We start from the raw sequence: 56,186 nt of genomic DNA, 5'->3' as shown, positions 1-56,186 counted from the left end.
GCGGGCGGGTGCGGAAGTACGCATCGAGAGCCTCGATTCGAGCTACTGGGCATCGCGCTTCAACGGCGCGCGCCGCATCGTCGATCGCTGAACGACCCCGCCGCAGCGGTAGCGGCACGCACGCCCGGCGAATAGCCTTGTCGCGCCTGGCAATCGACGCTGAAGCCGTGTGCGCGCGCCACCTGACCCGGGAAAGCCTGTCGTGATCCCCTGGCTCGGAGATGCCCTTGTCTTTCCTGCAGTGGAACGCGCCCTGCGCGAGCCGAACGGTCTCCTCTGTGCCGGTGGCGACCTTTCCGCCGAACGCCTGCTGGCCGCCTACCGGCAAGGCATCTTCCCCTGGTTTTCCGCTGGTGACCCGATCCTCTGGTGGAGCCCCGATCCGCGCATGGTGCTCTTCCCCGAAGAGTTCCGCATTGCGCGCTCCCTGCGTCGCACGCTGCGTTCGCGTCGCTTCGAGGTCCGCCTCGACAGCGCCTTCGCCGAAGTGATCCGCGCCTGTGCCGAAACGCCGCGACCGGGACAGCCCGGCACCTGGATCACGCGCGAGATGCAGGAGGCTTACTGTCGCCTGTTCGAACGCGGCTTCGCGCATTCGGTCGAAACCTGGGAGGACGGGCGTCTGGTCGGCGGCCTCTATGGCATCGCCATCGGTCGCATGTATTATGGCGAATCGATGTTTTCAAGGGTGAGCGACGCGTCCAAGCTGGCCGCCGCGCACCTCGCGCGTTTCCTCGCTGCCGAGGGTTTCGGGATGATCGACTGTCAGATGCACACGCCGCACCTCGCCTCGCTCGGCGCGCGCGAGATCCCGCGCGCCGAGTTCCTGCGGCAGCTGCGGGAGCTGACCGCCGCCGACGTCCGCCCCGCGCGCTGGCCGGTCGACGGCGCGCGCTTCGCCTGGGACTGACATGTCGCATCCCGATGCCGGTCGCCTGCCCTTCTCGCTGCTGCAGTTCTACACGACTGCGCCCTACGCCTGCAGTTACCTGCCCGAGCGACAGGCACGCTCGCAGGTGGCGACGCCGACGCACCTGATCAATGCCGCGGTCTATGGCGATCTGGTGCGCCACGGCTTTCGCCGCAGCGGCATCTTCACCTACCGGCCGATCTGCGACCACTGCCGCGCCTGCGTTCCGGTGCGCATCCCGGTCGAGCGCTTTCATCCCGACCGCAGCCAGCGCCGCTGCCGCAAGGCGCACGCCGCGCTCTCCGCACGCGAGGCGCCGCTCGCCTTCGACACCGAGCACTTCGCGCTCTACCAGCGTTACCAGGCGGCGCGCCACGCCGGTGGTGGCATGGACCAGGACGACAGCGAGCAATACACGAACTTCCTGCTGCAGAGCCGCGTCGATACCCGCCTCGTCGCCTTCCACGAGGGCGAGGTGCTGCGCATGGTCAGCATCATCGATGTCCTCAGCGACGGACTGTCTTCCGTCTACACCTTCTTCGACCCCGCGCTGCCCGGCGCGAGCTACGGCGTCTACAACATCCTGTGGCAGATCGAACAGTGCCGCCGCAACGGTGCGCCCTACCTCTATCTAGGCTACTGGATCGGCGAGAGCCGCAAGATGGCGTACAAGTCGCGCTTCCGGCCGATCGAGGGGCTGATCGACGGGCGCTGGCAGGACCTGCCGGAAGAGGATTGAATCAGTGAACGGTCCCCGGTGTAAAATCGCGGGATGATCTATCCTCTCATCCGTCAATTCTTCTTCTCGCTCGACGCCGAAACCGCCCACGGAATCGGCATGTCCGGCCTGGACTTCGCGCACGCCGCCGGGCTTTCCGGTCTTTTCTCGGGAAAGGTGCCTGCCTGCCCGGTCGAGGTCATGGGACTGCGCTTCCCCAACCCCGTAGGCCTCGCCGCCGGACTCGACAAGAACGGCGATCACATCGACGCGCTGGCTGCACTCGGCTTCGGCTTCATCGAAATCGGCACGGTGACGCCACGGCCGCAACCCGGCAACCCGAAGCCGCGCCTCTTCCGCATCCCCGAGCGCCAGGCGATCGTCAATCGCATGGGCTTCAACAACGGCGGCGTCGACAATCTGCTGGCCCGCGTTGCTGCGGCGCAGTTCCCGCGCCGCGGCGGCATCCTCGGCATCAACATCGGCAAGAACTTCGACACGCCGATCGAGAAGGCCGCCGACGACTACCTGATCTGCCTCGACAAGGTCTATGATGCCGCCAGCTACGTCGCGGTGAACATCTCCAGCCCGAACACCAAGAACCTGCGCGACCTGCAGCGAGACGACGCGCTCGACGACCTGCTTGCCCGCCTGAAGGCGGCCCAGGCCAGGCTGGCCGACCAGCGCGGACGCTACGTGCCGATGGCGCTGAAGATCGCCCCCGACCTCGACGACCTGCAGATCCGGGCGATCGCCGACCTCCTGCGCCGGCATCGCATGGACGGCGTGATCGCCACCAACACGACGCTGGCGCGTACCGGCGTCGAGGGATTGCGCAACGCCGACGAGGCGGGCGGCCTTTCCGGCGCGCCCCTGCGCGAGGCCTCGACCGCGGTGCTGAAAAAGCTGGCGGCGGCGCTTGCCGGCGAAGTGCCGATCATCGGTGTCGGCGGCATCATGAACGGCGCCGATGCAGCGGCGAAGATCGCCGCCGGGGCGAGCCTGGTGCAGTTCTACTCGGGTTTCATCTACCGCGGCCCGGAACTGGTCGGCGAGGCGGCTGCAGCCATCGCCGCACGGCGTCGCTGAACGACCGCTGACGGATGCTCCCGCGGTACCGTCCGGCGCCGCGGCCGTCCCTCGCCACGCATACCTCCACCGCCAGTGCGGTTGAAGTGGCGGCACCCTTAACGGATAATCGCCGCCTCTCGCCAATGGCCCACTCATGACCCATTACCTTTTTCTCCTGATCGGCGCTGTCCTCGTCAACAACGTCGTGCTGGTGAAGATGCTCGGCCTGTGCCCGTTCATGGGCGTCTCCCGGAAAGTGGAGACGGCCTTCGGCATGGGCGCAGCGACGACTTTCGTCCTCACCGTCGCCACCGGCGCGAGCTACGTCATCGACCACTACCTGCTGCTGCCGTTCGGGCTCGAGTACCTGCGCACGCTGTCGTTCATCGTCACCATCGCGGCGATCGTCCAGCTCACCGAGATGGTCATCCAGAAGACCAGCCCCGTGCTGCACCAGGTGCTCGGCATCTACCTGCCGCTGATCACGACCAACTGCGCCGTGCTCGGCGTGCCCTTGCTCAACATCGCCAACAAGAACGACTTCGTCGACTCCCTGCTCTTCGGTGCCGGCAGCGCGATCGGCTTCTCGCTCGTGCTGGTCCTCTTCGCCGGCATCCGCGAGCGCGTCGATGGCGCCGATGTGCCGCGCCCGTTCAAGGGCGTCGCCATCGCCATGGTCACCGCCGGGCTGATGAGCCTGGCGTTCATGGGCTTTGCCGGCCTGGACAAGTACCAATGATCGGCGCCATCCTGATCATGGTGCTCGGCGCCGTCCTGCTCGGCGCGGCCCTCGGCTACGCGGCGGTCAAGTTCCGGGTCGAGGGCGACCCGCTGGTCGACCAGATCGACGCGATCCTGCCGCAGACGCAGTGCGGCCAGTGCGGCTACCCCGGCTGCCGCCCCTACGCCGAAGCCATTGCCAAGGGCGAGGCCGACATCAACCTGTGCCCGCCCGGCGGTGCCGAGGGGGTGCAGAAACTCGCCGACCTGCTCGGACGCGAGGCGAAGCCGCTCGAGGCCGAAGAAAAGCCGAAGCAGACCGCGCTCATCGACGAATCGCGCTGCATCGGCTGCACGCTGTGCCTCCAGGCCTGCCCGGTCGACGCGATCGTCGGCGCGGCCAAGCAGATGCACACCGTCGTCAGCGCACAATGCACCGGCTGCGAACTGTGCGTGAGCCCCTGCCCGGTCGAATGCATCAGCATGCAGCCACTCGGCGAAAACATCGACACCTGGCAGTGGCAGCGCCCGGTGATCATCCTGCGACAAGTCCCATGATCCAGCTTTTCAAGTTCCGCGGCGGCATCAAGCCGGCTTCGAACAAGGACGTGTCGTCGTCGGCAGCGATCGCGAAGGCGCCGCTGCCGGCGCGTCTCTACCTGCCGCTGCGCGTTTCGGCGCGCACACTGGCGCAACCGCTGGTCGCGGTCGGCGAGCACGTGCTCAAGGGGCAGGCGATCGCCAGCGCCGAAGGGGTGCTCGGCACGACGCTGCACGCACCGACCTCGGGCGTCGTCTCGGCGATCGACGCCGGCGACTATCCGCACCCTTCTGCACTGCCGGTACCGCGCATCGTCATCGACAGCGACGGCGATGACCGCTGGTGCGCACGGAAGCCGCTCGATGCGGCGAGCGCCTCACCCGACGAACTGCGTCGCCACCTGCGCGAGGCCGGCATCGTCGGTCTCGGCGGCGCGGGTTTCCCGAGCCACGTCAAGCTCTCGCCGGGGCAGGCCGCGATCGCGACCCTGATCATCAACGGCGCCGAGTGCGAACCGTGGATCACCTGCGACGACCGGCTGATGCAGGAACGCGCTGCTGAAATCATCGCCGGCGCGCTGATCCTGCACCGCGCCATCGGCGCCCGGCGCGTGCTCATCGGCATCGAGGACAACAAGCCGCAGGCCATCGCAGCGATGCAGAAGGCCGCCAGGCAAGCCGCCGGCGGGACCGACCTCTCCGTCGTCGCCGTGCCGACGCTCTACCCGGCCGGCGGCGAAAAGCAACTGATCCGCGTGCTCACCGGGATCGAGATTCCCTTCGGCAAGCTCGGCTTCGACTTCGGCGTGCAGTGCTTCAACGTCGGCACCGCGTACGCCGTCCAGCGCGCGGTCGTGCACGGCGAACCGCTGATCTCGCGCATCGTCACGCTCACCGGCAACGTCGAGCAGGCCGGCAACTGGGAGGTCCTGCTAGGGACTCCGATCGCCGAATTCGTCGCGCTCGGCCGGCCACGCCCCGACACCGACCGCTACCTGATGGGCGGACCGATGATGGGCATCGACCTCGCGAGCCTGGCGGCTCCCCTCGTCAAGACCTCGAACTGCACCCTGGTCGGTTCACCCCGACTCTTCCCGCCGCGGCCGCCGGAAATGCCGTGCATCCGCTGCGGATCCTGCGCACGCGCCTGCCCGCACGAGTTGCAGCCCTTCGAGCTGTACTGGTTCGCCCGTGCCGGCAACCTCGACAAGGCCAAGGAGTACCACCTGTTCGACTGCATCGAATGCGGCTGCTGCAGCTATGTCTGCCCGTCGCACATCCCGCTGGTCCAGTATTTCCGCTTCGCCAAGGGCGAGATCTCGGCGCGCGAGCGCGAGAAGAAGGCGGCGGCAGCGGCCAAGGAACGCTTCGAATTCCGCAACGAGCGCGCCGAGCGCGAAAAGGCCGAGAAGGCAGAGCGCCTGGCGCGCGCCGCAGCGGCCAAGGCGGCCGAGTCGGCAGCGCCGCGTGGCGAGGCCGCTGCCGGCGCGGCTGCCCCTGCCGTTCCTCCCGCAGCGTCTGCCGCGGCGGAGAGCGTGCCGGCGACGGCGGCTGCCGCAACGCCCTCGGCCGCCGATGCGGCCAGGAAGGCGGCGATCGCCGCCGCGATGGAACGCGCGCGCGTCCAGCGCGAGGCCGTGCAGGCGAGAAACACCGAGGCGCTGAGCCCCGAACAGCAGCGCGAGATCGCCGCCATCGAGGCCCGCCGCGCCAGTGCTGCCGGGGCGGCCGCGGCAGCGCCGCCTGCCGAAACCCCGACCTCCGCGCCGGAACTGCCATGAGCCTGCTGCCCTCCACCTCCCCCTATCAACTCGGCCAGGCCAGCGTACGCGGCGTCATGCTGCAGGTGCTGCTCGCGCTGCTGCCGGCGATCGCCACCTATGTCTGGCTGCTGGGACCGATCATCCTCGTCCAGATCGCCGTCGCCAGCGTTTCCGCCCTCGTCGGCGAAGCGCTGCTGCTGAAGGCACGCGGCAAGCCGCTCGGGCTCTTCCTCGGCGACGGCAGCGCGCTGGTCACCGCCTGGCTGGTCGCGCTCACCTTCCCGCCACTGGCGCCATGGTGGCTGGTGGCGCTCGGCGCGCTGTTCGCGATCGTCGTCGCCAAGCAACTCTACGGCGGGCTCGGACAGAATCCGTTCAACCCGGCGATGATCGCCTTCGCCGCGTGCATCGTCGCGTTCCCGGCGCTGATGTCGACCTGGCCGCCGCTGCCGCTGGCCTATGGCTTCTCCGAACAGTTGCAGGCCGTCTTCGGACTCCTGCCGCACGTCGACGCGATGAATGGCGCGACCCCGCTCGATGCCCTGAAGACCTCGCTCAAGCTCGGCGAGGGCTCGGTCACGGTCAGCACGCTGCTCGCCGACCCCGAGGTCTTCGGCCGGATCGCCGGCCGCGGCTGGGAATGGATCGCCGCCGGCTACCTCGTCGGCGGCCTGTTCATGCTCTGGCGCGGGATCATCCGCTGGCAGGGACCGCTGGCGTTCATCGCCGGGATGAGCACGATCGCCGGCCTGTGCTGGGCGCTGCACCCCGATCAGTTCGCCGATCCGCTCTTCCACCTCTTCTCGGGCGGCGCGCTGATGGGCGCCTTCTTCATCGTCACCGACCCGGTCTCGGGCTGCACCACGCCGCGCGGGCAACTATTCTTCGGCTTTGCCGCGGGCATCCTCGCCTACCTGATCCGCGTCTTCGGCGGCTATCCCGACGGCGTCGCCTTCGCAGTCCTCTTGCTCAACCTCTGCGCGCCGCTGATCGACCGCTACACGCAACCTGCCGTCTTCGGCTGGAGGAAGACGAGATGAGCGCAAGCCCTGAGATGCAGCCTGCAGCGCAGGCGAAAGCGCCCTCCGCGCCGGCGATGGCGGCGCGGAGCGCACTGATCCTGATCGTATTCGTCGCCGTGTTCACAGGCCTCCTGGCCGCTGCCTACCTGCGCACCAAGCCGGCGCTGGAGGCGACCGCGCTCGCCGAGAAGACGAAGCTGATCGACGAGGTGCTGCCGAAGACCGCCTACGACAACGACCCGCTCAAGGACGCCGTGCAGATCGCGGCCGTTGCCGCGCTCGGTCTCGACGAACCGTCGACCGTCTACCGCGCTCGCCGCGCCGGCGAGCCGGCCGCAGCGGTCGTCGAAGCAGTCGCCGCCGACGGTTATTCGGGCAGGATCCGCCTCCTGCTCGCCATCGCTGCCGACGGCACGGTGCTCGGCGTCCGCGTCACCGAGCACCGCGAGACGCCGGGACTCGGCGACTACATCGAGCCGAAGAAAGACAAGAACAAGGCACGGCCGTGGATCTCCCAGTTCAACGGGCTCTCGCCGGCCACACTGAGCGAACGCGACTGGCGCGTGAAGAAGGACGGTGGCCGCTTCGACTCGGTCGCCGGGGCAACGGTGACGCCACGCGCAGTGGTCAAGGCAGTGCGCAAGGCGGCGCTGTGGGTCGCCGACAACCGCGAGCAGGTGTTCCAGTGAGCGCCCGAACGCGTCAGGAAGGAGGCTGAAGTGAAGTCCGACGAATTGCGCCGGATCGCCGCCAACGGCGTCTGGAAACAGAACACCAGCCTGGTGCAGATCCTCGGGCTGTGTCCGCTGCTGGCGGTGACCACCAACCTCGTGAACGGCGTCATGCTGTCGCTGGCGACGATCCTGGTGATGGCACTGTCCGGTGCCGTGATCGCCAGCCTGCGCGCGTTCATCCCGCACGAAATCCGCATCCCGGTATTCATCCTGATCGTCGCGGCGCTGGTCACCATCGTCGACCTGTCGTTCAACGCCTACCTGCACGAACTCTACCTGGTGCTCGGCATCTTCATCCCGCTGATCGTCACCAACTGCATCGTCCTCGCCCGTGTCGAAGCCTACGCGGCCAAGAATCCCCCGCTGCAGGCGGCGGCCGACGGCGTGTTCATGGGCATCGGCATGCTGTGGACGCTCGCGCTACTCGGCGGCATGCGCGAGCTGATCGCCGGCGGCACACTGTTCTCGGGGATCGAGATGGTATTCCCGGGCGTCGAAGCCCTGCACCTGCTGCCTGCCGACTATCCCGGCTTCCTGCTCGCGGCCTTGCCGCCCGGCGCCTTCATCCTGCTCGGCTGCATGATCGCGTGGAAGAACTGGGTGGAGGAACGCGCCGCCGAGCGCCAGCGGCGGACGGCGCCCGCGCAGGCCGCGGCCAGCACCGGCTGATCTCCGATGAACCGTCAAACCTCTTTCAAGCCACGCAAATCACCAAAATCGACGAAATAAAACCCAGGCTTGTTGTCGCTTGCCGGCTTCGCCTGCTCAACAGCGAACGACAGGAATGATTTCTCTTCGTGCATTTCGTGGCTAATTGATCTCTCCAGGATGAACGCCAATACCCGTGCCGAGTTCTTCGCCCGCCTGCGCGCCGCCGACCCGGCACCGCAGACCGAGCTCGCCTACGAGTCACCGTTCCAGCTGCTGATCGCCGTCATCCTTTCGGCGCAGGCGACCGACCGCAGCGTCAATCTGGCGACGAAGCCACTGTTCGCCGTCGCGCCCGACCCGGAGAGCATGCTCGCGCTCGGCGAGGAAGGCCTGATCAGCTACATCAATCGCATCGGCCTCTACCGTAACAAGGCGAAGAACGTGATCGCCACCTGCCGCCTGCTGCTCGAACGTCATGGGGGAGAGGTGCCGGCGACGCGCGCCGAACTCGAAGCGCTCCCCGGCGTCGGCCGCAAGACCGCCAACGTCGTCCTGAACGTCGTTTTCGGCGAGCACACCATCGCCGTGGACACACACATCTTCCGCGTCGGCAACCGCACCGGGCTGGCCAAGGGCAAGACGCCGCTCGCCGTCGAGCAGAAGCTCCTGCGCCATGTCCCCGCCGAGTTCCGCGAACACGCGCACCACTGGCTGATCCTGCACGGCCGCTACGTGTGCAAGGCGCGTCGTCCCGAGTGCTGGCGCTGCCCGGTCGCCGATCTGTGCGATTATCGCGACAAGAGTCCGCTGCCATGATGCCCGAGCCCCTCCCGATGAGAGTCGCCAGTGCGCTGGTCAGCGGCGACGAAGCGACGCCGAAACTGGTCGAGACGGCGGTACGCCAGGCGCTGGCGCGCGCCGGTCTGCGCAGCGCCGGCAGCGTGCTGCTGTTCCTGACCCCCGAGTTCTCCCGACAGGCGCAGGAGGCGGTGACTGCCGCCGTGCGCGCTGCGTCCTGCCTGCAGGTCGCCGGCGGCATCGCCGCCGGCGTATTCACCGAAGACGGCTGGGCGCTGGACCGACCGGCGGCAGCGGTGATGGTGTTCGGCGAAGGCATGGCGTTCGCGCCGGTCGACGAAGAAAGGGAGCAAGCCGTCGCCGGCGGCGCGCCGACCCTGCTCTGCTACGGCAGCGAGCCGGGTTCGCGCCCGCGCCAGTCGGCGCGCCGTTTCGGCGGCAGCTTCGCCGGCAAGCCAGGGGCGTCAGCGCTGGTCTGGCAGGCTGGACGGGTCAGCGCAGCGCCACACTGCGCGCTCGCCGTCGGCGGCCCCCGTGTCGACCTTCGCGTCTCGTCCGGACTGTCGCTGCTCGGCCCTGCCACGATCGTCGATGCCGCCTCCGGCAACGAACTCGTGGCGCTCGGCGGACAGAGCCCGCTCGCCAGCCTGCGTGGCGTGCTGCCGGCCGAGTGGCACGAGCTGCCGCTGCACCGGCTGGCCGCCGTTCTCATCGACGACGCGATCGGCGGCGACACACACGCGGCGCTCGGCTCGGGATTGTATCGGGAAGTCGCCATCGTCGCCGTCAACGCCGACGGTTCACTGACCCTCGCCGACCCGGTCGAGCGCGGCCAGCGCCTCGCCTGGGCGATCCGCACGCCGGACAGCAGCACCTCCGACATGCAGGCCGCACTCGGCCGGCTGGCGGCCGACAGCTCCACCGCGAGCGCTGCGCTGATGTTCTCTTGCATCGGTCGCGGCCCCTACTTCTACGGCGGCGAAGACTGCGACCTCGCCCTCTTCTCGCGTTACTTTCCGGGGCTGCCGCTGCTCGGTGTCTATGCGAGCACGCAGTTTGCGTGGAACTGGGAGGGCGTCAATCGCAGCCTGCGCAACTCCGTCGTCGTGGCCCTGCTCTCAGCCGAAGGGAAGAAGCATGTTCAATCCGTCGCGTGAACAGGTACGCGAGTTCTTCTGCACGGCCTTCAGCAAGCTGCGCGAGCGTGTCCCACTCGCCGGCAACGAGGCGCTGGCCGTCGCCGTGATCGAACGCCACCCCGAGTGGCACGCGCTGCTCGCCGACCGCGAACGCGCGCTCGCCGCCGGGCCGGCGGCCGACGGCTGCGAGCCATTCCTGCACCTCTCGCTGCACCTGGCGATCGCAGAACAGTTGTCGATCGACCAGCCGCCGGGGATCCGCGCTGCCTGGACGCGGCTGTGCGCGCGCTGCGACCCACACGAGGCCGAGCATCGGCTGATCGACTGCCTGGCCGAGACCATCTGGGAAGCACAACGGAACGGCAGCGCGCCTGACGGCGAGCGCTACCTGGAACGGCTGCGGCGTAGCGCGACTTCCTGAAGCATCTACTGCCGCGCAGTACCCAGGATCACTTCGTCTGGAACAGGTATTCGCCGCCCTCGACGTGACCGGCGGAAACGACTGCGCCGTACTGCGGTTCCTGTGGAAACTCGCTGGTCACGCGGCGGCTGACACTGCGCCAGACCTCGTAGCCGGGGGTGGTGCCGGTCGACGTGTCGAGTGTCTTGATCAGGTTCCACGCGAAGATCGAGTGCCCGTCCTTGCCTTCGTCCGAAACCGGCTCGTCGCCACCCGACGAGAAGACCAGTACCGAACGGCGACGCAGTACCTCGTCGGCCTTCGGCTCACCGCGATAGCTCACCTTCTGCTCGCGCGTCAGGGAGCCCGAGAAGCAGCTGTCGGAAACGAGGATGATCTGGCGCGCGGGGACTGCGGCCAGCAGCCGCGAGATGTCGGTGTTGGAGATCCAGTTCGCCGCCGTCTTCACCGACGCGTCGACGGGAATCCAGAAGCCCATGTTGGTGTCGTCCATCAGGTAGCCGTGGCCGGCGTAGAAGAGAAGGACACTGTCCTCCGGGGCGACCCCGGCGGCGACCTCGTTGAAGGCCTCGATGATCTGCGCCTTCGACGCGTTCCTGAGCACGCGCGCCTCGTAGCCGAAGCGCGAACGCAGCACGGCAGCGATCTTCTCGACGTCGGCGACGGGCGTCTCCAGACCGGGTATCGGCGCCGTGTAGTCGTTGTTGCCGACCAGCAGCGCGACGCGTCGCTGCACCACCGGCGGCGGAGCGACGGCCACGGGCTTGGGCTCCTCTGGCACGACAACGGGCGGAAGGCTTGCCGGAGCGGCAGCGACCGTGGCGGCAGGCGTGATGGCAACTTCACCGGCAGCGGGTTCCGTGCCGGGTGCGGGAGCGGCGATCGGCGCCACCGGTCGCGCCAGACAGAGCGTTTCCTTGGGCAGCGCTCCCGGCGGGCATTCGGGGACGTCGGCAGCGGCCGGGTTGCGGCGCAATTCCTCGAGTGCCTCGCGGTAGAGCAGCGTGCGCGCCTGGTGCCGCTGCACGGTGAGCGCCTGGAACTGCGCCATCCCGGGAACGCCGCCGGCGAACGCCGGCGGGCGCATCATCTGCGCGTGCACCGCGGATGCGAAGAAAAGCAGCGGCAACAGCCTGAGCAGTTTCATGGCACTCCCTCCTCGTTGCGGGCGCGGCTGACGAGGCGCGGCCAGTCGCGCGACCAGTATCTCTCATGATTGTAGCCGGCGACGCGCTCGCTGCGGCCGCCGCGCAATTCGACGTAGCGCTCTACCACTTGCGGCGGCACGACGCGGTCTTCCTCGCCGACGAAGTGCAGCGCTTGCCGTCCCTGCCTGCTGGCGGCGAAGGGCTGATCGGTCGCCGGATCGAGCGAGCCAGCGAGCGGCGAGAGGCCGTGCAGTGACACCCACTCGGCGAGCGCGAGCGGCGCGGCGACGGTGATCAGGCGCTCGACGTCGTCGCGCCGCTGCGCGAGCAGCGCGGCGATGACGCCTCCGCCCGAATAGCCGACGAGCTGCAGGCGAGTCGCGCCGCTCCCGGCGAGGAGACTCGTCAGCGCCTGATCGAAGGCGGCGACCACCTCGGGGGCGAAGCGTCGCTCGCTCCAGTAGGCCGGCGGACAGCCGGCGAGCGCCTCGGCGTCGAGATACTGGCAGGGCCGCCCCAGGTAGGCGACCTTGGCCGCCTGGTCCGCTGCCGCCAGCGCCAGCGCGGTCGGTTGCCACGGCGTCGGGTCGCGCGGCGGCTGAAAAGGCGTATGCCAGGCAGCGCCGTCGCCCTCGATATAGACGACCAGCGTCGCCGCCGGCCGCTCGGCGACGCGGACGAAGGCGGCGAGCTCGAAGTCGCCGGCGCGCAGGGAGTTCACCGTGAACCCGCGCCGCTGCGCCCAGTCGGACGCCGCCTGCCGCGAACCGCCGAAGGAATCCGGACTCGCACAGGCGGCGAGCAGAAGTGAAAAGGCCGCGCCAGCCAGCGCGGCCTTCACCGGGATGGATCCCGGAGACAGCATCAGAAGCGGATGCTGACGTTCGCCATCAGGTTGTTGTACTTCTGGTTGCTACGGCTTTCCTCCTGGTTGTAGGCGATGCCGGCGGTGACGCCCTTGGCCAGCGAGAAGTAATTGACGCCGACCGTCCCCACCCATGCATCCCTGCCGATCGGGTCATCGAGTCCGGCCGAGTTCGTGCGGCGCATGTCGTTCACGTAGGAAACGCCGACGTAGGGCATGAAGCCGCCGTTCAGCCAGTAGCCGGCCTGGATGCCGAGACGCGTCTGGTCGATCTTGTTCTTGACGCCAGTGCCGGGATCAGTCGCGCCTGCTTTCTTGTTGTCACCGTACTTTTCCTCGCCGTGCAGGTAGCTGAGCTTGCCGAGGAACTGGACGTTGCCGTACCAGCGGTTGTAGGTCAGGTTGGCGGCACCGAACCAGCGGTCCGACTCGGCGCTGACGTCGTTGGCACCGTAGAACCTGCCCTGGCCGATACCGACGCTGGCGTCGACCGCGAACTGCTTGTTCAGTTGGTAGGCGGCGTAGGGGGCGATCACGTAGCCCTTGGTCGTCGATTCGATTCGGGCCCCGCCGCCGGTAATGTTCTGGCTGTTCAGGTTACCGCGGTCGAGGGCCGCCGAAACGCCGACGACGAAGTCGGGCGACAGCGCATAGTCGGCGCCGATCACCGAGTTCAGCACCGTCGAGTTGTTCCTGATGTTGTTCGCAAAGGCATTGTAGCTTTGCTGCGTATCGGCGTTGCTGAGGTTGCCCCAGACGGTGAAGGGCCTGCCGGCGCCGCCGGCGGCGAGGCCGCGGGAGTCGAGCGAGGCGACCGGGCCGGGAGCGCCAAAACCGAAGAAGCGCGAACCGAGCGCGCCCGAAATGGCGGTCGCCTGCGCGAACGAAGTCGCGTTGATCTGGACCTGGGCGGTCGGCGCTGCCGCCGCAGAAGACGCCGGTTGTTCCGCCAGCACCGACGCCAGTTCATTAGCAACCTGAGCCGAAGCAACACCGCTCACACCCACCAGGCCCGCTGCCAAGAGCAGGCGCTTGTCGAACTTGTACTTCATGAAACACTCCCTTGAAAAAAGGTCCCTTGCGGACTCGATTGAAAAAACTAGTGGGCGCTGGCCTCGCGCGCATTCCTGACCGCCTTCTCGTAGAGGGCGACGATCATCCCGACCTGCGGGTCGTGCGGGCGCGAATTGCGCAGTTCGGCGACCACCTGCTCGATGCGGTCGAATTCACGCAGCTCGAACAGGCCGGACAGGAGGTAAAGCTCGGGGTCGAGGTCGCCGCGCGCCGCTTCCAGGCGCAGCCGGCGATAGGTCGCCTCGACCTGTGCCGTGCCGCCGAAACTGCCGATGGCACGCGTGCGCCCGGCCGGCTGCGGCGAAGCGGCCGCGTCGCTCGAAGGCGTGCGCGCGATCTGGCGCACCACCCCCGGCGACAGTTGCCTGAGTTCGGGCGCTGCCAGCCCCGAGGCGCGGCTTTCCGAGGCGTCAACCTCGAGACGCCCCGCCCCGCGCCAGGTCTCCTGGCGGCCGTTGCCGAGGTAGAAAATCTTCGCCCAAGCGTCACTGGCGAAGGCAAGCCGGTCGCCGCGCTTGAGCCGGGTGAAGGACTCGACCGCTTCCTCCCCTTGCGCGGTGAGGCGGCTGACCGTTCCTTCGATCCTGATGATGAATGCCGTGTCGGGCAATTCGCGCGCAGCAGCCGTCCCTGACAAGGCCGGGAACAAGGCGAGCAGGAAGGCAGCGAGCAGTGCTTTCATCATGTGTAAAATTGTAATCGAATGGGCCGATTCCCGTCGAGCCCGCGGCGAGCACGCACACCGTTTTCAATCCGTATATTGCCTAAGCATCACAGACTGGCTGGGCGGCGCAACTCGGCCAGCGGGGCGTCGGGGAAGCCCGCCCAGAAACGCTCGCGCAGCAGCTCGACTTCCTTGTCCTTCATGCCGACCAGGCGTGCGTTGAAGGCGCGCGGGTCGGGCGTATAGAGCAGGTAGGCCTGCGTCTCGTTGATCATCATCTCCTCGTTGTTCGCGTCGTAGCTGCTGCCCGAGAGGAACTTGCGGAAGGCGGCACGCTGCTCCTCGCTGAGCACCGTCTTCCAGAACTTGCGGCAGTAGGCGGCGTAGAGACGATTGGTGTAGAACTCGGCGTGGCTGATCTCGTGCATCAGGATGGTCTGCCGCGCGAGCGCGCTGACCCGCGGGGTGAAGGATCGGTCGCCGGTTTCCTGCGGAATCGAAAGGATCACCGCCCGCGGACTGACCGCCTGGTAGAAGCCGCGGCGCATGACGAGCAGGCGGCGGTCGAGCAACAGCTGGCGCAGCGCGATTTCCTCGGCGTTGAGGCGGACACCGCCGAGATCGGCCAGATTGAAGAAGACCACTAGTTCCGAGACCATGAAATCGTTGCCGTAGGCGAAGGTCGCCTCGGTCTTGCCGACCGAACGGATGAATCCGGCCAGTTCCTCGTTGCTCATCACCCGCCCGCGCGGCGCGCCGAGGCGCTCGACCAGCGCGCCGACCCGGTTGAACATGCGCCCCTGCTCGGCGAGCGAGGGAAAATCCAGGATCAGGATCGCCGAGCGGCCGCCGTATTCGTAGAGCGTGACCTCGTCGCTGCGCGCGGCCAGGATCGAGGAGAAATCGGCGACGCGTGCCGATGGCAGCGAGTAAGTTGCTGCCGGCTCCTGCCCCCCTTCGTCGGCCAGCAGCGGCGCCGTGAAAGGCAGGCAGAGCGCGAGCAGCAGGACCGCGAACAGGCGCCCCAGGTTCTTCATGGCTGACGGTAGCTATCGGTGCTGAAACGGTGCGCGCGTTCCAGGTTGTAGGTATTGATGTCGCGGTTGCTCGGACGGGCCGGCTGATTGAAGCCAGCCGCGCTGGCCGGCGGATAGAGCGGCATCAGGCCGCCGTAGCCGTAAGCGCCGAACACCGGCGCAAAACCGCCGAAACTCAAAGAATTCTCGCGGTAATACAGTTGCTGGCCGAAGGCGTGCGCACGCTGCAGGTTGTAGGCATTGACGTCACGGTTGCTCGGGCGCACCGGAACATTCAGCCCACCCCCATAGACCGACGGTGGATAGAGCGGAAACGGCGCGGCGCCCGAGCGCATGAGCAGCGGCGGCGGACTGACGAATACCGGTGAGGGCGGCAGGATCGCCATCTGCCTCAATGCCGGCGAGGCGAACACCAGCGAGGGCAGCGCCGGATGCGCGTAGGCGTATTCGGGATCGACGCTGGCGACACCGCCATCGGGAAGGAGGAGGATCTCGCCACTCGCCGGCGCAATCAGCAGCGCGAGGCTGGCAGAGGCCGCGAGGGCACACAGTCGGTTTTTCATTTGGCGCCACCTTCGCTGCTGACGCTGACGGCACCGCCGCGGCGCTGGATCAGATAGACCGTCCCCGTGCGCGGCGACTTGTAGCGAGTGACGCCGGGGGGAATCTCCTTGTTGTCGATATAGACCTTGCCATTGACGACAGCGACTCCCTGCACGTCGACCTGGCTGCCGATGCCGCCGACATTGACGCTGGCCTCGCTGCCGCCGGTGGCGATCGAGGTAACGCTGTCGGCACGCGCCGCACCGCTTCCAGAAACGACAGAAGCACCGCCATCGCTGCGGATGCTGACCTCGCCGCCGCTGACGTTGATCTCCTGACCGGGACTGCGGATGCTGACCTGGGCCATCGTCATCCCGGCGCCGCCGAGCAGCGCGACTGCCACACCAAGGAATCGCGGAACGCTTCTCATGACATTCATGATGAACTCCCCTTCCTTACTTGCAGTTGAGGTTAACCGCCGAGCCCCCGCTCTCGATGACGCTGTTGCTGCGCTGCGCGCCAGCGCCCTCGCCGACCATGCCGACGCTGTTGGCGACCTCGGTGCATTGACGCACGCGGTTGGGCTGGGCCGGCGGAGCGACCAGCGCGCGCGCGCGCTGACGCAGGCGTTCGGCCTCGGTCGGAGGTACCGCGCGCAGGATGATCGTCGTCCCGTCGCCGGCGAACGGCTCGCCTTCGGACGACTCGCGCAGGTAGTACTGCGCGTCGTCGCTGGCACGCTCGGCCTCGTTGCGCCCGGCGATACCCTCCTCGATCAGGAGCGGCGCCTCAGTCCCGTTCCGGTAGTGGCGCGCCTCGGCCGCCGAACGCGTCGCTGCACGCTCGACGCCTGTCTCGTCGCCCGCAGGCTGCAGGATCACGATCTCTCCCGCGCTGGCCGCCTGGGGGGCGAGTGCAGCGAGACAGACGCCGAAGGCGAGGCCGCGCAGGCACATGGCGAACTCCCGGATTCATCACTGGATGAGGATGTCCAGCTTTCCTTCGGCCACCGACGGATTCGACTTACGGAAGGCACCTGCAATTTCGTCCATGGACCCCACCTTCAGCGGCGTCAGGTCAGCCCCCTTGAGGTTCTGCGGCAGCGCCAGATCGCGCGCGCTCGCGTAACAGGCGATCTGCTCCCGCCCCGCCTGGTCGAACCTGATCTTGAACGGCGAGTTCTCGGGCGGCAGGGTCAGCGACTTGTTGGCCTTGACGAACGGATCGGGGCTGAAGCGATTCGGATAGATGCGGGCAATCGCCCCCGAGACGTCGCGGTAGTAGCAGTAAAGGACGCCGTCAGCGGTCAGTTGCACGCGCGCCTGCAGGAACTCCTGCGGACGATAGCTCGGGCGCTGGCCGCGATCGCTGTCGAGCTTGAGGGAAAGCGCCTGCGTCGCACCCGTTCCCGGCGCGGGCGCGACACTCGTCAGCGCCGCCGGCTTCGGCGTCGGATCGGCCGCCAGCGGCTGATCGGCATCGAGCAGGCTGTAGTACAGGTCGAAATTGACGCGGCCGTCGGCAACCAGACCGTTTTCCGCCTGGTAGCGCCCGACCGCCTCGGTCAGGTCGCGCGAAACGATTCCATTGACCGGCCCCGAGTAGGCGCCGAAGCCGGCGAGTTTGCGCTGCACCAGCTTGATGCGATCCTGCGGCGTCATGCCGTCGTACCATTCACGCGCCTGCTCGATCATCACCGGATTGGTCTTGTCGATCTCCAGGCACTTCCAGTATGGGGTCCCGGTCAGCTTGCCGACCAGTTCGATCATGCCGAGCTCGACCAGCGCGCGTACGCCGGCGCCGAGCCCCTCCGACTTGTTCAAGGACATGTTGAAGGCAAAACCGGCTTTGCCGATCTTGCCGCCGAGGTCGGCCGACTTGCCGGCACGCGAGATGACCAGGGAATTGCTCGCATTGACGCCGGGAAGGATCATGCGCGTGGTCGTCTCGCCGATGTTGAGATCCATGGCGACGATCGAGGAAACCTGATCCTTGCTGACGCCGACGTCGAGGAAGGGCAAGGCGAGCCCGCCGCCTGCCTGGGCGTCGATCGCGTTCTCGTCGAGTTGCGTGATCGCCCCGCGGATGTAGTAGTTCGGCAGCTTGTGGTTGAAGGCACCGGCTGCCTGGATATCCTGGAACAGCGCCAGCAGGTCGTTGCGCTCGGTGTCGTAGTCGATGAAGGTCAGCGCCCGACTCTTGATCGACATCTTCGACGCGGCCGAAATCAGCATTTCCTTGGTTCCGGTCTGCACCTTGCCCGTCGAATCGGGGATGCCGGCCGTGGTGATGACGATGTCGCGCTTGCCGTAGGCCAGCAGGAGGTCATCCATGCAGCGCAGTGCCGGGGTGAAATTGCTGACCGTCTTGCTGACCGGCGTCTTCACCGCCGCAGCGACGGTTGCCGTCTCGGGTTTCGGCGCGTCGGTCACGCACCCCGCCAGCATGGTCGCGACACACATCCCGGCAAGCAGACGCCTCGGTTCCCTGATCGGACGGATGGCCATCTTGAGCTCCTTTGCAAAATTACAGGTCGCTCGGCTCGGAGGCGTCGGAGCGCCTTGCGGATCGGTGAAAAACTTCTTGAGTTCATCTTGACACACGATATCTGCGCGCGCAAGATATAACCAAAGTAAGTACAAAGAGTCGCCTAAGGCAGTCCTGCATCTGCCGCAAGAAAAGCGATTCCCGGCGCTTACGTTCCGCCGAGACAGCTTGCGGCGCCTGCAGTCCGCAGCGACAGTTGTTGTTCCGCGACGTCCCCTGGGCATCGCAACATCACTGAGGAGCCGGACCATGAAATCCTGCGCCATCACTGCCACCCTCGCCAGCCTGCTCGGGCTGACCTTGTTCGCGTCGGTGCCCGCCGCACTGGCCCAGAGCGAAGGCGGCGTCATCCGCGGCAACACCAAGATCAACGTCAGCGCGGGCAACGTCAACACCATTGCCACCGGCAGCAACAACACGGCCAAGACCAGCATCGGCAGTGTCAAGGGCAACAGCCGCGAGAACACCAACATCACGGTCGACGTCAAGAACGTCTCCAACGTGGTCAGCGGTCGCGGCAAGAAGGGTTGCGTGAACATCGGCACCAAGGGCGCCGACCCCGACTGCAACTGATCCTTCGCGGAGGAAATCATGCGCACACCAACCGCCACCCCGCTGCTCAAGGGCCTGATCACCGCTCTCGTCGCAGCAGGCATGCTCGCCTCAACGCACGCGCTGGCAGAACTCAACAAGGGCAGCCACCTCAACACCTCGGGCCAGGGCAAGGTCAACAAGGCGCTGGCGCGTGGCTACATGCAGAGCGGCAACACCGACGGCTACACGCGTCAGCAGCAGCAGTCGCAGGTCAACATCGGCAGCAAGAGGGCCGGAACCTGCACGATGAACGTGGGCACCACGAAGCCTGGCGAAAAAGCCCCCAAGGAGGTGATCGTCACCTCCAAGGAAATCATCAACGTCTGCAAGTGAGAGAATCATGAACAAGATCAGCCTTCAGACCGGTCTGGCCGGCGCGCTTATACTGATGTCGGGTTTCGCCTGGTCGGGCGACGTGAAGTTGTACGACAAGGCGCCGAGCGTCGAGGAATTGCAGCGCCAGCTCACCGGTGGCGATGGCGGCGAAGTCAGGAAACCGAGGACGCGCGCGATCGTCTTCGGGGACTCGACCCCGGCCGAGAGCGAAGCACCGGCCGCGCAGCCCGCAGCCGCTGCACCACGCCCGCAGGCCCGGCCGCAGACGGCACAAACCGCACAGCCTGCTGAATCCTATTCGCCGCCGCCCGCGCCAGCCCCCGCACCGGCGCAGGCGAGCGATCGCGCCATTGCCTTCCCGATCAACTTCAGCGTCAATAGTTCGAACATCCTGCCCGAATCGGTGCCCTTCCTCGAGTCGATCGCCGGACTGATGCAGAAGGATACGAGCATGCGCCTGATCGTCGAGGGCCATACCGACAAGTCCGGTCCCGCCGCGCGCAACGCCGTGCTGTCGCGCGAACGCGCCTATTCCGTGACCAATTACCTGATCGACCATTACCGGATCGACCCGATGCGCCTCATGCCGGTCGGCAAGGGTTTCAGCGAACCCCTGCCCGGCATGGAGCCAACCAATCCGAAAAACCGCCGGGTGCAATTCCGCATCGGCGGTTGAGCGGAGCAGCGAGCAGCCAGCATTCATCCGGATGCCTGCTCTTCCATCAATGTTCAGGAGGTCTGAATCATGCGTAAGTCTCTTCTCGTCATCGCGCTGATGACCGCTTCTTCCTTTGCTCTGGCTCAGCAATATGGCGGGGCTGGCGGCGGCGCCGGAACTCCGGGCGCCGGTGCCAGTGGCGGCGGTAGCGGCTATCAAGCGGCCACCGGCGGCGTCAACATCCAGGGCAACACGGCGATCAACGCCAATGCCGAAAACGTGAACGCTGTCGCCGTCGGCCAAGGCAACACGGCCAAGAACGCCGTCGGTTCGATCAAGGCGGGGACCAACATCCAGGGCAACACGGCGATCAACGCCAACGCCCGTAACGTCAATGCCGTCGCCGTCGGCCAGGGCAACAAGGCAACCAACGACGTCGGCACCATCGGCGGTCGTTGATGTCCCGGCGGAGGAAACCCGGCGTACGAGCGCCGGGCTCCCTCCGCCCACAGACGGAATGGCAGACCATGCGAACACTCTTGTCGCTTGCGCTTCTCACCCTGACTGCCGGCACGGTCCTCGCGCAGGATGAGGATGCGGTGCAGCGCTCGAGCAGTCCACGCGGCGTCCAGATTCAGGGAGAAACCCAGGTGAATGCGGGCGCCCTGAACATGGGGGCGGTGGCTGCCGGCGATGACAGTGCAGCCCACAACGCGGTTGGTTCGCTCAGGGACAATGTCCAGATTCAGGGCACGACCCGCGTCAATGTGAACGCCCAGAAGGTGAACTCGCTGGCGGTCGGCAACAAGAACTCTGCCGGCAACGACGTCGGTGGCATCGGCGGCAAGTGAGCCGGCATCGATCACTTCTCGACCAATCGGAGGTAAAAATGCGCGCATCTTTCATCGTGGCGCTGGCCCTTGCTGCATCGTCATCGATCGCCCTCGCCCAACAGTCGGGTGGTGCCGGCGGTGTTGCCGGCGCGGGCGGTGCCGCCGTCGGCGGCTACAGCGGCGGCAGCCAGGCCGCCAATCCCGGCGGGGTCAATATCCAGGGTAACACGGCGATCAATGCCAACGCGCAGAACGTGAACGCGGTCGCCGTCGGCCAGGGCAATACCGCGAAGAACGCAGTCGGCTCGATCAAGGGTGGAACCCAGATCCAGGGCAACACCGCGATCAACGCCAACGCCCGCAACGTGAATGCCGTCGCCGTCGGCAGGGGCAACAAGGCGACCAACGACGTCGGCACCATCGGCGGCAACTGAGACCGCCTTGCAGCGATTCACGCCCGGAGGATCCCCTTCCTCCGGGATTCGCTGAGGAGTTCAGGCGGCCGGAACTTCCCACGCCGCCAGATATTCCCGCCAATGGGCCTTGTCTAGGCGCGCGAGCGAACTGCGCACGAAGGCGACTTCCTGTTCGTATTCCTCGCGCGAGAGTTCGCCGCGCATCAGGCGGAAACGGGTCGTCACCAGGTAGGTGTTGACCACGTCGGTCTCGCAGTAGTCACGGATTTCGGCGATCTGGCCCGCGCACCACGCTTCCCAGACCTTGCTTCCGTCCATGCCGAGTTTGCCGGGAAAGCCGATCAGCTTGGCCAGGTCGTCGAGCGGGGCGCTGGCGCGCGGCTGATACATCGCCAAGAGATCCATCAGGTCGAGATGGCGCATGTGGTAACGGCTGATGTAGTTGTTCCACTTGAAGTCGCGGCTGTCGGCGTAGTCACCGTCGCCGAGATCCCAGTAGCGCGGCGCGCTGACGCCGTGGATCAGGCCGCGGTAGTGCAGCACCGGCAGGTCGAAGCCGCCGCCGTTCCAGGAGACGATCTGCGGCGTGAACTTCTCGATGCCGTCGAAGAAGCGCTGGATGATCTCGCCCTCGCGTTGCTCGGGTTCTGCCAGGGACCAGACGCGGAGATCCCGTCCGGCACGCAGGACGCAGGAGATGACGACGACGCGCTGCAGGTGCAGCGGCAGGAAGTCGGTACCGTTCTGTACCCGCCGCTGCTGGAAGGCCAGTTCGGCAACCTCGCTGTCCGACAAGCTGTCGTCGAGGCCGTGCAGGCGGCGCAAGCCGGCGACGTCGGGAATCGTTTCGATGTCGAAAACGAGCATCGGCTTCATGGTGGCATGATCTTTCAGGCGGGGAAAACGCCGGTGGACAGGTAGCGGTCGCCGCGGTCGCAGACGATGCTGACGATGGTCGCGTTCTCGACTTCGGCGGCGATGCGCAGGGCGACGGCGAGCGCGCCGCCCGAGGAGACGCCGGCGAAGATGCCTTCCTCGCGCGCCAGTCGCCGCGTCATTTCCTCCGCCGTTCCCTGGCTCACCGACTCGATGCGGTCGACGCGCGAACGATCGAAGATCTTCGGCAGGTAGGCTTCGGGCCACTTGCGGATCCCCGGGATCTGCGAACCGTCCTCGGGCTGGCAGCCGACGATGGTGATCGCGGGATTCACCTCCTTCAGGTAGCGCGAGACACCCATGATCGTCCCGGTCGTCCCCATGCTGCTGACGAAGTGCGTGACGCGCCCTTCGGTCTGCTGCCAGATCTCGGGGCCGGTGCCCTCGTAATGCGCGAGCGGATTGTCGGGGTTGGCGAACTGGTCGAGGATGACACCCTTGCGCTCGTCGCGCAGGCGGACGGCGACGTCGCGCGCGAGTTCCATGCCGCCCTCGCGCGGCGTCAGCACCAGTTCGGCGCCGTAGGCGCGCATCGTCTGCCGGCGCTCGACGCTCTGGTTCTCGGGCATCACCAGCACCATGCGGTAGCCGCGCATCGCCGCCGCCATCGCCAGCGCGATGCCGGTATTGCCCGAGGTCGCCTCGATCAGCGTGTCGCCGGGACGGATGTCGCCGCGCGTCTCGGCGCGGACGATCATCGACAACGCCGGCCGGTCCTTGACCGATCCCGCGGGATTGTCGCCCTCCAGCTTGGCCAGGATGACGTTGCCCCGCGCCGCGATCGCTGCGCCGGGCAGGCGCTGCAGGCGAACGAGGGGCGTTGCGCCGACGCAGTCGGAGAGCGTCGCGTAGTTTGTCGCACTCATCGCACTCATAACATTCGCCTCAGACATGCTGGTGCAGCCACTCGACGTACCTGCCGACGCCCTCTTCGACGGTCAGGAAAGGCGCCTCGTAACCGGCCGCGCGCAGCCGCGTCTGGTCGGCCTGAGTGAAGCTCTGGTACTTGCCCTTGAGCGCTTCGGGGAATGGCACGTACTCGATCAAGCCGCGTTCGACCAGTTCGGCAAGCGGCAGCGGCGCCTCGCCGGCCAGTTCGCGCTGCTTGTTGACCCCGGCCACGGCGACGTCGTTGAAGCTCTGCGCGCGCCCGGTGCCGAGGTTATAGATGCCCGACTTGCGCTCGCGATCGAGGAACCACAGGTTCACCGCGACGATATCGTCGACGTGAATGAAGTCGCGCTGCTGCCCGCCGTTGGCGTAGCCGTCGCAGCCCTCGAACAGGCGGACCTTGCCGTCGGCACGGAACTGGTTGAAGTGATGGAAGGCGACCGAAGCCATCCGCCCCTTGTGGCTCTCGCGCGGACCATAGACGTTGAAGTAACGGAAACCGACCACCTGCGACGAGGCTTCCGGCAGGCGGCGGCGAACGATCTGGTCGAACAGGAACTTCGAGTAGCCATAGACGTTGAGCGGCGACTCGCAGCCGCGCTCCTCGCGGAAGACACCGCCGCCGCCGTAGGTCGCCGCGGACGACGCGTAGAGCAACTGCACCTCCTGGTCGAGGCACCAGTCGAGCAGGGTCAGCGAGTAGCGGTAGTTGTTCTCCATCATGTAATGGCCGTCGCTCTCCATGGTGTCGGAGCAGGCGCCCTGGTGCAGGATCGCGTCGACCTCGCCGTCGAAATCGCCGGCCTGCACGCGCTCGATGAATTCGTGCTTGTCGAGATAATCGGCGATCTCGCAATCGACGAGGTTCTTGAACTTCTCGGCACGCTTCAGGTTGTCGACGGCGATGATGTTCTTGTTGCCGCGCTGGTTGAGCGCACGGACGAGGTTGGAACCAATGAAGCCGGCGGCGCCGGTGACGATCGTGTACATGGGGAATCCTCAGTTCTGCGTGGCGTCGAGCGCGGCGCCGAGTTGGGCATCCAGCTCGGCGCGCGCAACGGTGGCGGTACCCAGCTTGCCGACGACGATGCCGGCGGCGACGTTGGCGACATGGATCGCGTCGGCCCAGCCGGCGCCACAGGCGAGCATCGCGGCCAACGTGGCGACGACGGTGTCGCCGGCGCCCGAGACATCATAGACCTCGCGCGCAAGCGCGCCTTGGTGGATGGCGCCACCGGCGTGGAAGAGGCTCATCCCCTCCTCGCTGCGCGTCACCAGCAGCGCCTCGAGGTCGAGTTCGCGGCGCAGCATCTCGGCGCGGTGGCGGAGGTCTTCATCGTCCTGCCAGCGGCCGACCACCTCGCGCAGTTCGCCGCGGTTCGGCGTGATCACGGTGGCGCCTGCGTAGCGCGAGTAATCGTCGCCCTTCGGGTCGACGATCACCTTCTTGCCGGCAGCGCGCGCCAGCCGGATCATCTCGCCGATATGCACGAGCCCGCCCTTGCCGTAGTCGGAGAGCGCGACCACGTCGCAGTCGGGCAGGCGCTTCTGGAACTCGGCGAGCTTGGCGAGCAGGCTCTCGTGCGAGGGGACCGTCTCGAAATCGATGCGCAGGAGTTGCTGCTGGCGGCCGATCACGCGCAGCTTGACGGTCGTGCTGATCGCCGGATCGACGTGCAGGTTGGCGTCGATGTGGCCCTCGTGCATCAGCCGCGCCAGCGTCCGCCCCGGCTCGTCGTCGCCGACGACCGAGAGCAGGCCGACCTGCGCGCCGAGCGCCGCGGCGTTGCGCGCGACGTTGGCCGCACCGCCCGGGCGCTCCTCGCTGCGTTCGACCTTGACCACCGGCACCGGCGCTTCAGGCGAGATGCGCGAAACCTCGCCGAACCAGTAGCGGTCGAGCATCACGTCGCCGACCACGAGCACGCGCGCGGCGGAAAAGTCGGGGGCGCGCATCAGAGGCGTCCGATCGCGTGGTACTCGATGCCGCAACTGCGCGGGAGCTTCGGCTCGTACAGGTTGCGCCCGTCGAAGATCAGCGGCTGTTTCAGGCGCGCCTTGACCACTTCGAAGTCGGGGCTACGGAATTCCTTCCACTCGGTGACGATGATCAGGGCGTCGGCACCGTCGAGTGCAGCGAGCGGGCTGTCGGCGAAGGCAAGCCGCGTCTCGCCGGCGAAGATGCGCTGCGCCTCGTGCATCGCGACAGGGTCGTAGGCGGTGACCGTCGCGCCGGCGGCGAACAGGTCGGCGATCAGCTGCCGGCTCGGCGCCTCGCGCATGTCGTCGGTGTTCGGCTTGAAGGCAAGCCCCCAGACGGCAAAGCGACGGCCGGAAAGATCGGCGCCGAAGCGCGCATGCACCTTGGCGGTGAGCACGCGCTTCTGCGCGTCGTTGGCTTCCTCGACTGCATTGAGGACCTTCAACTCGATGCCGGCGTCGAGACGCGCGGTGCGCTGCAGCGCTTGGACGTCCTTCGGGAAGCAGGACCCGCCGTAGCCGCAGCCGGGATAAAGGAAGTGGTAGCCGATGCGCGGGTCGGAACCGATCCCCTGACGCACCATCTCGATGTCGGCGCCCAGCTTCTCGGCCAGGTTGGCCAGCTCGTTCATGAAGCTGATGCGGGTGGCGAGCATCGCGTTGGCCGCGTACTTGGTCAGTTCGGCCGAGCGCACGTCCATGATGATCAGGCGCTCGTGGTTGCGCTGGAACGGTGCGTAGAGCGCGCGCATCAGCTCGATCGCGCGCGCCTCGTCGGCACCGACGACGATGCGGTCGGGACGCATGAAGTCCTCGACCGCGGCGCCTTCCTTGAGGAACTCGGGGTTGGAGACGACCGAGAAGTCGGGCGCGACACCGCGCTGGGCGAGTTCCTCGGCGATCGCTGCGCGCACCTTGTCGGCGGTGCCGACGGGGACCGTGGACTTGTCGACGATGACCTTGTAGCCGTCCATGTGGCGACCGATCGCGCGCGCGGCAGCGGTCACGTACTTGAGGTCGGCCGAGCCGTCCTCGTCAGGCGGCGTGCCGACCGCGATGAACTGGATGGTGCCGTGCGCGACCGATTCGGCGACATCGGTGGTGAAGTGCAGGCGGCCGGCAGCGACGTTACGGCGGACCATGTCGAGCAGGCCCGGCTCGAAGATCGGGATGCCGCCTTCCTTGAGGATGCGGATCTTTTCCGGGTCGACGTCGAAACAGAGGACGTCGTTGCCGACTTCGGCGAGACAGGCGCCGCTCACCAGGCCAACGTAGCCGGTGCCAACAACGGTAACTTTCAAGATAGCTCCCTAGGGGGTCAGGTCGAATTCTTCGCTGCGCTTCGGCGGGTAGGTTTCCCAGCCACCGCAGGCCGGACAGCGCCAGTAGAACTGGCGCGCCTTGAACCCGCAATTATCGCACCGATAGCGCGCCAGACGGCGCGTGTAGCCGTGCACGATGCTCTTGGCAAGATCGAGGTCGGGGCGCATCTCGGGCGAAGCGACCAGCAGGCGTGCCTCAATCAGCTTGTCGAAGCCGAGCAGCGTCGGGTTGCGCTTGAGTTCGTCACGCACCAGCCGGTACGCGGCTTCGGGACCGTCGCCCTCGAGCACCAGCTGGAAGACGACGTCGAGGAGATCGAGCGAGGGGTAGTGTTCCAGGTAGCCGCGCAGGAGTTGCAGGCCCTCGTCGCGACGCTCGAGGCGGCGGTAGGCATCGAGCAGACGCTGCGCGACCAGCGCCAGGTACATCGGATCCTGCTGCTCGATGCGCTGCCACCAGTCGATCGCTGCAGCGTCGTCGCCCGCCTGCATTTCCAGGTCGCCGTGGAGCAGGCTCGCGCGCACGCACTTGCGGTTCTTCTCCAGCGCCATCTGCAGGTGTTCGCGCGCGAGATGGCGTTGCGAGCGAATCATCTCGGCGGCGGCCAGCTCGCAGTAGTACTCGGCGATTTCCTTCTGCGAGGCGACGTCGGGCAGTTCGGCTGCGATCGCGATCGCCTTCTCCCAGTCGCGCTCCAGCTGGTAGATCTCGAGCAGGTTGCGCTTGGCCGCGTCGTCCTCGGCGGTGCCACGCAGTTTGTTGAAGATGTCCTCGGCGCGGTCGAGCAGACCGGCCTTGAGGAAATCCTGGCCGAGTTCGGCGAGCGCCTGCAGCTTGAGTTCCTGCGGCAGGTCCTCGCGATCGACCAGGTTCTGGTGCATGCGGATCGCGCGCTCGGTCTCGCCACGACGGCGGAACAGCGCGCCCAGCGCGAAGTGCAGCTCGACCGTCTGCGGGTCCACCCTGACCGCATCGACGAAGGCCTCCACCGCCCGGTCGGGCTGTTCGTTGAGGAGGAAATTGAGCCCCTGAAAATAGGAACGCGGCAGCTCGCGCGATTCCTTGATCAGGTGACGGATGTCGATGCGCGCCGCGGCCCAGCCGAGCGCGAAGAACAGCGGAAACAGCAGGAGCTGCCAGTATTCGAATTCGATCATTGGGCTGAAGTCAGATGGGCATGCCGTTGCAGGCGCGGCGGGCTGCGCGTCCCGCTGCGACGGCGTGCGGAGAGCATGGCAACGTCGGCCAGCACGCACGAAAAAGGGGCAGCAACTTGCGTCACTGCCCCCGAATCTACCACAGCCGAGCGTGGCTCAGAGCACCTCAGAGCGTGTCGTCGACGCGCTCGCGTAGCTCCTTGCCGGCCTTGAAGTGAGGAACCCATTTTTCGGGAACGTTCACCTTGTCGCCGGACTTTGGATTGCGACCGATGCGTGGCGGACGGTAGTTCAGCGCGAAGCTGCCGAAGCCACGGATCTCGATGCGATCCCCTTGCGCAAGCGCTTCGGACATCGCATCAAGAATCACCTTGACGGCAAAATCGGCATCCTTCGCCACCAGCTGCGGAAACCGCTCGGCCAGTTGCGCGATCAGCTCGGACTTGGTCATGCCACTCGCCTTACTGGTTCAGCTTGGCCTTCAGCAGCGCGCCGAGGTTGGTCGTACCGGCAGTGGCACCGCTTTCCGCAGCGAACTTCTGCATGGCTTCATGCTGCTCGGCCTGGTCCTTGGCCTTGATCGACAGGTTGATCGAACGCGACTTGCGGTCGACGTTGATGATCATCGCTTCGATCTCGTCGCCTTCCTTGTAGACGCTGCGCAGGTCGTCGATGCGATCGCGCGAGGCTTCGGAAGCACGCAGGTAGCCGTCCATGTCGCCGGCCAGCGTCACCACGGCGCCACGGGCGTCAACCGACTTGATCGTGCCGCGAACGATGGTGTTCTTCTCGTGCGTCGCGATGAAGTTGGTGTAGGGGTCGCCTTCGAGCTGCTTGATGCCGAGCGAGATACGCTCCTTGTCGGTGTCGATTGCCAGCACCACGGCCTCGACTTCGTCGCCCTTCTTGAAGTTGCGGATCGCTTCTTCGCCGGGGATCGACCACGACAGGTCGGACAGGTGCACCAGGCCGTCGATGCCGCCGGGCAGGCCGATGAAGACGCCGAAGTCGGTGATGGACTTGATCGCGCCGCGGACCTTGTCGCCCTTCTTGTGGTTCATCGAGAAATCGTCCCACGGATTGGCAGCGCACTGCTTCATGCCGAGGGAGATACGACGACGGTCTTCGTCGATCTCGAGGATCATGACTTCGACTTCGTCGCCGAGCTGGACGACCTTCGACGGATGGACGTTCTTGTTGGTCCAGTCCATCTCGGAGACGTGCACCAGGCCTTCGATGCCCTGTTCGATTTCGACGAACGCGCCGTAGTCGGTCAGGTTGGTGACCTTGCCGAACAGGCGGGTGCCTTGCGGGTAACGACGCGAGATGCCGACCCACGGATCTTCGCCGAGTTGCTTGAGACCCAGCGAGACGCGGTTCTTCTCCTGGTCGAACTTGAGGATCTTGGCTTGCACTTCGTCGCCGACGGCCAGCACTTCGGACGGGTGACGGACACGGCGCCAGGCCAGGTCGGTGATGTGCAGGAGGCCGTCGATGCCGCCGAGGTCAACGAATGCACCGTAGTCGGTGATGTTCTTGACCACGCCCTTGACGATGCTGCCTTCCTTGAGGTTGGCGAGCAGCGCTTCGCGTTCTTCGCCGACGGTCGCTTCGAGCACCGCACGACGCGAGACGACGACGTTGTTGCGCTTGCGGTCGAGCTTGATGACCTTGAATTCGAAGGTCTTGCCTTCGTACGGGGTGGTGTCCTTGACCGGACGCATGTCGACCAGCGATCCGGGCAGGAAGGCGCGCACGCCGTGGGTCATGACGGTGAGACCGCCCTTGACCTTGCCGGTGATGGTGCCGGCGACCAGGGAGCCGTCGTTCAATGCCTGCTCCAGCGCGTTCCAGGCGGCGACACGCTTGGCGCGGTCGCGCGACAGACGCGTCTCACCGAAACCGTTTTCGAGTTGCTCGATGGCAACCTGGACGAAGTCACCGGCGGCAACTTCGAGTTCGCCCTGATCGTTCAGGAATTCTTCGACGTCGATGTAGCTTTCCGACTTCAGACCGGCATTGACGACGACAAAGTTCTGGTCGACGCGGACGACTTCGGCAGTGATGACTTCACCTTGGCGCATTTCCTGGCGCTGGAGGCTTTCTTCGAAAAGCGCGGCGAAGCTTTCTTGCATGGAGAGATTGGCAGACATGTGGATGAGGGACCTGACCGCACGATGGCGGGTTGGGTTGAACACGATCGCCCTCCTCGACGCCAGGCGAGAACACCGGCCTGAAACGAAGCGCGCCGGACTGTCCGGCTTCGTCTTGCGCGAAGCACGGCAGAACGGCGCGTCGGAAGGACGACACCAGGAAGCGGACGCGCGGCGAATGCGTCCGGAACTACCGCGGAAACCTGGATGCCGCCCGGTGAAACGAAAGACCCGCGGTCAATCCTGATCGATCGACAGCGTCGGGCGCGCCCACGCCAGCACCTGCGCCACCGCCGCCTCGATCGAGAGATCGGTGGTGTCGAGCAGACGGGCGTCCGCGCTTTGCTGGAGCGGCGCAACGCTGCGACTGCGGTCGCGTTCGTCGCGTTCGCGCATCTCCTGCAAAAGAGGCGTGAGTTTAGCAGCGATTCCTTTGCTGATCAACTGCTTATGGCGGCGGTCAGCGCGCGCCTCGACGCTGGCCGTGAGGAAGACCTTGGTCGCCGCGTCGGGGAAGACGACCGAGGCCATGTCGCGGCCATCGGCGACGAGGCCGGGCGCGCGGCGGAAGGCGCGCTGGCGGAACAGCAGTGCCGAACGCACCGCCGGCAGCGCAGCCACCTGCGAGGCGCCCGAGGAGATTTCCTCGCTGCGGATCGCCTCACCGACTTCCTCGCCCGCGAGCAGGATCGAGTCGACGCCGAAGACGACGTCGAGCCCGGCAGCGATCGCCGCGACGCCCGCCTCGTCGTCCCAGGCGACCCCGGCGCGCTGCGCAGCCAGTGCCGTCAGCCGGTAGAGCGCACCCGAGTCGAGATAATTCCAGCCGAGCGCCGCCGCCACGCGCGCAGCGACCGTCCCCTTGCCGGAGGCGGACGGGCCGTCGATGTCGATCACCGGTACCGCTTCGGTCAGCGTCGCCAGGCGTTCGAAGTAATCGGGAAAGGTCTTGGCGACGCAGCCCGGATCGTTGATGCGCACCGGGACACCGACCGCAGCGAGCGAGAAACACATCGCGATGCGGTGATCGTCGTAGGTGTCGATGGTCGCCGGACGCAGGCCGCCCGGTGCGGGCGGCTCGATGCGCAGCCAGTCGGCGCCCTCCTCGACCCGGGCGCCGAACTTGGCGACCTCGGTTGCCATCGCGCGCAGGCGGTCGGTCTCCTTGACGCGCCAGCTGCCGATGTTGCGCAGGATCGTCGGCCCTTCGGCGAACAGCGCCAGCGGCACCAGCGTCATAGCCGCGTCGGGGATGTGGTTGCAGTCGAGATCGATGCCGCGCAGCCGCCCTTCTGCCGGCGGCGCTGCCTCGATCCAGTTCGCCCCGAGCGTGATGCGCGCGCCCATCGCCACCAGCGCATCGGCAAAACGGACGTCGCCCTGGACCGAATCGCTGCCGACGCCCTCGACGCGAATCGCCCTGCCGCCCGGCATTCCCAGGGCCCCGAGCGCGAGGAAGTACGAGGCGGCGGAGGCGTCGCCCTCGACATGGACGAGGCCCGGCGAGCGGTAGGCCGCCGCCGGAACGACGAAACGCGCCTTGCCGTCGGCCGCGGGAACAACGCCGAAGCGTCCCATCGTGGCCAGGGTGATGTCGATGTAAGGCCGGGAAATCAGCTCGCCGAGCACCTCGACCGTGGCGCCGCCGGCCTGCGGCAGCGCCATCAGCAGGCCGCTCAGGAACTGGCTGGAGACGTCGCCACGAACACGGATGAGCCGCCCGGAACCATCCGCGGCAAGACCTCGCGCCGGTCCGATCGCCAGCGGCGGATAGCCCTCGTTGCCGAGATAGCGGATGTCGGCGCCGGCCTGGCGCAGCGCGTCGACGAGATCGCCGATCGGCCGCTCGTGCATGCGCGGCGTTCCGCGAAGGACGTAGTTGCCGCCGGCAAAGGCCAGCGCCGCGGTCAGCGGACGAAAGGCCGTCCCGGCATTGCCGAGGAAGAGATCGGCCTCGCGCACCGGGAAGACACCGCCGACGCCGTGCACGCGCAACGCGGCCGGCTCGCCCGCCGCGGCCGCTTCCTCTTCGATGCGCACGCCGAGCGTCTTCAGCGCGTCGAGCATGCGCGCGGTGTCGTCGGAAGCGAGCAGGTCGCGCACTTCGGTGACGCCGTCGGCGAGCGCGGCGAGCAGCAGCACGCGGTTGGAAATGCTCTTCGAACCGGGCAGGCGCACGACCCCGCGCGCTTCCCGCCATTGCGGCAGATCGATGAAATCCATCAGCAGAAACTCCTGGTTCGCTTGCAGTATCGGGATGTTGGGGTCTGGGCGAAAAAATGCGCGGGGATGAAGCACATTTGCAGCCCCGCGCAACGGCTCGTCATCGCGAGCCCGTAGGGCGTGGCGATCCAGTGCGTAGGGCTCGCTTCGGGTCGCACGGCGACAAGCGGCAAGACCGCGGAAATAGAAGAACGAACTGGATTGCCACGGCGCTGCGCGCCTCGCAATGACCGGATCGATGCGAATCGGCGGCGGTGCGTGGCGGCGGTCGTGACTCGCCCTGCCCTTGCGCATGAAGCAGCCGCATGCACAAGCGCCGCTTCGCGCCTGCCGGCGCTCCTACGACGGGGTCTTGCGCCGCGCCTGTCGAATCGTCCCGTACGGGCATGTGTGATGGTCTGGGCCGGACTCGCCATGATCCTTGGGTGCGCGCTGAGCGGGAGCGTGACTTCAGCTTTGCTGCCAGGCACGGCGGGCGGACCGCGCGACCGCGAAGACCTGCTGCAGGCGCTCGCCGTCACCGCTGGCGAGCGCGACGCGCAAGTCGTCGAGTTCGGCGCGATAGCGGTCGAGTTCGACGAGCAGCGCCTCGTGGTTGGCAAGACAGATGTCGCGCCACATCTCCGGATGACTCGCGGCGATGCGCGTGAAGTCGCGGAAACCGCTGGCGGCGTAAGTGAAGAAGGTGTCGCGCTCGTCGCGCAGGGCGAGGTCGTGAACCAGCGCGAAGGAAAGCAGGTGCGGCAGGTGGCTGACCGCGGCGAAGACCTCGTCGTGGCGCTGCGGGCTCAGTTCGCGCACCTCGGCGCCACAAGCGACCCAGGCCGCGCGCACCCGGTCCACGGCGGCGACCGGGTTCTCGGCGAGCGGCGTGAGGACGACCTTGCGCCCGCGGTAGAGATCGACGCGGGCGGCGGCGGCGCCGCTGTTCTCGGCACCGGCGATCGGATGCGCGGGAACGAACTGGCCGATGCGCTCGCCGAGCGCCGCGCGCGCGGCAGCGACGACGTCGCTCTTGGTGCTGCCGGCGTCGGTGACGATGGTGCGCGGGCCGAGACCGGGCGCGATCCGCGCCAGGATGTCGCCGGTCGCACCGACCGGGGCGGCGACCAGGACGAGGTCGGCGTCGCCGACTTCCAGAGCCGGGTCGATGCCGATGCGGTCGATGATGCCGAGCGCCAGCGCCTCGTTCAGCGAGTCCGCGCTGCGCCCGAAGCCGACCACCTCGGCGACGTCGGCCGCCGCCTTCAGGGCCAGCGCAAACGAGCCGCCGATCAGGCCGACGCCGAAGATCAGGATCTTGCCGAAGGCCGGCCGGGCCGCCTCGCCTCTGCTCACGGCCGCGGCCTCGGGCACGGGAGGAGCGCCAGCGCTCACGGCAGGGCGGACGCCAGTGCGGAGAGGAAGCGCTCGTTGTCGGCCTCGCGGCCGATCGTCACGCGCAGCCACTCGGGCATGCCGTAGCCGGCGATCGGACGGACGATCACCCCCTGCTTGAGCAGGCGCTGGTTGACACCCGCGCCGTCACCGACGTGGAAGGTCACGAAGTTGCCGTGCGAGGGGATGTGGCGCAGCCCGAGGCGCTTCAGGCCGGCGACGATCTGCTCCATGCCGGCGTGGTTGACGGCATAGCTCTCGGCGAGGAAGGTGTGGTCGGTCAGCGCCGCGGCAGCTCCGGCGAGCGCCAGGTTGTTGCAGTTGAACGGCTGCCGGACACGGTTCATCAGATCGGCGACGCCAGCCTCGGCGACGCCGTAGCCGACGCGCAGGCCGGCGAGACCGTAGATCTTGGAGAAGGTCCGGGTGACGATCAGGTTGGGGAAATCCCTGACCCAGGCGACGGTATCGACGCGCTCGGCCGGCGCCAGGTACTCGGTGTAGGCCTCGTCGAGGACGACGGCGACGTCGCCGGGCAGCGCGCGCAGGAAAGCGAGCAAGGCCGGCGCCGGCAGGAAGGTGCCGGTCGGGTTGTTCGGGTTGGCGATCCATACCACGCGCGTGTCGGGCCGAACGGCAGCCAGCATCGCGTCGAGGTCATGGCCGAACTCCTTCGCCGGCACGGCAATCAGCTCGGCGCCGGCGGAGAGCGAGGCGAGCGGATAGACGGCGAAAGCGTGCTGCGAGAAGACCGCGGACGTTCCCGGCGTCAGGAAGACGCGGGCGACGAGGTCGAGCACGTCGTTCGAGCCGTTGCCGATGACGAGGTGCTCCATGCCGACGCCGTGATGTCCGGCCAGCGCCGACTTCAGTTCGAAATCGTCGGGATAGCGTTCGAGCGAAGCGATCTCGCGCTCGACCGCGGCACGCGCCTTCGGGCTCATGCCGAGCGGGTTCTCGTTCGAGGCGAGCTTGACGATGCGCTCGACCGGAATTCCCATCTCGCGGGCGAGTTGGGTGATCGGCTTGCCCGGCTGATAGGGCGAGATGGCGCGCACGTGCGCGGGAGAGAGATCGAAGAGGGAGGCGGAAGATTTGGCGGACATGGTTCTCGGGTTCGATGGAGGGCGTCAGAAGACGGCGACGGGGTAGGAGCCGAGCGTCTTCAGGTAGGCGGCACGGCGGCTGAGCTCTTCGAGCGCGGCACGGACGTTGGCGTCGTCGTGGTGCCCTTCGAGATCGACGAAGAAGACGTATTCCCAGAGCGTGTGGCGCGAAGGACGCGACTCCAGTCGCGTCATCGAGACGCCGTGCTCGGAGAAAGGCGCGAGGAGGTACGACAGCGAGCCGGTGCGGTTCGGTGCCGACATCACCAGGGACGTCTTGTCGCGTCCGGAGCGGCCGGCGTCGTGACGGCCGAGGACGACGAAACGCGTCGTGTTGTTCGGCTCGTCCTCGATGCTGGCGGCGAGCTTGGGCAGGTCGTAGCGCTCGCCGGCCGCGTCGCCGGCGATGGCCGCCGCATCGGGTTCAGAGGCGGCCAGCTGCGCCGCCTGTGCGTTGCTGCCGACCGGCACGCGCTGCGCGCCCGGCAGCGTGCGGTTCAGCCACTCGTGGCACTGTGCCAGCGACTGTGCGTGCGAATAGACGCGCTTGATCTCGCCGAGCGAGGTCGCCTTGGTGAGCAGATGCTGGTGGATGCGCAGCACGACCTCGCCGCAGACCTTGAGCGGCGTCGTCAGCAGCAGGTCGAGCGTGCGGCCGATCGCGCCCTCGGTCGAATTCTCGATCGGAACGACGGCGAAATCGGCGTGGTTGGCCTCGACCTCGCGAAAGACGTCGTCGATCGAGATCTGCGGCAGCAGGCGCGCGGCGTGGCCGAAGTGGCGCACCGCAGCACTCTCGGAGAAGGTGCCGAGCGGCCCGAGGAAGGCGACCGAGAGCGGCTGCTCCAGCGACAGGCAGATCGACATCACCTGCCGGAACAGCCAGGTGACATTGTCGTTGGCCAGTGGTCCCGGATTGGCCTCCTGCAGGCGGCGCAGGATCTGCGCCTCGCGCTCGGGGCGATAGACGAAGCCAGCTTCGCCGTGCTGCGCCTTGATCTCGCCGACGCGCTGCGCGCAGCGTGCGCGCTCGTTGAGGAGATGCAGAAGTTGGTCGTCGATCGCGTCGATCTCGGCGCGCACGACGCCGATTGCCTTGCCCAGTTCCTCGCTCATCAGTGCCGCCTCGCGAACTCGTTCATGAACTCGACCAGCGCCTGCACGCCGGAGAGCGGCAGCGCGTTGTAGATCGAAGCGCGCATGCCGCCGAAGGACTTGTGCCCCTTGAGGCCGACGAGGCCGGCCTGCTGGCTCTCGGCGAGGAAGGCCGCATCGAGCGCAGGGTCGGCCAGCGTGAACGGGACGTTCATGCGCGAGCGACAGGCCGGATCGACCGGGTTGCGGTAGAAGCCGCCCGAGTTGTCGATGCAGGCGTAGAGCAGCGCCGCCTTCTCGGCATTGACGCGGTCGATCGCGGCCAGGCCGCCCTCGGCCTTGAGCCACTGGAAGACGAGGCCGGCGGCGTAGATGGGGAAGGTCGGGGGCGTGTTCAGCATCGAGCCATTGGCGGCCTGCACCGCGTAGTCCATCACCGTCGGTATAGACGCAGGCGCATGGCCGACGAGGTCGTCGCGAACGATGACCAGGGTCAATCCCGCCGGGCCGACGTTCTTCTGCGCGCCGCCGTAGATCATGCCGTAGCGACTGACATCGACCGGCCGAGACAGGAGATGCGAGCTCATGTCGGCCACCAGCGGCGCCGCGCCGGGCAGCACGGGATCGGCGAGATACTCGACGCCGTGGATCGTCTCGTTGGTGCACAGGTGCACATAGGCGGCGGCCGCGTCGAAGTCGTGGGCCTTCGGCAGGTTCAGGAAGCCCTCGGCCTCGGTCGACGCGGCGCAGCGCACGGCGCCGAAGCGCTTCGCCTCGGCAAAGGCCTTCTTCGACCAGGCGCCGGTGACGATGTAGTCTGCCGAACGTCCGGCACCGAGCAGGTTCATGGGAATCTGCGCAAACTGCTGGGTCGCGCCGCCCTGCAGGAAGAGCACCCGGTAGTTCGCCGGAATATTGAGCAGCTCACGCAGGTCGGCCTCGGCCGCCTCGATGATCGAGGTGAACTGCTTGCCGCGATGGCTCATCTCCATCACGCCCATGCCTGCCCCGTGCCAGTCGAGCAACTCGTCACGAATCCGCTCGAGCACGGGCAGGGGCAGGGTCGCCGGCCCGGCACTGAAGTTCCAAACGCGCGCCATCTTCCTATTCCTCCACTGGCGTGCCGGCACCGGCACCGTCGTTCGCATCATTTTCGCCGCCGTTACCTGCATTTTCGGCGCTTTTGGCTGCATTATCGCCACCACTTTCGGCAGCATCGTCGCTCTCGACGACCTTCTCCAGGCCGGCGAGCTTCTCGCCCGGATCGAGCGCGATCAGCGTCACGCCTTGGGTGGCACGGCCGAGTTCGCGGATCTCGCTTACGCGCGTGCGGATCAGCACGCCGCCGGTAGTGATCAGCATGATCTCGTCGCTGTCCTGCACGAGGCGCGCGGCGACGACCTTGCCGTTGCGCTCGCTGGCGGCGATGGCGATCACCCCCTGCGTACCGCGGCCGGCGTGGCGGAACTCGGACAAGGCCGTGCGCTTGCCGTAGCCGTTCTCGGTGGCGACCAGCACCGTCTGCTGCTCGTTCTCGGCGACCAGGAGCGAGAGCACCTGCTGCCCCTCGCCGAGCTTCATTCCGCGCACGCCGCGCGCCGCGCGCCCCATCGGGCGCACGTCCTCCTCGTCGAACCAGGCCGCCTTGCCGGCGTCGGAGACGAGGATGATGTCGTGGCTGCCGCCGGTGATCTCGGCGCCGATCAGGAAGTCACCCTCGTCGAGGACGACGGCGATGATGCCGGCCTTGCGCGGGTTGGAGAAGTCGGACAGGGGCGTCTTCTTGACCGTGCCCTGCGCGGTGGCCATGAACACGTAGCGGTCGTCGGCAAATTCCTTGACCGGCAGGATCGCATTGATCTTCTCGCCCTCCTCGAGCGGGAAGAGATTGATGATCGGCTTGCCGCGGCTCTGCCGCCCGCCCTGCGGCGCCTCATAGACCTTGAGCCAGTACACGCGTCCACGGTTGGAGAAGCACAGGATGTAGTCGTGCGTGTTGGCGACAAAAAGGTGGTCGACGAAATCGTCTTCCTTGATCTGCGCCGCCTGCTTGCCGCGACCACCGCGCCGCTGCGCGCTGTAGTCGGCGAGCGGCTGCGCCTTGATGTAGCCCGCATGCGACAGCGTCACCACCATGTCGGTCGGCGTGATGAAGTCCTCGATGCCGAGGTCCTGCGTGTGCAGGACGATCTCGGAGCGGCGCTTGTCACCGAACTGCGCGCGGATCGCGGTGAGTTCCTCACCGATGATCTCGGTGATGCGCTCGGGGCGTGCCAGGATGTCCATCAGGTCGGCGATGGTTTCCAGCAGATCGGCGAAGTCGGCGACGATCTTGTCGCGTTCGAGACCGGTCAGGCGCTGCAGCCTTAGTTCGAGGATCGCCTGCGCCTGCGCTTCGGAGAGCAGGTAGCCGCTCGCCGACAGGCCGTACTCGATGGCGAGCCCTTCCGGACGCGTCGCGTCGAGCGTCGCGCGCTGGAGCATCTGCGCCACCGTCGGCGAAGTCCACAGCTTGCCCATCAGCCCGCGCCGCGCGTCGGCCGGAGTCGGCGAGGCCTTGATCAGCGCGATGATCTCGTCGACGTTGTCGAGCGCGACGGCGAGGCCCTCCTGGATGTGCGCGCGCTCGCGCGCCTTCCTGAGCTCGAACACCGTGCGCCGGGTGATCACCTCGCGCCGGTGCGTCAGGAAGCAGTCGAGCATCTGCTTGAGATTGAGGAGGCGCGGCTGGCCATCGACCAGTGCCACCATGTTCATGCCGAAGGTGTCCTGCAGCTGCGTCTGCTTGTACAGGTTGTTGAGCACGATGTCCGGCAGTTCGCCGCGCTTCAGCTCGATGACGACGCGCATCCCGGACTTGTCCGACTCGTCGCGCAGGTCGGAAATGCCGTCGATCTTCTTCTCGTTGACGAGTTCGGCGATCTTCTCGACCAGGCTCTTCTTGTTCACCTGGTAGGGCAGCTCGTCGATGATGATCGCCTGGCGGTCGTTGCTGCCCTTGATCGGCTCGAAGTGGGTGCGGCCGCGCATGAGCACGCGACCGCGGCCGGTGCGGTAGCCCTCGCGCACGCCGGCGACGCCGTAGATGATGCCCGCGGTCGGGAAGTCCGGCGCCGGGATGATCTCGATCAGTTCGTCGACCGTCATGTGCGGGTTGGCGAGCAGCGCGAGGCAGGCGTCGACGACTTCGTTCAGGTTGTGCGGCGGGATGTTGGTCGCCATGCCGACCGCAATCCCCGACGAACCGTTGATCAGGAGGTTCGGGATCTTCGCCGGCAGGATCAGCGGCTCCTGTTCCGAGCCATCGTAATTCGGCCCGAAGTCGACCGTATCCTTGTCGATGTCGGCCAGCAGTTCGTGGCCGATCCTGGCCATGCGCACTTCGGTATAACGCATCGCCGCGGCGCTGTCGCCGTCGACCGAGCCGAAGTTGCCCTGCCCCTGCACCAGCATGTAGCGCAAGGAAAAGTCCTGCGCCATGCGCACGATAGTGTCATAGACCGCGGTGTCGCCGTGCGGGTGGTACTTACCGATGACGTCACCGACGATGCGCGCCGACTTCTTGTAGGGCTTGTTCCAGTCGTTGGAAAGCTCGTGCATCGCGTAGAGCACACGCCGATGCACCGGCTTCAGTCCGTCGCGTGCGTCGGGCAAGGCACGACCGACGATGACGCTCATCGCGTAGTCGAGATACGACCGGCGCATCTCCTCTTCGAGGCTGACGGGAAGCGTTTCCTTGGCGAATGATTCCATCTTCTATCCGGTGAAAGCGGGGCTTTGGCAGGGTGCCGTCCAGCTCGGTAAAGCTTCCGATTCTACCATGCCCGCCGTGCCGGGCGTGGCGAGCGCCTGCCCGGCACGGCGCGAGGGAAGCGCGCCAGCGCCCGCAGCGGCAGGCAGCGTTGGGCCGTGCGCGTATTTGGGTGTACTATCGGGAAGGGGTCGGCGCGCCGATCGTCATCCCCGTGTAACATCGCTGCAACATAATGGCGTGCTGCCAGTTCAGCCACTAACGGTCCTCCTGCCCATGCCTACGCACACCCTCTCCGAGCGCCACGCCGCGCTGCAACTCCCCCCGGAACACTTCCTCAACCGCGAACTCGGGCTGCTCGCGTTCAACCGGCGCGTGCTGGCGCAGGCGCAGGACCCGCGCCATCCGCTGCTCGAACGACTGCGCTTCCTGTGCATCGTCAGCAGCAACCTGGACGAGTTCTTCGAGATCCGCGTTGCCGGACTCAAGGAACAGATCAAGCTCGGCTCGCAGGCGATCACCACCGACGGCCTGTCGGCGCAGGAAAACCTGCTGCGCGTCAGCGCCGAAGCGCGCGCCCTGATCGAGACGCAGTACGCGCTGTTCAACCAGGAAATCCTGCCTGCGCTCGACGCCGAAGGCATCCGCTTCCTGCGCCGCTCGGACTGGAACGAGCCGCAGCGCGAGTGGATCCGCGGCTTCTTCCTGCGCGAGGTGATGCCGGTACTGACGCCGATCGGACTCGACCCCTCGCACCCCTTCCCGCGCGTCCTCAACAAGAGCCTCAACTTCGCCATCGAACTCGAAGGCAAGGACGCCTTCGGGCGCAGTTCCGACGCCGCCATCGTGCAGGCGCCGCGCGTGCTGCCGCGCGTGATCCTGCTGCCGCGCGAGCTGTGCGACTGCCCCTATGCCTTCGTCTTCCTCTCCTCGGTCCTGCACGAGTTCGTCGGCGAACTGTTCTCCGGGATGAACGTGCTCGGCTGCTACCAGTTCCGCGTCACGCGCAACAGCGACCTCTTCGTCGACGAGGAAGAAGTGAAGAACCTGCGCACGACGATCCAGGGCGAACTGCCGCAGCGGCACTTCGGCGACGCGGTCCGCCTCGAAGTCGCCGACAACTGCTCGCCGGCGATGGCCGACTTCCTGCTCGCGCAGTTCAACCTCTCGGAGAACGACCTCTACCGCGTCGCCGGTCCGGTCAATCTCGTGCGCGTGATGCAGGTGCCCGACCGGGTTGCGCGCGACGACCTGAAATTCCCCTCCTTCAAGCCGGGGACGCCGAAGGCGCTGGCCAGGAGCAACTGCGACATCTTCGACAGCGTCCGCGCCGGCGACATCCTGCTGCACCATCCCTACCAGAGCTTCACGCCGGTGATCGACCTGCTCGATCGCGCGGCCACCGACCCGCAGGTGGTCGCGATCAAGATGACCGTCTATCGCACCGGCACCGATTCGGTGCTGATGCAGTCGCTGATCCGCGCCGCGCAGAACGGCAAGGAAGTCACCGTCGTCGTCGAGCTGATGGCGCGCTTCGACGAGGAGGCGAACATCGGCTGGGCAACCAAGCTCGAGGAAGTCGGCGCGCACGTGGTCTATGGCGTCGTCGGCTACAAGACCCACGCCAAGATGCTGATGGTCGTGCGCCGCGAACAGGTGAACGACGCCGGCAGCGGCGGCAGCCTGCTGCGGCGCTACGTGCATCTCGGCACCGGCAACTACCACCCGCGCACGGCGCGCATGTACACCGACTTCGGGCTGCTCACCTGCAACGAGGAGATCGGCAACGACGTCAGCGAGGTGTTCAAGCAGCTCACCGGCCTCGGCCGCGCGCAGACCTTGACGCACCTGTGGCAGGCACCGTTCACGCTGCAGTCGAACATCATCGCCGCGATCCGCGCCGAAGCCGAGGCCGCGCGCGCCGGGCAGAAGGCGCGCATCATCGCCAAGATGAACTCGCTGCTCGAACCGGAAACGATCGCCGCGCTCTACGAGGCCTCGCAGGCCGGCGTCAGGATCGACCTCATCGTGCGCGGCGTGTGCGCCCTGCGCCCGGGTGTTCCGGGACTCTCGGACAACATCCGCGTGCGCTCGATCATCGGCCGCTTCCTCGAACACCACCGCGTCTTCTGCTTCCACGCCGGCGGCGAGGAAAAGGTCTATCTGTCGTCGGCCGACTGGATGGACCGCAACTTCTTCCGTCGCATCGAGCTCGCCTTCCCGATCCTCGATCGCAAGCTGAAGCGCCGCGTCATCGTCGAGGGCCTGCAGACCTACCTGCGCGACAACCAGGGCGCCTGGGAGATGGACGGCGACGGCGGCTACCACCGCCGCAGCGGGCGCGGCCAGCCGCGCTCGGCACAGCGCGAGCTGAGCGAGCTGCTGCAACCCTAGACCCGGCGAAAGGCGGCAGCCCGTTCGCGGCTGCCGCCGCTCCCACGCGCTCCCTGGTCCGCGCGGGATGTGCTGAACCGGCGCTCAGGCGCGGCGGGCGTCGACGACGCCCGACACCTCGCGGATCGTCGCCAGGGTGCGCTTCAAGTGATCGATGTCGCTGATCTCGACCGTGAAACTCATGCGCGCGGCACCCTGCCGCGACAGCGTGTTGACCGCGGTGACGTTGATCTTCTCGCGCGAGAAGACTTCGGAAACATCGCGCAGCAGGCCCTGGCGGTCGTTGGCCTCGACCACGACATCGACGGCGAAGACGCCGCCACCGCCGATCCCCCACGCCGTCTCGATCAGGCGCTCCGGATGGCGCAGCGACATGTTGGCGACGTTCGAGCAGTCGGCGCGGTGGATCGACACCCCCTTGCCGCGCGTGACGAAGCCGATGATCGCGTCGGGCGGCGCCGGCTTGCAGCAGCCGGCCAGCGAGGTCATCAGCTTGTCGACACCGACGATCAGGATGCCCGAGTCGCCCTCCTTCGCCTTCGGCTTCTTCAGCGGCGCCGCCATTTCCGGCGCCGCTTCCGTCGCCGCAGGCTGGGCCGCTGCGCCGCCACGCGCGGCGACCTGCAGCGCGCGCGGGCCGATCTCGCCGCGTGCGAAGGCGATCAGCATCTGCTCGCTGCCGGCCAGCCCGAGCCGTCCGGCCATGTCGTCGAGGTTGGCGTTGGTCAGGCCGATGCGCTGCAGTTCGCGCATGACCAGGGTGCGCCCCTCGGCCAGCGACTCGTCGTGCGCGAGGCCGGCAAACCACTGGCGCACCTTGGCGCGCGCGCGCGGCGTGCCGAGGTAATGCTGCGCCGGATTAAGCCAGTCGCGCGAGGGTCCGCCCTGCTTGGCGGCGATGATCTCGACGCGCTGGCCGTTCTGCAGCGGCGTGTTGAGCGTCACCAGCGCGCCGTTGACGCGCGCGCCACGGCAGCGGTGGCCGAGATCGGTATGCACGCGGTAGGCGAAGTCGATCGGCGTCGCGCCGCGCGGCAAGGGCACCACGCGTCCCTGCGGCGTCAGTACGTAGATCGTCTCGTCGAGTTCGGCCTGCTTGTAGCGCTGCACCCAGTCCGCAGAGTCGGCGACTTCGTCCTTCCACTGCAGCAACTGGCGCAGGAGCGCGATCTTCTCGTCGTAGTCCTCGCCGCCGGCGGGCTTGCTGCCCTCCTTGTAACGCCAGTGCGCGGCGACGCCGAGTTCGGCGTGGCGGTGCATCTCGCGCGTGCGGATCTGCACCTCCAGGCTGCGCCCGTCCCGGCAGCGCACCGCGGTATGCAGCGAACGGTAATAGTTGCCCTTGGGGTGCGAGATGTAGTCGTCGAACTCCTTGGGGATCGGCGTCCACAGGTTGTGGGCGATGCCGAGCACCGTGTAGCAGTCCTTCACCTCGTCGACGATGACGCGGAGCGCCCTGACGTCATGGACCTCGGAAAACTCGACGCCCTTCTTGCGCATCTTGTTCCAGATGCTGTAGATGTGCTTCGGTCGCCCGTAGATCTCGACATCATGAACGCCGGCGTTGGCCAGTTCCTCACGCAGGCGTGCGATGGCGTCGGTGATGAACTGCTCGCGCTCGATCCGCTTCTCGTCGAGCTGGGTGGCGATCTTCCTGTAGATGTCGGGATGCAGGAAACGGAAGGAGAGGTCCTCGAGTTCCCACTTCAGTTCCCAGACGCCGAGCCGGTTGGCGAGCGGCGAATACAGTTCGAGCGTCTCGCGCGCGACCGTGACGCGCAGTTCGGCCGGATTCGCCGCGTAGTAGCGCAGCGTCTGCGTGCGCGAAGCGAGGCGCAGGAGGACGACGCGGATGTCCTCGACCATCGCCAGCAGCATCTTGCGCAGCACCTCGATCTGCGCCTTGGCCTCGTTCGGGTCCTCGCCGGCGTCGCGCAGGAAGCCGCGCGCGATCGGGCGCAGGCGGGTCAGGCGGGTGATGCCGGCGACGAGTTGCGCAACCGGGCGACCGAAGCGCGCCGCGATCTGCTCCTCGGCCGCCACTTCTCCCTCCTTGCCCTCCCCGCCCATCAGGCCCGGATAAGCGAACAGCAGGGCGGCGATGCGCGAATCGACGTCGAGGCGTAGCCCGGCGACGATCAGCGCCATGCCGAGGGCGTGCGACCAGACGCTCTCGTGGGTACCGAGCGCCTCGTTGCCATAGGACGAACGCGCAAACTCGACCGCCTCGCGCAGGCGCGCCGCCTCGTCGGCCGTGAGGCCATGACTCAGGGTGGCGATGGATTCTTCGGGGTCGCTGAGCGCGGCTAGGGAATGGACGACTGAAACCATGACAAGGATTATCCCCGATCCGCTGGCGCATGTGGGAGAGTTTGGCGCAGCGGTGAATCGGGGATAATTCGCTTTTTCGGCCGGACAAGGAAATCATGATCGGAAAACTGCTCGGACGGACGCTCGGGCGCGTCTTCGGACGGGTAACCGGCGAGCGCCCGCAGATCCCGGACGAGCTCTGGCAGGCGACCCTCGCCGGCCTGCCCTTCCTCGACGCGCTCGACGACGATGAAAAGTGCCGCCTGCGCGCGCTGTGCCAGGAGTTCCTCGGCGAGAAAGAGTTTTCCAGCGCCGGCGGGCTGGAACTCGACGACGCGATGTGCGTCTCGATCGCCGCCCAGGGCTGCCTGCCGATCCTCAACCTTGGCCTGCGTGCCTACGCGGGCTGGGTCGGCATCGTCGTCTACCCCGACGAGTTCGTCATCCCGCGCAGCGTCGAGGACGAGTTCGGGGTCGTGCACGAATACGACGAGATCGCCTCCGGCGAAGCCTGGGCCGGCGGCCCGCTCTTGATCTCCTGGAGCGACGCGCAGATGGCCGGCGCCGGCTACAACGTGGTCATCCACGAATTCGCGCACAAGCTCGACATGTGCAACGGCGAGGCCGACGGCATCCCGCCCCTGCCGCGCACGATCAGCCGCACGCAGTGGGAGGAGACGTTGTTCGACGCCTGGGAGGACTTCTGCGCCGAGGTCGATGCCGCCGAGGAAGCCTGCGCGGCAGCAGGAGCGCCGGAAGACGCCGCAGACGACTTCTGCCTGCCCTCGGGACTCGATCCCTATGGCGCCGAGAGCCCCGCCGAATTCTTCGCGGTGATGAGCGAATCCTTCTTCGAGACGCCAACGCTCCTGCAGGCGCGTTTTCCCGAGCTGTACGCGCTGCTCACCGCCTTCTACCGGCAGGATCCGGCGACACGCAAGCACGCCTGAGCGCCGGGGAACTCGCTGCGCGCGTGCCGGTCGCATTCCACGGCGGTCGGTGATTCCGTCAGCACACGCGGCGGCATCCCGGAAGCCTTGGGCAGGCACTCTCTCGGGGAGCGGGCATGGAACTGGGAATGATCGGACAGGGGAGGATGGGCGCCAACATGGCGTTGCGTCTGCGGCGCGGCGGTCACCGGGTGCTCGGCCTCGATCCCGACGCGGCGGCGCGCGAACGCGCGCAGGCGGGCGGCGTCGAGGTCGCGGGTTCGCCCGCGGAACTCCTCGCCGGACTGCAGGAAGCGCCGCGCGTCCTCTGGCTGATGCTGCCGGCGGCGCTCGTCGACCGGCAGATCGCCGAACTCGTTCCGCATCTGCGGGCCGGCGACATCGTCATCGACGGCGGCAACTCCTGCCATCAAGACGACATCCGGCGCGCTGCAGAGCTGCAGGCGGCAGGCATCCACTACCTCGACGTCGGCACCAGCGGCGGCGTCGCCGGGCTCGAACGCGGCTATTGCCTGATGATCGGCGGCGAGTCCGCAATCGTCGACCGGCTGGCACCGATCTTCGCGACCCTCGCGCCCGGCGTCGATGCGGCGCCGGCGACCCCGGGGCGGCGCCGCGACAGCGCCACCGAGGGCTGGCTGCACTGCGGTCCGCACGGTGCCGGTCACTTCGTCAAGATGGTGCATAACGGCATCGAGTACGGGCTGATGGCCGCCTACGCCGAGGGACTCAACCTGCTGCGCCACGCCGATGCCGGGCTGCACCAGCACGCAGCCGACGCCGAGACGACGCCGCTGCGCCACCCCGAGCACTACCGCTACCAGTTCGACCTGCCGGCGATCGCCGAGCTGTGGCGGCGCGGCAGCGTGATCGGCTCGTGGCTGCTCGACCTCACCGCCGCGGCGCTGGCCGCCGACGCCGAGCTTGCCGGCTTCCCGGACAGCGTCGCCGATTCCGGCGAGGGCAGGTGGACGCTGGCCGCTGCCATCGACACGGGGGTGCCCGTTCCAGTCTTGAGCGCGGCGCTCTACCAGCGCTTCAGTTCGCGTGGCAACGCAGCCTTCGCCGACCGCGTGCTGTCGGCGATGCGCCGGCAGTTCGGCGGCCACGGCGCGCCCAAGCCTCCCGGAGAAGAGCAATGAGCCGGCCTCCCCAAGGCCTTCCTGGCCCTCCGGGACCTGCCGCCGACGCCTTCGTCTTCTTCGGCGCCACCGGCGACCTCGCCTTCAACAAGATCTTTCCCGCGCTGCAGGCACTGGTCAGGCGTGGACGACTCGAGGTTCCGGTGATCGGCGTCGGCCGTTCCGGCTGGAATCTGGAGCAGTTCCGCGAGCGAGCGCGCCAGAGCCTGGCAGCGCACGGCAGTTTCGACGCTTCTGCCTTCGACCGGCTTGCCGCGCTGCTCCGCTACGTCGATGGCGACTACCGTGACGAGGCGACCTTCGCCCGCCTGCGCCAGGCGCTCGGCGACGCCAAGCGCCCGCTGCACTACCTGGCCATCCCGCCGTCGATGTTCGTCCCGGTCGCGCGCGGGCTGCACCGGTGCGAGTGCACGCGCGACGCGCGCCTGATCGTCGAGAAGCCCTTCGGCCGCGACCTGGCCTCGGCACGCGAACTGAACGCGACGCTGCTCGAATTCTTTCCCGAGTCGGCGATCTACCGCATCGACCATTTCCTCGGCAAGGAGGCGATCCAGAACCTGCTCTACTTCCGCTTCGCCAATGCCTTCCTCGAACCGATCTGGAACCGCAACCACGTCGCCAGCGTCGAGATCACGCTGGCCGAGCACGCCGGCGTGCAGGGGCGCGGCCGCTTCTACGAGGAAGTCGGCGCCTTGCGCGACGTCGTGCAGAACCACCTGCTGCAGGTGCTCGCGCTGCTGGCGATGGACGCGCCGGTCGCCGGCGACGCCGACTCGCTGCGCGACGAGAAGGCCCGCCTGCTGCGCGCGATCCGCCCGCCGACGGCCGCCGACGTGGTACGCGGCCAGTACCTGGGCTACCGCGCCGAAGCCGGGGTGGCACCCGACTCGCAGGTCGAGACCTATGTCGCGCTGCGCCTCTCGATCGACAGCTGGCGCTGGGCAGGCGTGCCCTTCTTCCTGCGCGCCGGCAAGCGCATGGCGGTGAGCGCGAACGAGGTACGCGTGCAGCTGAAGCCGCCGCCGCAGCGGATCTTCGACGAGATCGGCAGTTGCGAGGCCAACGACTTCCGCTTCCGTCTGAGCCCCGACGTGCGCATCTCGGCCGGCGCGCGGCACAAGCTGCCCGGCGAGGCGATGGTCGGCGAGAAGGTGGACCTGCTCGTCCGCCCGCGCTGGAGCGACGAGATGAGCCCCTACGAGCGCCTGCTCGGCGACGCCCTGCGCGGCGAGACCGCGCTGTTCACGCGCTACGACGCGGTCGACGAATCCTGGCGGATCGTCGAGCCGCTGCTCGGCAACTGTGCGCCGATCCACGACTACGCGCCGGGGAGCTGGGGGCCGCGTGAAGCCGATCGACTGCTCGCGGGAATCTGTGCCTGGCACGACCCGCTGCCCGAGGAAGCTGCGTGAGCGAGTTGTCGCAGAACTTGCGCTGGCACCCCTGCCCCGACCAAGGGGCGCTCCAGGAAGCCGCGCGGGACTTCATCCTCGCCGCAGCCGGCAGTGCCATCGCCGGACGCGACGAATTCCACCTCGTCCTCGCCGGCGGCAACACGCCGCGCGCCATCTACGCGAGCCTGTGCAGCGCGCCGACCGACTGGTCGAAGTGGCACGTCTATTTCGGCGACGAGCGCTGCCTGCCGGCGGACGACGCCGGGCGCAACTCGCGCATGGCGGGCGCGGCCTGGCTCGATCGGGTGCCGATCCCGGCCGCTCAGGTGCACGCGATCCCCGGCGAACTCGGCGCCGCAGCCGCAGCCGAGGCCTGCGCGCGCGCGCTCGCCGCCGTCGGCGACTTCGACCTCGTGCTGCTCGGACTCGGCGAGGACGGGCACACGGCCAGCCTGTTTCCGGGCAAGGCATGGGGCGAACGGGAAGGGTCGCCCGACGCGCTGGCCATCCACGACGCGCCGAAACCGCCACCCGAGCGCGTGTCGCTCTCCGCCGCCCGCCTCTCGCGCACCCGCGCGATGCTCTTCATCGTCAGCGGCGAGGAAAAACGCGCGGCAGTCGATGCCTGGCGCGCGGGCGCGAGGCTTCCGGTGAGCGTGCTGCGGGGGGCGACGCCAATCGAGGTACTGGTCGAGGCCCGGCTGCTGCCGCAGGGCGCAGGCTGAAGCCGCCCCGTGAACATTTCCCTTCGCTTTCTGGCGGGCTTCGCCAGAGCTTCGCCAAGCCCGAACGGAGAGGAATGAATCGAGCTTGAAAGCTCTTTTCAGCCACGAAAAACACGAAAGCCACAAATTGAATAATGATTTCGTGTTTTTCGTGCATTTCGTGCCTATCTGAGCTTGCGCCGCGGCACCGACTCCGGCTCAGGAGACTGAATAGCGTTCGAGCCAGTGCGCGTAGGGTGCCGGCAGCACCCACGACGTGCGCTCGATGCCGAGCTGGCGTGCCGCATGGAACGGCCAGTGCGGATTGGCCAGATGCGCGCGTCCGACCATCACCAGATCGAGCTGGCCGTCCCTGACCGTGCGCTCGGCGAGTTCCGGCGTGTCGATCCCCCAAGCCGAGGCGACCGGCAGACCGGCCTCGCGGCGCACGCGTTCGGCGACCGGCGCGAGGAAGGCCGGTGCCCACGGGATGTTCGCCGCCGGGGTCGAGAAACCGACGCTGACGCTCAAGAGGTCGAGCCCTTCGCGCTTGAACCTGCGCGCGAGCTCGATCGATTCGGCGAGGGTTTCCTCGTCGCGCCCGTCGTATTCGATGACGCCGAAGCGCGCCGTCAGCGGCAGGTGCTCGGGCCAGACCTGGCGCACCGCGGCCAGCGTCTCCAGCAGGAAGCGGCTGCGCTTCTCGAAGCTGCCGCCCCAGGCATCGTTGCGCTGGTTGGCATGCACCGAGAAGAAGCTCTGCCCGAGGTAACCATGGGCGAAGTGCAGTTCGAGCCACTCGAAACCCGCGTCGCGCGCGCGCTTGGCGGCAGCAACGAAATCCGCGCGCACGCGGGCGATGTCGTCCGCCGTCATCGCCTTCGGCTCGCGCGGCAGGTTGGCGCCGAAGGCGATCGCCGACGGCGAGAGGGTCTGCCAGGCGCGCGCATCGTTGGCGGCGATATGGTCGTCGCCTTCCCAGGGGCGGTTGGCGTTGGCCTTGCGCCCGGCGTGACCGATCTGGATCCCGGGGACGGCACCGGCGGCCTTGATCGCGGCGGCCACCGGCGCCAGGGCTTGCGCCTGCTCGTCGTTCCAAAGTCCGAGGCAGGCCGGGGTGATGCGGCCTTCCGGAGCAACCGCGGTCGCCTCGACGATGACGAGACCGGCACCACCGCGTGCAAGCGCCGCGTAGTGGACACGGTGCCAGTCGTTGATCAGGCCGTCGCTGGCCTGGTACTGGCACATCGGCGGGATGGCGATGCGGTTGCGCAGCGTGACGTCCTTGAGCTTGAAGGGTGAGAACAATGCCGACATCGGTCAGAACTCCATGCGGAAAATCCGGGAAAGCGGGTGAAGGTGGGAAATTCGCTCAGCAGGCGGCGTAGCGGCGCACATCGAGCGTGCTGAGCGCTTGCGAGCGCGCCACCGCATCCAGCAGGTGCGGCGTCTGCAGGTGGGCGTCGATCGCCGCATCGTCGGCCCATTCCTCGACGAAGGTGAAGTCGGTCGGGTCGGCCGCGTTGTGCAGCAACTCGTAGCGCAGGCAGCCAGCCTCCTTGCGCGTCGGTTCGAGCAGGCCCTGCAGGATCGGGCGCAGTTGCGCGACGGTGTCGGGACGGGCGGTGAAGCGGGCGACGATATGAACGGTCATGGGTGAATCTCCTTACAGGTTAACGTGAAGCGTGGAACAATTTCGTGAAACATCGTCCGACCTGATCTGCCGATGCCGTCGCGATCGGCAGCCCGTCAGTTGGCGAGGCCGCAAAACTGGAAGAACGAACTGGATTGCCGCGGCGCTACGCGCCTCGCAATGACGGCAGCGAATGGCTGCGTTTCATGCGGAGGGGTGGCACGACTCGCCATGAAGCGTGGGCTTGCGCGGCTGCCGCCGCTCCCACTGCGCACGCAGCCGCTGGTGGGAGGGCCGGCAGGCCCGAACGGGGGCTGTTTCAGCTTAAAGGCAGGCTTCGAGCACGCGGCGGCTGAGCGCCAGATCCATGTCGCGGCGCTCGCCGAGCGCGGTCATGCCGTGCGCTTCGAGTTGCGCGATGAGGCGCGGAACGGCATCGGCACCGATGCCGTAGTCGCCGAAGCGGGTCTTCACCCCGACCGATTCGAAGAAGGCGCGCGTACGCGCGATGGCGGCGTCGATGCGCTCGTCGTCGCTGCCCGAGTCGATCTGCCAGACGCGCGCGGCGTACTGCAGGAGCTTGTCGCGCTTGGCCGCGCGGCGCTGGTCGAGCAAGGCAGGCAGGACGATCGCCAGCGTCTGCGCGTGATCGAGACCGAACATCGCGGTGATCTCGTGGCCGATCATGTGCGTCGCCCAGTCCTGCGGCACGCCGGCGCCGATCAGTCCGTTGAGCGCCTGCGTGGCAGCCCACATCAGGTTGGCGCGGACCTCGTAATCGTCGGGTTTGGCCAGCGCCAGCGGGCCGATCTCGACCAGCGTCTGCAGCAGGCCTTCGGCGTAGCGGTCCTGCACCGGCGCGCCCACCGGATAGGTGAGGTACTGCTCCATCACATGCACGAAGGCATCGACGACGCCGTTGGCGACCTGGCGCTCCGGCAGCGTGTAGGTTCTGGTCGGGTCGAGCACCGAGAAGCGCGGGAAGACGTGCTTGCTGCCGAAGGACAGCTTGGCCTGCAGCGACTTGCGGCTGATCACCGAGAAGCTGTTCATCTCCGACCCGGTCGCCGGCAGCGTCAGCACGCAGCCGAAGGGCAAGGCGCTCTTGATCTTCGCGCCGTAGGTTTCGAGGATCTCCCACGGATCGCCCGCGTAATCGACCGCGGCAGCGACGAACTTGGTGCCATCGATCACCGAGCCGCCGCCGACCGCGAGCAGGAAGTCGAGCTTCTCGCGGCGGATCTGTTCGACCGCCTGCATCAGCGTCTCGTAGCTCGGGTTCGCCTCGATGCCGGCAAAGCGCTGCACGGTCCGCTGGCCGAGCGCGGCCTCGACCTCGGCCAGCGTGCCGTTGCGCTCGGCGCTGCCGCCGCCGTAGAGCACCAGCACGCGCGCGTCGGCGGGAACGAGCTTGGCCAGGCGGGCGATGCTGCCCTTGCCGAAGACGATCTGCGTCGGGTTGTAATACTCGAAATTCAGCATGCGGATTCCTTTCGTGAATACGGTGGTGAGGTCGGGACGCCGCCCGGCAGGCGGAAGAGCGGACGGTCGATGGTAGTGCATCCTTCTGCCGCCGCGGAAGCCTGCCTTGCCATGAACTGCGCCAACCGTCCTCCGACCGCGGCACGGCCGCCGGGTTCATCGTGATCCGCGTTCGTGGCGCTGGCAATAGGCGGGAACACTGGCGGACAATAGCCGCATGCAAGATTTCCTCCACACCCTCTCGCTCGCTTCGCCGCTGTTCCTGCTGATCCTGGTCGGCTTCGCGCTGATGCGCGTGATGAAGTGGCCGCGCTCGATGTCGGACAACCTGACGCAGTTCCTGTTCACGATCGCGCTGCCGGCGATGCTGTTCCGCATGATGAGCGATTTCTCGCAGCTGCCGCCGGTCGACGCGCGCCTCCTGCTCGCCTTCTTCGGCAGCTGCCTGATCGTCTTCGTCATCGGCCGCCTGATCGCGTGGAAGGCCTTCGCCCTCGACGGCGTCAGCCAGTCGGTGTTCGCGCTCGGCGGCGTCTTCTCGAACAACGTGCTGCTCGGCATCCCGCTGGCCAAGGTGACGCTCGGCGACGCCGCGCTGCCCGCGGTCGCGCTGGTCCTCGTCTTCAACTCGCTGATCCTGTGGACCCTGGTCACCGTCTCGGTCGAGTGGGCGCGGCACGGCGAGTTTTCGCTGCGCGGCTTCGCGCGCACCGCGCGCTCGGTGATCACCAACCCGATCGTCGCCTCGATCGTCTCCGGCAGCCTGTTCGGGCTCACCGGCATCGGCGTTCCCATGATCATCGACGTGCCGCTGCGCATGCTCGGCCAGTCGGCCGCCCCGATCGCGCTGGTCGCGCTCGGGATGGGACTCGCCGAATACGGAATCCGCGAAGGCTGGCGGATCAGCGCGACGATCAGCGGCATCAAGCTGCTGCTGCAGCCCTTGATCGTCTGGCTGCTGGCGAGAGCCCTCGGGCTGCCGCCGCTGGAGACCCAGGTCGTCGTCCTGCTCGCTTCGCTCGCGGTCGGCGCCAACGTCTACCTGATGTCGCGCCAGTTCAAGGCGCTCGAAGGCCCGGTCGCCGGCAGCCTGGTCATGTCGACCGCACTGGCGGCGCTGACGACCCCCCTGGTGCTGGCGCTGACGCGGTGATCACCCCTTACCCTCAGGCCACGGCGTGAGCACCTCGACGCCGTCCGCGGTGACTGCGACCATGTGCTCCCACTGCGCGGAGAGCGAGCCGTCCCTGGTGACGACCGTCCACCGGTCGGAGAGCAGGCGGATGTCGGCCTTCCCGGCATTGATCATCGGCTCGATGGTGAACACCATTCCCGGCTTGAGCTTCAGACCCGAGCCCGGCCGTCCGAAGTGATAGACCTGCGGCTTGTCGTGATAGACCTTGCCGATGCCATGGCCGCAGTACTCGCGCACAACGCTGAATCCCGCCTGTTCGGCGACGCTCTGGATGGCGTGGCCGACGTCACCCAGCGTCGCCCCGGGCCGCACGGCGCGGATTCCTGCCTCCAGCGCTGCGTGGGTCGTGTGCACCAGGCATCTCGCCAGCGGGCTGGATTCGCCGACGAAGTACATGCGACTCGTGTCGCCGTACCAGCCGTCCTTGACGACGGCCACGTCGATGTTGAGGATGTCGCCGTCGCGCAGTTCGCGCCCGTCCGGAATCCCGTGGCAGACGACCTCGTTCAAGGAGGTGCAGATCGTCTTCGGATAGCCCCGGTAGCCGACGTTCGCCGGAACCGCCTGCAGCACATCGACGATGTAGTCATGGCAGATGCGGTCAAGCTGCTCGGTGGTCACGCCCGGCCTCACGTGTTCGGCAATCATTCCCAGGACCTCGGCAGCCAGCCTGCCGGAACGCCGTGCCATGTCGATCTCGGACTCGGACTTCGTAGTCACCCGCTTGAAGAAGATCATGCCGCCTTTACCGCTGCTCGAAATGGGAATGCTGGCGACGACCGCTGACGGTCGCTACCCGACCTTGTATCGTACCAAGACTCGCCGTGCAGCGCCTAGCCATCGCGGCCGGCGCAGGGCAAGCGAAAAGCGCCCGCTTCAGCATGTTGTGAACAGCACCTCTGCGCACCATTGCTCCTGACAGCTTATCGCTCGCAGAGCTTGCTGCGTGCGCTTGCCCGGTCTCCCCGGGCTGTCTCCGAGGCACGACGGCCGTTTTGCTGCGATCATTGCAGCTGAGACCTTCATTACCAACCAGGATGAATCGATGACCGAGATTTCCATGGGGCCGGCCGCGGCTCCGACAAGCAAGCCGCTGGCCTTGCGCATGATGCCGATGCCGGCCGACCTCAACCCGGCCGGAGACGTCTTTGGCGGCTGGATCATGGCGATGGTCGACGTTGCAGGCGGAATCTGCGCCCTGCGCCGGGCGCGCTCACGGGTGGTGACGGTGTCCGTCAATTCCTTCGTGTTCAAGCAGCCGGTCTCGGTCGGCGATTCGGTGAGTTTCTACGCCGAAGTCGTGGCCGTCGGCAGGACGTCGATCACCGTTGACGTCGAGGTCTTCGCCGAGCGCAATCCTAAGAACCCGGTGATCGTGAAGGTGACCGAAGCTCGTCTGACCTACGTCGCCATCGACGCCAGCGGCAACAAGCGTCAGGTCCCGAAGGAAACCCCGGCCAGCCCCCCCTTGCCTGCCTGCGGCCCCTCGCCGGACAAGGAAATCGCGCTTCAGGTCATGCCGATGCCGAGCGACATCAACCCGGCCGGCGACGTGTTCGGCGGCTGGATCATGTCGATGGTGGATATCGCCGGCGCGATTCCGGCGATCCGGCAGACCAAGTCGAAGGTATCCACGGTCGCGGTGAACTCCTTCGTCTTCAAGCAGCCGATTGCGGTGGGAGATCTCGTCACTTTCTACGCCGGAATCAGCTCGGTCGGCAACAGTTCGGTCACGGTCGACGTCGAAGTGTTTGCCGAGCGCCACCCCGAAAATCCGGAGATCGTGAAGGTGACCGAGGCCAGGCTGACCTTCGTCGCGCTCGACATCTTCCGCACCCGGCAGCTCAAGACGAAGTAAGGCGAAGTGAGGCGCGACCGCCAGGACCTGCAGCCGTCGATCGCCGCGCCGGTCGCAGGAAAGCGCGCAGGACTCAAGCCGCGAGCAGGAAATCCCGCAGCACTGCGATCTGCTCGTCGGCGAAGAACATCGGCGCGTGGCCGACGCCGGGGACTTCGACGGTGCGCGCGCAGGGACCGCGCCGCGCCATTTCGGCGAGGGTTTCACGGCTCAGGATGTCGGAGCTAGCGCCGCGGATCGCCAGCGTCGGGCAGCGGATTCGCTCGTAGATGGGCCACAGGTCGATGTCGCCGCCGGCGGCCTGCACGCGGAAGTTGTCGCCGATACGCGGGTCGTAGCGCATGAGCCAGCGTCCGTCCGCGGACCGATGGACGCTCGACTCGGCGAGCTGGCGCCAGCCGGCGTCGCCGAGATCGCCGAAGGGCGCGCAGACGACGCGCAGGTAGCGCTCGGCCTCGTCAATGCCGGCGAAATCGGGCGCCTTGCCGAGGTAATCGCCGACGCGGCCGAGGCCTGCGGCGGCGACGAAGGGACCGACGTCGTTCAGGATCAGGCGTTCGATCGGCGAGTCGTCGAGGCTGGCGATGAGCATGCCGATCAGCCCGCCCATCGAGGTGCCGAGCCACTGCACCGAATCGACGTCGAGTCTTCCGATCAGCGTCATCATGTCGGCGACATACTGCGGCAGGTCGTAATGGCGCGGATCGCCGAGCCAGGCGCTGCGCCCGCGACCGACGACGTCTGGGCAGACGACGCGCCAGCCCTCTGCCGCCAGTCGTTCGGCGAGCGGGACGAAGTCGCGGCCGTTGCGCGTCAGGCCATGCACGCAGACGAGCGTGCGCGCGGCATCGCGCGGCCCGAATTCCAGGTAGGCCATGCGGTGCACGCCGGCCGGGGAGACGCAGCGCAGCTCGCGCTGGCGTGCATCAGCCGCTGCCGCCACTCCTCCTGCCCTGACCCCCATAGCCAACTCCATACCCGCCTCCCTGGTCGCGAATGTCATCGCGAGTTTAGCGTGAAACTGCGAAGTGCTGAAGCAAAAGTGCTGCCCGAATCAGCAGCTCATCGCGAGCCCGCAGGGCGTGGCGATCCAGTGCGTCAGGCTGTTATCGGTCGGCCATGGATGGCGGGCAAGGGCGAGGAGACGGAGGAACGAACTGGACTGCCACGGCGCTGCGCGCCTCGCAATGACGAAATGCCCTGCTCTGAACGACACGCGTCATCGCGAGCCCGAAGGGCGTGGTGATCCACACAACGCGTCATCGCGAGCCCGCAGGGCGTGGCGATCCAGTGCGTAAGGCTGATGTCGGTCGGCCATGGATGGCGGGCAAGGGCGAGGAGACGGAGGAACGAACTGGATTGCCACGGCGCTGCGCGCCTCGCAATGACGAAACGCCCTGCTCTGAACGAGAAGCATCATCGCGAGCCCGAAGGGCGTGGTGATCCACACAACGCGTCATCGCGAGCCCGCAGGGCGTGGCGATCCAGTGCGTAGGGCTCGCATCGGGTCCGCCGTGGATGTCGGGCAAGGGCGAGGAGACGGAGGAACGAACTGGACTGCCACGGCGCTGCGCGCCTCGCAATGACGAAATGCCCTGCTCTGAACGACACGCGTCATCGCGAGCCCGAAGGGCGTGGCGATCCACACAACGCGTCATCGCGAGCCCGCAGGGCGTGGCGATCCAGTGCGTAGGGCTCGCATCGGGTCCGCAGTGGATGGCGGGCAAGGGCGAGGAGACGGAGGAACGAACTGGATTGCCACGGCGCTGCGCGCCTCGCAATGACGAAACGCCCTGCTCTGAACGAGAAGCATCATCGCGAGCCCGAAGGGCGTGGTGATCCACACAACGCGTCATCGCGAGCCCGCAGGGCGTGGCGATCCAGTGCGTAGGGCTCGCATCGGGTCCGCCGTGGATGTCGGGCAAGGGCA

General features: G+C 67.3%; 55 protein-coding genes and 1 pseudogene (1 of these 56 cut by a window edge). 27 read left to right on the top strand and 29 right to left on the bottom strand.

Features of this window, described 5'->3' with window-relative positions:
- The 13 genes from CCR84_RS15485 to CCR84_RS15425 all read left to right on the top strand — a co-directional run.
- Nucleotides 1-91, top strand: partial view of a C40 family peptidase gene (locus tag CCR84_RS15485; protein WP_201214214.1) — the end only. It extends 413 nt beyond the left edge of the window; the window shows 91 of its 504 coding nt (coding positions 414-504); the start codon falls outside the window, past its left edge; its stop codon occupies nt 89-91.
- A 111-nt stretch (nt 92-202) separates the two neighbouring features.
- Nucleotides 203-910: a leucyl/phenylalanyl-tRNA--protein transferase gene (aat, locus tag CCR84_RS15480; protein WP_201214212.1), complete on the top strand. Its 708-nt coding sequence runs from the start codon at nt 203-205 to the stop codon at nt 908-910.
- A 1-nt stretch (nt 911) separates the two neighbouring features.
- The gene (locus CCR84_RS15475; protein WP_201214210.1) at nt 912-1,649 is read left to right on the top strand and encodes an arginyltransferase; all 738 of its coding nucleotides are present in this window, start codon (nt 912-914) and stop codon (nt 1,647-1,649) included.
- 33 nt (nt 1,650-1,682) lie between these two features.
- Complete coding sequence (locus CCR84_RS15470) at nt 1,683-2,717, top strand: quinone-dependent dihydroorotate dehydrogenase (protein WP_201214208.1); 1,035 nt, start codon at nt 1,683-1,685, stop codon at nt 2,715-2,717.
- Nucleotides 2,718-2,853: 136 nt separating this feature from the next.
- Nucleotides 2,854-3,438 carry an electron transport complex subunit RsxA gene (rsxA, locus tag CCR84_RS15465; RefSeq protein WP_201214206.1) on the top strand — a complete coding sequence of 195 codons (585 nt, stop codon included), beginning with the start codon at nt 2,854-2,856 and terminating at the stop codon, nt 3,436-3,438.
- Nucleotides 3,435-3,977: an electron transport complex subunit RsxB gene (rsxB, locus tag CCR84_RS15460; RefSeq protein ID WP_201214204.1), complete on the top strand. Its 543-nt coding sequence runs from the start codon at nt 3,435-3,437 to the stop codon at nt 3,975-3,977. Before rsxA ends, rsxB begins: the two co-directional genes overlap by 4 nt.
- On the top strand, nt 3,974-5,740 hold the full coding sequence (gene rsxC / locus CCR84_RS15455; protein WP_201214202.1) for an electron transport complex subunit RsxC: 1,767 nt from the start codon (nt 3,974-3,976) through the stop codon (nt 5,738-5,740). The genes rsxB and rsxC overlap by 4 nt, the downstream gene beginning before the upstream one ends.
- The gene (locus CCR84_RS15450; protein ID WP_201214200.1) at nt 5,737-6,762 is read left to right on the top strand and encodes an RnfABCDGE type electron transport complex subunit D; all 1,026 of its coding nucleotides are present in this window, start codon (nt 5,737-5,739) and stop codon (nt 6,760-6,762) included. The genes rsxC and CCR84_RS15450 overlap by 4 nt, the downstream gene beginning before the upstream one ends.
- Nucleotides 6,759-7,433 carry an electron transport complex subunit RsxG gene (gene rsxG, locus CCR84_RS15445; protein WP_242508769.1) on the top strand — a complete coding sequence of 225 codons (675 nt, stop codon included), beginning with the start codon at nt 6,759-6,761 and terminating at the stop codon, nt 7,431-7,433. The genes CCR84_RS15450 and rsxG overlap by 4 nt, the downstream gene beginning before the upstream one ends.
- Nucleotides 7,434-7,463: 30 nt before the next feature.
- A complete protein-coding gene (locus CCR84_RS15440) occupies nt 7,464-8,147 on the top strand; it encodes an electron transport complex subunit RsxE (RefSeq protein WP_201214192.1) in 684 nt (227 codons plus the stop codon).
- 159 nt (nt 8,148-8,306) lie between these two features.
- Nucleotides 8,307-8,945: an endonuclease III gene (nth, locus tag CCR84_RS15435; protein WP_201214190.1), complete on the top strand. Its 639-nt coding sequence runs from the start codon at nt 8,307-8,309 to the stop codon at nt 8,943-8,945.
- Nucleotides 8,946-8,962: 17 nt separating this feature from the next.
- Nucleotides 8,963-10,084 (top strand): FIST C-terminal domain-containing protein, encoded by a 1,122-nt coding sequence (locus CCR84_RS15430; RefSeq protein WP_201214188.1) that lies wholly within the window; start codon nt 8,963-8,965, stop codon nt 10,082-10,084.
- Nucleotides 10,065-10,487, top strand: a complete 423-nt coding sequence (locus CCR84_RS15425) for a DUF1841 family protein (RefSeq protein WP_201214186.1) — start codon at nt 10,065-10,067, stop codon at nt 10,485-10,487. Before CCR84_RS15430 ends, CCR84_RS15425 begins: the two co-directional genes overlap by 20 nt.
- Before the next feature lie 28 nt (nt 10,488-10,515).
- On the opposite strand, the gene CCR84_RS15420 is transcribed toward CCR84_RS15425, so the two are convergent.
- The 9 genes from CCR84_RS15420 to CCR84_RS15380 form a co-directional block, all read right to left on the bottom strand.
- Nucleotides 10,516-11,634, bottom strand: coding sequence for a caspase family protein (locus tag CCR84_RS15420; protein WP_201214178.1), 1,119 nt, complete (start codon nt 11,632-11,634; stop codon nt 10,516-10,518).
- Nucleotides 11,631-12,500 carry an alpha/beta fold hydrolase gene (locus CCR84_RS15415; RefSeq protein ID WP_201214176.1) on the bottom strand — a complete coding sequence of 290 codons (870 nt, stop codon included), beginning with the start codon at nt 12,498-12,500 and terminating at the stop codon, nt 11,631-11,633. Before CCR84_RS15415 ends, CCR84_RS15420 begins: the two co-directional genes overlap by 4 nt.
- Nucleotides 12,500-13,552, bottom strand: coding sequence for an autotransporter outer membrane beta-barrel domain-containing protein (locus tag CCR84_RS15410; protein ID WP_201214174.1), 1,053 nt, complete (start codon nt 13,550-13,552; stop codon nt 12,500-12,502). Before CCR84_RS15410 ends, CCR84_RS15415 begins: the two co-directional genes overlap by 1 nt.
- Nucleotides 13,553-13,599: 47 nt before the next feature.
- On the bottom strand, nt 13,600-14,259 hold the full coding sequence (locus tag CCR84_RS15405; RefSeq protein ID WP_201214172.1) for a hypothetical protein: 660 nt from the start codon (nt 14,257-14,259) through the stop codon (nt 13,600-13,602).
- Nucleotides 14,260-14,345: 86 nt separating this feature from the next.
- Complete coding sequence (locus CCR84_RS15400; RefSeq protein WP_201214170.1) at nt 14,346-15,275, bottom strand: hypothetical protein; 930 nt, start codon at nt 15,273-15,275, stop codon at nt 14,346-14,348.
- A complete protein-coding gene (locus CCR84_RS15395; protein ID WP_201214168.1) occupies nt 15,272-15,838 on the bottom strand; it encodes a hypothetical protein in 567 nt (188 codons plus the stop codon). The genes CCR84_RS15400 and CCR84_RS15395 overlap by 4 nt, the downstream gene beginning before the upstream one ends.
- Nucleotides 15,835-16,257, bottom strand: coding sequence for a hypothetical protein (locus CCR84_RS15390; protein WP_201214166.1), 423 nt, complete (start codon nt 16,255-16,257; stop codon nt 15,835-15,837). Before CCR84_RS15390 ends, CCR84_RS15395 begins: the two co-directional genes overlap by 4 nt.
- A 16-nt stretch (nt 16,258-16,273) precedes the next feature.
- On the bottom strand, nt 16,274-16,774 hold the full coding sequence (locus CCR84_RS15385) for a hypothetical protein (RefSeq protein ID WP_201214164.1): 501 nt from the start codon (nt 16,772-16,774) through the stop codon (nt 16,274-16,276).
- A gap of 18 nt (nt 16,775-16,792) precedes the next feature.
- Entirely contained in the window at nt 16,793-18,325 is a 1,533-nt protein-coding gene (locus CCR84_RS15380) for a DUF4384 domain-containing protein (RefSeq protein ID WP_201214162.1), read from the bottom strand.
- Nucleotides 18,326-18,614: 289 nt separating this feature from the next.
- Between CCR84_RS15380 and CCR84_RS15375 the strand changes: the two genes are divergently transcribed.
- From CCR84_RS15375 to CCR84_RS15350, 6 genes are all read left to right on the top strand, one after another.
- A complete protein-coding gene (locus CCR84_RS15375) occupies nt 18,615-18,938 on the top strand; it encodes a hypothetical protein (protein WP_201214160.1) in 324 nt (107 codons plus the stop codon).
- An 18-nt stretch (nt 18,939-18,956) separates the two neighbouring features.
- Nucleotides 18,957-19,292, top strand: coding sequence for a hypothetical protein (locus CCR84_RS15370; protein WP_201214158.1), 336 nt, complete (start codon nt 18,957-18,959; stop codon nt 19,290-19,292).
- Between the two features lie 7 nt (nt 19,293-19,299).
- The gene (locus tag CCR84_RS15365) at nt 19,300-19,971 is read left to right on the top strand and encodes an OmpA family protein (RefSeq protein ID WP_201214156.1); all 672 of its coding nucleotides are present in this window, start codon (nt 19,300-19,302) and stop codon (nt 19,969-19,971) included.
- 69 nt (nt 19,972-20,040) lie between these two features.
- The gene (locus CCR84_RS15360; RefSeq protein WP_201214154.1) at nt 20,041-20,412 is read left to right on the top strand and encodes a hypothetical protein; all 372 of its coding nucleotides are present in this window, start codon (nt 20,041-20,043) and stop codon (nt 20,410-20,412) included.
- A gap of 80 nt (nt 20,413-20,492) precedes the next feature.
- Nucleotides 20,493-20,804 (top strand): hypothetical protein, encoded by a 312-nt coding sequence (locus CCR84_RS15355; protein WP_207186304.1) that lies wholly within the window; start codon nt 20,493-20,495, stop codon nt 20,802-20,804.
- 38 nt (nt 20,805-20,842) lie between these two features.
- Nucleotides 20,843-21,220 (top strand): hypothetical protein, encoded by a 378-nt coding sequence (locus CCR84_RS15350; RefSeq protein WP_201214150.1) that lies wholly within the window; start codon nt 20,843-20,845, stop codon nt 21,218-21,220.
- 60 nt (nt 21,221-21,280) lie between these two features.
- Here CCR84_RS15350 and CCR84_RS15345 read toward each other — a convergent pair whose 3' ends face one another.
- From CCR84_RS15345 to gyrA, 14 genes are all read right to left on the bottom strand, one after another.
- Nucleotides 21,281-22,078 carry a 3'-5' exonuclease gene (locus CCR84_RS15345; RefSeq protein ID WP_201214148.1) on the bottom strand — a complete coding sequence of 266 codons (798 nt, stop codon included), beginning with the start codon at nt 22,076-22,078 and terminating at the stop codon, nt 21,281-21,283.
- A gap of 14 nt (nt 22,079-22,092) precedes the next feature.
- On the bottom strand, nt 22,093-23,004 hold the full coding sequence (gene cysM / locus CCR84_RS15340; protein WP_201214146.1) for a cysteine synthase CysM: 912 nt from the start codon (nt 23,002-23,004) through the stop codon (nt 22,093-22,095).
- A gap of 19 nt (nt 23,005-23,023) precedes the next feature.
- Nucleotides 23,024-24,019 (bottom strand): ADP-glyceromanno-heptose 6-epimerase, encoded by a 996-nt coding sequence (rfaD, locus tag CCR84_RS15335; protein ID WP_201214144.1) that lies wholly within the window; start codon nt 24,017-24,019, stop codon nt 23,024-23,026.
- 9 nt (nt 24,020-24,028) lie between these two features.
- Complete coding sequence (rfaE1, locus tag CCR84_RS15330; RefSeq protein WP_201214142.1) at nt 24,029-24,985, bottom strand: D-glycero-beta-D-manno-heptose-7-phosphate kinase; 957 nt, start codon at nt 24,983-24,985, stop codon at nt 24,029-24,031.
- Nucleotides 24,985-26,310 carry a UDP-glucose dehydrogenase family protein gene (locus tag CCR84_RS15325; protein ID WP_201214135.1) on the bottom strand — a complete coding sequence of 442 codons (1,326 nt, stop codon included), beginning with the start codon at nt 26,308-26,310 and terminating at the stop codon, nt 24,985-24,987. The genes rfaE1 and CCR84_RS15325 overlap by 1 nt, the downstream gene beginning before the upstream one ends.
- Before the next feature lie 9 nt (nt 26,311-26,319).
- On the bottom strand, nt 26,320-27,486 hold the full coding sequence (gene lapB / locus CCR84_RS15320) for a lipopolysaccharide assembly protein LapB (RefSeq protein WP_420825403.1): 1,167 nt from the start codon (nt 27,484-27,486) through the stop codon (nt 26,320-26,322).
- A gap of 169 nt (nt 27,487-27,655) precedes the next feature.
- Complete coding sequence (locus tag CCR84_RS15315; protein WP_201214131.1) at nt 27,656-27,940, bottom strand: integration host factor subunit beta; 285 nt, start codon at nt 27,938-27,940, stop codon at nt 27,656-27,658.
- Between the two features lie 10 nt (nt 27,941-27,950).
- Complete coding sequence (gene rpsA / locus CCR84_RS15310) at nt 27,951-29,642, bottom strand: 30S ribosomal protein S1 (protein ID WP_201214445.1); 1,692 nt, start codon at nt 29,640-29,642, stop codon at nt 27,951-27,953.
- A 237-nt stretch (nt 29,643-29,879) separates the two neighbouring features.
- Nucleotides 29,880-31,865, bottom strand: coding sequence for a bifunctional 3-phosphoshikimate 1-carboxyvinyltransferase/cytidylate kinase (locus tag CCR84_RS15305; RefSeq protein WP_201214129.1), 1,986 nt, complete (start codon nt 31,863-31,865; stop codon nt 29,880-29,882).
- Between the two features lie 450 nt (nt 31,866-32,315).
- A complete protein-coding gene (locus CCR84_RS15300; protein WP_201214127.1) occupies nt 32,316-33,203 on the bottom strand; it encodes a prephenate dehydrogenase/arogenate dehydrogenase family protein in 888 nt (295 codons plus the stop codon).
- Nucleotides 33,204-33,238: 35 nt separating this feature from the next.
- Nucleotides 33,239-34,348: a histidinol-phosphate transaminase gene (hisC, locus tag CCR84_RS15295; protein WP_201214125.1), complete on the bottom strand. Its 1,110-nt coding sequence runs from the start codon at nt 34,346-34,348 to the stop codon at nt 33,239-33,241.
- Nucleotides 34,349-34,372: 24 nt separating this feature from the next.
- Nucleotides 34,373-35,464 (bottom strand): prephenate dehydratase, encoded by a 1,092-nt coding sequence (pheA, locus tag CCR84_RS15290; RefSeq protein ID WP_201214123.1) that lies wholly within the window; start codon nt 35,462-35,464, stop codon nt 34,373-34,375.
- Nucleotides 35,464-36,543, bottom strand: coding sequence for a 3-phosphoserine/phosphohydroxythreonine transaminase (serC, locus tag CCR84_RS15285; protein ID WP_201214121.1), 1,080 nt, complete (start codon nt 36,541-36,543; stop codon nt 35,464-35,466). Before serC ends, pheA begins: the two co-directional genes overlap by 1 nt.
- Nucleotides 36,544-36,547: 4 nt before the next feature.
- A complete protein-coding gene (gyrA, locus tag CCR84_RS15280) occupies nt 36,548-39,196 on the bottom strand; it encodes a DNA gyrase subunit A (protein ID WP_201214119.1) in 2,649 nt (882 codons plus the stop codon).
- 274 nt (nt 39,197-39,470) lie between these two features.
- On the opposite strand from gyrA, the gene ppk1 reads away from it, so the two are divergent.
- The gene (gene ppk1 / locus CCR84_RS15275; protein ID WP_201214116.1) at nt 39,471-41,588 is read left to right on the top strand and encodes a polyphosphate kinase 1; all 2,118 of its coding nucleotides are present in this window, start codon (nt 39,471-39,473) and stop codon (nt 41,586-41,588) included.
- 84 nt (nt 41,589-41,672) lie between these two features.
- On the opposite strand, the gene CCR84_RS15270 is transcribed toward ppk1, so the two are convergent.
- Nucleotides 41,673-43,919 carry a RelA/SpoT family protein gene (locus CCR84_RS15270; RefSeq protein ID WP_201214108.1) on the bottom strand — a complete coding sequence of 749 codons (2,247 nt, stop codon included), beginning with the start codon at nt 43,917-43,919 and terminating at the stop codon, nt 41,673-41,675.
- A gap of 95 nt (nt 43,920-44,014) precedes the next feature.
- On the opposite strand from CCR84_RS15270, the gene CCR84_RS15265 reads away from it, so the two are divergent.
- The 4 genes from CCR84_RS15265 to pgl all read left to right on the top strand — a co-directional run bounded on the left by CCR84_RS15265 (nt 44,015) and on the right by pgl (nt 48,109).
- Nucleotides 44,015-44,848: a M90 family metallopeptidase gene (locus CCR84_RS15265; RefSeq protein WP_201214105.1), complete on the top strand. Its 834-nt coding sequence runs from the start codon at nt 44,015-44,017 to the stop codon at nt 44,846-44,848.
- A 116-nt stretch (nt 44,849-44,964) separates the two neighbouring features.
- Nucleotides 44,965-45,990 (top strand): phosphogluconate dehydrogenase (NAD(+)-dependent, decarboxylating), encoded by a 1,026-nt coding sequence (gene gnd, locus CCR84_RS15260; protein ID WP_201214103.1) that lies wholly within the window; start codon nt 44,965-44,967, stop codon nt 45,988-45,990.
- Nucleotides 45,987-47,402, top strand: a complete 1,416-nt coding sequence (gene zwf, locus CCR84_RS15255; protein ID WP_201214101.1) for a glucose-6-phosphate dehydrogenase — start codon at nt 45,987-45,989, stop codon at nt 47,400-47,402. Before gnd ends, zwf begins: the two co-directional genes overlap by 4 nt.
- Nucleotides 47,399-48,109 (top strand): 6-phosphogluconolactonase, encoded by a 711-nt coding sequence (pgl, locus tag CCR84_RS15250; RefSeq protein ID WP_201214099.1) that lies wholly within the window; start codon nt 47,399-47,401, stop codon nt 48,107-48,109. Before zwf ends, pgl begins: the two co-directional genes overlap by 4 nt.
- 198 nt (nt 48,110-48,307) lie before the next feature.
- Here pgl and CCR84_RS15245 read toward each other — a convergent pair whose 3' ends face one another.
- The 3 genes from CCR84_RS15245 to CCR84_RS15235 form a co-directional block, all read right to left on the bottom strand.
- Nucleotides 48,308-49,405 (bottom strand): NADH:flavin oxidoreductase/NADH oxidase, encoded by a 1,098-nt coding sequence (locus tag CCR84_RS15245; protein WP_201214091.1) that lies wholly within the window; start codon nt 49,403-49,405, stop codon nt 48,308-48,310.
- 55 nt (nt 49,406-49,460) lie between these two features.
- The gene (locus CCR84_RS15240; protein WP_201214089.1) at nt 49,461-49,742 is read right to left on the bottom strand and encodes a putative quinol monooxygenase; all 282 of its coding nucleotides are present in this window, start codon (nt 49,740-49,742) and stop codon (nt 49,461-49,463) included.
- A 303-nt stretch (nt 49,743-50,045) separates the two neighbouring features.
- Complete coding sequence (locus CCR84_RS15235; RefSeq protein ID WP_201214088.1) at nt 50,046-51,203, bottom strand: iron-containing alcohol dehydrogenase; 1,158 nt, start codon at nt 51,201-51,203, stop codon at nt 50,046-50,048.
- A 217-nt stretch (nt 51,204-51,420) separates the two neighbouring features.
- Here CCR84_RS15235 and CCR84_RS15230 point away from each other — a divergent pair, with 217 nt between their 5' ends.
- Nucleotides 51,421-52,356, top strand: a complete 936-nt coding sequence (locus tag CCR84_RS15230) for an AEC family transporter (RefSeq protein WP_201214087.1) — start codon at nt 51,421-51,423, stop codon at nt 52,354-52,356.
- Here the strand turns inward: CCR84_RS15230 and map are convergent, their stop codons facing one another.
- Nucleotides 52,357-53,136: a type I methionyl aminopeptidase gene (map, locus tag CCR84_RS15225; protein WP_201214086.1), complete on the bottom strand. Its 780-nt coding sequence runs from the start codon at nt 53,134-53,136 to the stop codon at nt 52,357-52,359.
- Between the two features lie 322 nt (nt 53,137-53,458).
- Between map and CCR84_RS16840 the strand changes: the two are divergent.
- Together CCR84_RS16840 and CCR84_RS16640 are read left to right on the top strand one after the other, a co-directional pair.
- Nucleotides 53,459-53,848: pseudogene (locus CCR84_RS16840) on the top strand (acyl-CoA thioesterase); the annotation flags it as partial.
- 66 nt (nt 53,849-53,914) lie between these two features.
- Entirely contained in the window at nt 53,915-54,256 is a 342-nt protein-coding gene (locus CCR84_RS16640) for an acyl-CoA thioesterase (protein WP_242508781.1), read from the top strand.
- Nucleotides 54,257-54,329: 73 nt separating this feature from the next.
- On the opposite strand, the gene CCR84_RS15215 is transcribed toward CCR84_RS16640, so the two are convergent.
- Entirely contained in the window at nt 54,330-55,220 is an 891-nt protein-coding gene (locus CCR84_RS15215) for an alpha/beta fold hydrolase (protein WP_242508767.1), read from the bottom strand.
- Nucleotides 55,221-56,186: the final 966 nt, after the last annotated feature.

Origin of the sequence: Rhodocyclus purpureus (genome assembly GCF_016653115.1) — a bacterium.
Classification (GTDB): domain Bacteria; phylum Pseudomonadota; class Gammaproteobacteria; order Burkholderiales; family Rhodocyclaceae; genus Rhodocyclus; species Rhodocyclus purpureus.
This window is presented reverse-complemented; position numbering and strand designations above follow the sequence as displayed.

Coding starts and splice junctions, on each gene's coding strand:
- CCR84_RS15475 (WP_201214210.1), top strand. CDS start 912: ATGTCGCATCCCGATGCCGGTCGCCTGCCCTTCTCGCTGCTGCAGTTC.
- CCR84_RS15470 (WP_201214208.1), top strand. CDS start 1,683: ATGATCTATCCTCTCATCCGTCAATTCTTCTTCTCGCTCGACGCCGAA.
- rsxA (WP_201214206.1), top strand. CDS start 2,854: ATGACCCATTACCTTTTTCTCCTGATCGGCGCTGTCCTCGTCAACAAC.
- rsxB (WP_201214204.1), top strand. CDS start 3,435: ATGATCGGCGCCATCCTGATCATGGTGCTCGGCGCCGTCCTGCTCGGC.
- rsxC (WP_201214202.1), top strand. CDS start 3,974: ATGATCCAGCTTTTCAAGTTCCGCGGCGGCATCAAGCCGGCTTCGAAC.
- CCR84_RS15450 (WP_201214200.1), top strand. CDS start 5,737: ATGAGCCTGCTGCCCTCCACCTCCCCCTATCAACTCGGCCAGGCCAGC.
- rsxG (WP_242508769.1), top strand. CDS start 6,759: ATGAGCGCAAGCCCTGAGATGCAGCCTGCAGCGCAGGCGAAAGCGCCC.
- nth (WP_201214190.1), top strand. CDS start 8,307: ATGAACGCCAATACCCGTGCCGAGTTCTTCGCCCGCCTGCGCGCCGCC.
- CCR84_RS15430 (WP_201214188.1), top strand. CDS start 8,963: ATGAGAGTCGCCAGTGCGCTGGTCAGCGGCGACGAAGCGACGCCGAAA.
- CCR84_RS15425 (WP_201214186.1), top strand. CDS start 10,065: ATGTTCAATCCGTCGCGTGAACAGGTACGCGAGTTCTTCTGCACGGCC.
- CCR84_RS15420 (WP_201214178.1), bottom strand. CDS start 11,634: ATGAAACTGCTCAGGCTGTTGCCGCTGCTTTTCTTCGCATCCGCGGTG.
- CCR84_RS15415 (WP_201214176.1), bottom strand. CDS start 12,500: ATGCTGTCTCCGGGATCCATCCCGGTGAAGGCCGCGCTGGCTGGCGCG.
- CCR84_RS15410 (WP_201214174.1), bottom strand. CDS start 13,552: ATGAAGTACAAGTTCGACAAGCGCCTGCTCTTGGCAGCGGGCCTGGTG.
- CCR84_RS15405 (WP_201214172.1), bottom strand. CDS start 14,259: ATGATGAAAGCACTGCTCGCTGCCTTCCTGCTCGCCTTGTTCCCGGCC.
- CCR84_RS15400 (WP_201214170.1), bottom strand. CDS start 15,275: ATGAAGAACCTGGGGCGCCTGTTCGCGGTCCTGCTGCTCGCGCTCTGC.
- CCR84_RS15395 (WP_201214168.1), bottom strand. CDS start 15,838: ATGAAAAACCGACTGTGTGCCCTCGCGGCCTCTGCCAGCCTCGCGCTG.
- CCR84_RS15390 (WP_201214166.1), bottom strand. CDS start 16,257: ATGAATGTCATGAGAAGCGTTCCGCGATTCCTTGGTGTGGCAGTCGCG.
- CCR84_RS15385 (WP_201214164.1), bottom strand. CDS start 16,774: ATGTGCCTGCGCGGCCTCGCCTTCGGCGTCTGTCTCGCTGCACTCGCC.
- CCR84_RS15380 (WP_201214162.1), bottom strand. CDS start 18,325: ATGGCCATCCGTCCGATCAGGGAACCGAGGCGTCTGCTTGCCGGGATG.
- CCR84_RS15375 (WP_201214160.1), top strand. CDS start 18,615: ATGAAATCCTGCGCCATCACTGCCACCCTCGCCAGCCTGCTCGGGCTG.
- CCR84_RS15370 (WP_201214158.1), top strand. CDS start 18,957: ATGCGCACACCAACCGCCACCCCGCTGCTCAAGGGCCTGATCACCGCT.
- CCR84_RS15365 (WP_201214156.1), top strand. CDS start 19,300: ATGAACAAGATCAGCCTTCAGACCGGTCTGGCCGGCGCGCTTATACTG.
- CCR84_RS15360 (WP_201214154.1), top strand. CDS start 20,041: ATGCGTAAGTCTCTTCTCGTCATCGCGCTGATGACCGCTTCTTCCTTT.
- CCR84_RS15350 (WP_201214150.1), top strand. CDS start 20,843: ATGCGCGCATCTTTCATCGTGGCGCTGGCCCTTGCTGCATCGTCATCG.
- CCR84_RS15345 (WP_201214148.1), bottom strand. CDS start 22,078: ATGAAGCCGATGCTCGTTTTCGACATCGAAACGATTCCCGACGTCGCC.
- cysM (WP_201214146.1), bottom strand. CDS start 23,004: ATGAGTGCGACAAACTACGCGACGCTCTCCGACTGCGTCGGCGCAACG.
- rfaD (WP_201214144.1), bottom strand. CDS start 24,019: ATGTACACGATCGTCACCGGCGCCGCCGGCTTCATTGGTTCCAACCTC.
- rfaE1 (WP_201214142.1), bottom strand. CDS start 24,985: ATGCGCGCCCCCGACTTTTCCGCCGCGCGCGTGCTCGTGGTCGGCGAC.
- CCR84_RS15315 (WP_201214131.1), bottom strand. CDS start 27,940: ATGACCAAGTCCGAGCTGATCGCGCAACTGGCCGAGCGGTTTCCGCAG.
- rpsA (WP_201214445.1), bottom strand. CDS start 29,642: ATGTCTGCCAATCTCTCCATGCAAGAAAGCTTCGCCGCGCTTTTCGAA.
- CCR84_RS15305 (WP_201214129.1), bottom strand. CDS start 31,865: ATGGATTTCATCGATCTGCCGCAATGGCGGGAAGCGCGCGGGGTCGTG.
- hisC (WP_201214125.1), bottom strand. CDS start 34,348: ATGTCCGCCAAATCTTCCGCCTCCCTCTTCGATCTCTCTCCCGCGCAC.
- pheA (WP_201214123.1), bottom strand. CDS start 35,464: ATGAGCGAGGAACTGGGCAAGGCAATCGGCGTCGTGCGCGCCGAGATC.
- serC (WP_201214121.1), bottom strand. CDS start 36,543: ATGGCGCGCGTTTGGAACTTCAGTGCCGGGCCGGCGACCCTGCCCCTG.
- gyrA (WP_201214119.1), bottom strand. CDS start 39,196: ATGGAATCATTCGCCAAGGAAACGCTTCCCGTCAGCCTCGAAGAGGAG.
- ppk1 (WP_201214116.1), top strand. CDS start 39,471: ATGCCTACGCACACCCTCTCCGAGCGCCACGCCGCGCTGCAACTCCCC.
- CCR84_RS15270 (WP_201214108.1), bottom strand. CDS start 43,919: ATGGTTTCAGTCGTCCATTCCCTAGCCGCGCTCAGCGACCCCGAAGAA.
- CCR84_RS15265 (WP_201214105.1), top strand. CDS start 44,015: ATGATCGGAAAACTGCTCGGACGGACGCTCGGGCGCGTCTTCGGACGG.
- gnd (WP_201214103.1), top strand. CDS start 44,965: ATGGAACTGGGAATGATCGGACAGGGGAGGATGGGCGCCAACATGGCG.
- zwf (WP_201214101.1), top strand. CDS start 45,987: ATGAGCCGGCCTCCCCAAGGCCTTCCTGGCCCTCCGGGACCTGCCGCC.
- CCR84_RS15245 (WP_201214091.1), bottom strand. CDS start 49,405: ATGTCGGCATTGTTCTCACCCTTCAAGCTCAAGGACGTCACGCTGCGC.
- CCR84_RS15240 (WP_201214089.1), bottom strand. CDS start 49,742: ATGACCGTTCATATCGTCGCCCGCTTCACCGCCCGTCCCGACACCGTC.
- CCR84_RS15235 (WP_201214088.1), bottom strand. CDS start 51,203: ATGCTGAATTTCGAGTATTACAACCCGACGCAGATCGTCTTCGGCAAG.
- CCR84_RS15230 (WP_201214087.1), top strand. CDS start 51,421: ATGCAAGATTTCCTCCACACCCTCTCGCTCGCTTCGCCGCTGTTCCTG.
- map (WP_201214086.1), bottom strand. CDS start 53,136: ATGATCTTCTTCAAGCGGGTGACTACGAAGTCCGAGTCCGAGATCGAC.
- CCR84_RS16640 (WP_242508781.1), top strand. CDS start 53,915: ATGCCGATGCCGAGCGACATCAACCCGGCCGGCGACGTGTTCGGCGGC.
- CCR84_RS15215 (WP_242508767.1), bottom strand. CDS start 55,220: ATGGGGGTCAGGGCAGGAGGAGTGGCGGCAGCGGCTGATGCACGCCAG.